Origin of the sequence: Lysobacter silvisoli (assembly GCF_003382365.1) — a bacterium.
Taxonomy (GTDB): Bacteria; Pseudomonadota; Gammaproteobacteria; order Xanthomonadales; family Xanthomonadaceae; genus Lysobacter; species Lysobacter silvisoli.
The window spans coordinates 1-56935 of the sequence record NZ_QTSU01000004.1 but is presented as its reverse complement, the minus strand read 5'-3'; the positions used below and the strand labels follow the sequence as shown (position 1 = coordinate 56935).

Genomic DNA, 56935 nt, shown 5'->3' with positions numbered 1-56935 from the left:
TGGTGGGCGAGGCGATGGCCTGCCAACCGCCGCCGGTGTAGAAGAACAGCTTGCCGCTGGGGTCCAGGCCGGCGATGTACTGCGCCGAGCCCACCGACACCTTGGCCATGGTGCCGGGCACCGGCTGCCAGGCGCTGCCGTCGTAGCTCCAGATGGCCTGGGCGCGATCCACCGCCCACAGCGTGCCGTCCACGCCGGCCGAGAGCGAGGCGAAGTTGCTGCCGGCGATCTTCTGCCAGGTGCTGCCGGCCCATTGCAGGTAGCGCCCGGTCTGTACGTCCAGCGCGTACATCTGGTGCTCGTTGATCGCGATCAGGTCCAGGGTGCGGTTCGGGAAAGTCAGCGGCTGCCAGGCGCCGAAGCCGGCCAGGCGGTTGACCGGCGTGCCGTCGACCAGCAGGGTGCCGTCGGCGGCCACGCCGACGCTGGCGCAGGAGCCGGGACTGTCGAGGTACTGCCAGACGCCGCCGCTGAGCACGTAGGCGCAGCCGAAATCCCAGCCATAGAGCAGGCCGCCGCTGCCGGCGGCGATGCCGAACAGGTCCGGCGTGTTGCTGGCCACCACCCGCCAGTTGCCGCCTTCCAGGGTCAGCGTGCGGTTGTCGTGAGACTGCAGCCAGACCGTGCCGTCCGGCGCGATCGAGATCCATTGCGCTTCCGGCGCGCCGGCCACCGGCGCGAATGCGCTGCCGTTCCATTTGTAGGGCGCCCCCGGGCCGCCCCACCAGCCGCTGTTGTTGTCGATGGTCCAGACGTTGCCGCCGTCGCCCACCGCCACGAACAGCGCGTAGGCGCCGCCGTTGGGGCGCACCTCCCACTGTCCGTTGCTCCATTGGAAGACGTTGCCGTTGCCGTCCACGCCCCAGACGCTGCCGTCGGCGCTGGTGCTGACATGCCACATCGGCGCCCAGGGGGTGGACTGGTAGGGCGTGTTGACCAGTTGGTAGACCTCGCCCGCGGCGCTGAGCCCGAAGACGGCGTTGGCGTTGGCCACCGCGATGCCGGTCAGCGCTTGCGAGGCCTCGGTCTGCACCGAGGAATTGCCCAGGTAACGCAGCGCCTGTTGGGCCGAATTCAAAGCCCAGAACGAGCCGTCGTTGCCGTTTGCCGCCATCAGATACGTCGCCATGCGCTACTCCGGATTGAGAAGGAAAGGTCGGGGCAGGCGTGCGCTCGGCGGCATGCAGGGCACGGCCGGGCGGGTATCTGCCTGGCGGCGTCATGGCACCGTGGACACTCGGGGGAAGCGGCATTCCATCACAAAATTTGTGGCTTAAGTTCAAGCCGACGCCGAGAGCGGGCGGTGGGGGGGTGGCCGCCGGGGCCGTCTAGGGTCGTCGGCAGCGGGCCGCCGGGCCGGCTGCCCCGCGCGGAGCGTTCTAGTGGTGGTAGCGCGGCCCGGCCTCGGGGCGGCGATGGCGGTCGTCGGCACGCAGCAGGGCCACCAGGGCCGCATGGACGGCCGGTTCGGCGACGCTGAGCACGGCCAAGGCGCGGACGCGTTCGCGCGGAGCCAACTCGACGTATTGGTCGAACAGCTCCAAGGCGCGGGCGCGTGGGTCGGGCATGGCGGAGGCCTGCGCCCGTCGGTCCGGCGCTCGTGCAAGAGATATCGCGCGATGGGGACAAAACCGGGCATGGCGGCGGCCATGGATGCGCCGGTTTTCGGCGGACGTCGCGCTTTAGCCGTGTTGCGGTGCGGCAGGCGGCTTGTCGCGGCCGTGCCTCAGCGTGGCCGGCAACTCGCCGCGCGCGCATTGGCTTCGTCCAGCGCGTAGGCGGGGATGGTGTAGGCGCCGCTGGTGTTGATCATGCGGTCGTGGCGGCGCAGGGCGTCCAGGTAGCCGCGGCTTTCGCGCGGAGCCACGTCCTGCTCGCGCAAGCTGAGCCGGTCGACGGCCAGGACCTGATCCAGGAAGGCCAGGGCGCGGTCGCGGTCGCAGGTTTCGTAAGCGTGCAAGGCGCGGTACAGCAGCGAATCGCGCAGGGCTTGGCGGGCGACGAAGGAATCGTTGTCGCGATAGCGCTCGATCGCAGCGGCGAAGGCGATATCGGCTTCAGCGCGCCCACCTTGCAGGTAGCGCAGCACGTCGCCGAGATAGGCGCCGGTCTCGGGCAGCCTTCCGTCGCCCGGCGCGAAATAGCGTGCGAACCCCTGGTCGGCCGATCGCAACAGCGCTTGCGCGCGCGGTAAGTCCTCGCGGCGTCCGTGCAGGATCAACGCGCGAGCCAGATAGACCTCGTCCCAGGTCAGAGGAATGCCGATCTTGCGGTTGAATTCGTAGTTCTGGTGCAGGAGGGCGATGGATTCGCGGATATCGCTGGGCCGCGCGAGCGCCGGCGCTTGTTCTTGCAGACGTGCGGCCAGGATGCCGCGCGCACGTATGGTGAGTGCGTGGCTCGGGCCCAAGGTGCGGTCGAAAATACGCAGGACTTCGCGAAGTTGGTCGGCGTTGTCCATCGATCCGCGCGCGATCGCCCTGGAGGCGTTGAGCAAGGCCAGTGCATACTGAGGATGGTTGCGGCCATAGGCGCTTTCGACCAGGGTCAGTCCGTGGGCGGCGTTGCGCCGCGCGAGTGCGGGATCGGTTTTGGGCGGGAACTGCGCGTACGCCAGCAAGACCCAGGCCATGCCGGTCTTGGGATGCCGATCGCCGAGCGTTCGGCGGCGGCCGCTCAGTATGCGTTGCGCCAGCGCCAGGTCAGGATGCATCTGATTGCGGATGGACACCTCCAGCAGCAGTTCGCGGGCGTCGTCGGCCAACACTGGATTGCGCGCATCGATCAAGGAGATGGCCTGCTGCGCATCCCGGCGCGCGCCGGTCATGTCCAGGAACTGGAAGCGGAAGCGGCTGCGCTGGATCAATAGCTGGGCCAGCAGTTCTTCGTTGCCCGAGCCGAGCGTGCGTGCGGAATGCAACGCGGCTTCGAGCGAGCGCAAGGCATCGGGGGGATGACCCAACCCCCACTGCGCCAGGGCCAATTCCATGCCCAGGCCGGCGCTGCGTCGGCGCGAACTGCGGTCGCCCTCCCCACGCAGCTCGTCCAATTGCGCCTGCGCCTGGGCGGCGGCTTCGGCGTAGCGTCCGCGGGTGTTGAGCATGGCGATGCGGGTGGCGGCGACGTAGCCCTCGTCGTCGGGCTCGCCTTGCAGCGCGCGTTGCGCCTCGTCGGCCAGGGCCTCGGCGCGGGCGTAGTCGCCGATGGTCGCGCGGCCGCGCGCCAGGGTCGCCAAGCTGTGCGCCAGCAGCAGCGGCTGCCCACGCAGATCGAGCTTGCGCAATTCGGTTTCGGTCTTCTGCAGCAGGCTTTGCGAAGAAAACGGCGCGGCGCCCAGACCGGACAAAGTCGCCGTGCCCAGCGTGGCGGCGAACAGGGCGCTGACCGCCTGCGAGGCGCGCGCTTCGCGCAAGGTGTTCTGGCTTTGCCAGTAGATCAGGATGGAACTGCCGACGATGGCCAGCAGCAACATGGCGACCAGACCGAAGGCGGCGGGATGGCGGCGTAGCAGCAGGCGCGCGCGCGTCCAGGCGCCGACCGGGCGCGCGTCCACGGGCCGGTGTTCGCGCCAGCGCCGCAGGTCTTCGGCGAATTCGCTGGCGCTGGCGTAGCGGTCCTGCGCTTGCGGCGCCACCGCCTTGAGCGCGATGGCCGACAGGTCGCCGCCGAGGCGGCGCATCAGCGCAGGCAGATGGGCCGTGCCGCGCGCATCGGCGATGCGTTGCTGCTCTTGGGGATCGGCGATCTGCGCGAGCAGACGGTCCATGGACTGGCGCTCGCCGGGAATGGCGCCCGGGATCAGCGCGCCCAAGGCGTGCAAGGGCGTGGGCCATTGCGCGCTCAGCAGGCGGTACATCAGCACGCCCAACGCGTAGACGTCGGTGGCCGGCCCCGCCGCGCTGCGGTCGCGGGCCTCGTCCGCGCCGACCAGGCCGACGAAGGCGGCCGAGAGGCCGAAGTCCACCAGCTGCACGCGGCCGTCGGCGCCGACCAGCAGGTTGGAGGGTTTGATGTGGCCATGCGCCAGGCCCTGTGCGTGGGCGTGCGCCAGCGCCTGCGCCGCTTGGATCAGCAAGTCCACGCGCTGGGCCACGCTGGCGCGGTGGCGGTCGCACCAGCGGTCGATGCGCTCGCCGTCGACGTAGCGCATCGCGAACCAGGGCTGGCCCTGCGGTTCGACGCCGCCGTCGACCACGGCGGCGATACCAGGATGGTCCAGCCGCGCCAGGTGCTGGCGTTCGGTCAGGAAGGCGGCGATACGCTCGCGGCCGCTGAGTTCGGCACGCAGGCATTTGAGGGCGACGCGCTGCTGGTACTGGCCGTCGTCGCGGTGGGCTTCGTACACGCTGCCGATGCCGCCGCGCGCGATCAGCCGATCGATGCGCCACGGGCCCAGGCGCGTGCCCACGCGCGGGTCCGGTGCGGGATCGGCTTCGTCGCGTTGGAGGGCGGTCTGTCTGGCCGCGATCAGCTCGGCCGGCGAATGCTCCAGCCAGCCGGCGGCATCGCCGTCCGCGCGCAGCAGGTCCATGACCGCGGCATGCAGCGCCGCATCCTGCATGGCCACTTCATGCAGTCGCTGCGCGCGCTCGGTCTCCGCCAGATCGATCAGCTCGTCGAACAATTCCAGTGCGCGCGCGCCAATGCGGGTCATGGGCCTGTGGCCGCACGCGGTCCGCAACGCGCTGCGCGCGCGTTGGCTTCAGCCAGTTCGTAGGCCGGGACCAGTTGCGCGCCGGTGGTGTTGATCATGCGGCCGTGCCGGCGCAGGTTGTCCAGGTAGCCCTTGGCGTCGCGGGTCGGGAAGCCCTCTTCGCCGAAGATGCGGAGGTCGGCGGCGACCGTGCGCTCGAGCAGGGCGATGGCTTCGCCGCGGCGGCAGGTTTCGTAAGCGTACAGCGCGCGGTACGAATACGAATCGTGCACCGTCAGGTTGGATACGAAGCCGGGCTTGCCTCCGCGCTGCCGGATGGTGCGGGCGAATTCGCGATCGGCCTCGGCGCGATGGCCGCCCAGGTAGCGCACCTGGATCCAGAACTGGTCGATCATCAACCGGTAGCGGTTGTCCGGATCGAAGTGGCGTGGCGCGTCCGGCCGCAGCTGGGCCAGCAGGGCCTCGGCGCGCGGCAACTCGCTGCGTGGACCGTGCAGCAGCAGCGAATGGGCCAGGAAGATGGTTTCCAGCGTGGTCGGCAGGCCGGCGGCGCGCTTGATCCGGATGTTGTCTTCCAGCATACGCTCGGCCTGCAGATGATCGCTGGGCCGGACCGTCTCCGGCGGCAGGTCGTGCAGGCGCGCGGCCAGCTGCAGGCGCGCGGCCAGGGTGCTTTCGTGCTTCGGGCCCAAGGTGCGCTCATAGATGCCCACGGCCTCGCGCAGGGCGTCGACGTTGTTGCGGCGCTGGCCGGCCAGCGCCGGAGACGCCAGCAGCAGCGATGCGGCGTACTCGGGGTGCTCGTGGCCGTACGCGGCTTCGATCAGCTTCTGCCCGGCCAGTATCTGCGGCCTGGCCAGGTCGCGCTGGCCATGCGTGTACTGGGCGTAGCCCAGCAGCACCCAGGCGCGTCCGGTCTTGGGGTGCCGTTCGCCCAGGGTGCGGCGGCGGTGCTGCAGCAGGCGTTCGGCCATGGCCAGGCCGGCGGGGATATGGCCGCGGTTGAGCATCAGGGCGAGCTGTTCCAGCCCGTCGTCGGCCAGCACCGGGTTGATCGGTTCGGCCAGCGCTATGGCGCGCTTCAGATCGGCCTCGGCTTCGCGCTGACGCAGCAGTCGGGCGCGGAAATCGCCGCGCAGGATCAGCAGCTGCGCGGTCAGTTCGTCGCGACCCTGACTCAGCGTTCGCGCCTGCGACAGGGTCCGGTCCAGGGTGAGCAGCGCGCCCGGCGGATCGCCCTGGCCCCATTGGGCCAGCGCCAGTTCGACGCCGTAGGTGACCTTGTTCTGATGCGCGGCGGGGTCGTGACGGCCTTCCAGTTCGCCCAGCTGGGTCTGCGCCAGCCGTGCGGCATCGGCGTAGCGTCCGCGGGTGTTGAGCAGGGAAAGGCGGGTGGCCGCCACATACCCCTCCTCGTCGGTTTCGCCGTTCAGCGCACGCTGCGCCTCGGCCGCCAGCGCGTCGGCATGGCGGTAGTCGCCGATCACCGCGTAGCTGCGCGCCAGGGTCGCGAAGCTGCGCGCTTGCAGTTGCGGTTGCCCGCGCAAGTCCAGCTTGCGCAGCTCGGATTCGGATTTGTCGAGCAGATCCTGAGAGGAGAACGCCGCCGTGCCCAATCCGGACAGTGTGGCGTTGCCCAAAGTCGATGCGAACAGCTCGCTGACCGCGTGACTGGCCTCGGCCTCGCGCAGCGCGCGCTGGTGCTGCCACAGGGCTATGCCCAGACCGCTGCACAGCACCAGCAGCAAGGCCGCGCTGAGGCCGGCGGCGATGCGGTGGCGGCGCACCAGTTTGCGCGCGTGCGCCCACGGCCCCAGCGGGCGCGCGTGCACGGGGCGGTGTTCGCACCAGCGCCGCAGGTCGTCGGCGAACGCGCGCACGCTGGCGTAGCGGTCCTGCGGCTGCGCGGCGACGGCCTTGAGCGCGATCGCCGACAGATCGCCGGCCAGCTCGCGCGCGAGCGCAGCGGCGCTGGCCACGCCGCGTTGGCGGGCGATGGCGTTGGCTTCGGCGGGGTCGCGCAACCGCGCCAGACGCTGCGGCATCGGTTGAGGCCGCTGCCGCGGCGCATTGGGCATCAGCGCGCTAAGGCTGTGTTGCGGCGTGGGCCACTGCGCGCTGAGCAGGCGGTACATCAGCACACCCAGGGCGTAGACGTCGGCGGCGGTGCCGGCCACGGCGTGGTCGAGCACTTCCGGCGCGGCGTAATCCGGGGTCAGGCCGATGCGCGCTTCCTGCACGCCGGCCATGGCTTCGAAGGTGGCCGACAGGCCGAAGTCGACCAGCTGCACGCGGCCGTCGGCATCGACCAATAGGTTGGACGGCTTGATGTCCCGGTGCAGCACGCCTTGCGCATGCGCGTAGGCCAGCGCGTCGACGGCCTGGATCAGCGCTTCGACGCGCTGGCGCAGGCCCGCCCGGCGGCGGTCGCACCAGCGGTCGATCGGTTCGCCTTCGACATAGCGCAGCGCGAACCAGGGTTGGCCGCCCGGCTCGACGCCGCCGTCGATCAGGGCGGCGATGCCGGGATGGTCGAGACGGGCCAAGTGGTTGCGCTCGTCGCGGAACGCGGCCACCAGTTCGGGCGAGGCCAGTTCGGCGCGCACGCATTTGATCGCGACGCGCTGCTGGTACTGGTCGTCGTCGCGATGCGCTTCGTACACGTCGCCCATGCCGCCGCGCGCGATCAAGCGGTCCAGGCGCCAGGCGCCCAAGCGCCGGCCCAGGCGCGGGTCTTCGCCGGCCGGAGCTTCGTCGGGCTCTTCTTCCGACTGGTGCGCGGCGACGATTTCGACCGCAGAGCGGTCCAGCAGCCCGGTGTGCTCGTCGTCGGCCAGCAGCAGCGCGCGCACCGCGGCATGCAAGGGCGCGTCTTCGGCGGCCAGCGCGGCCAAGCGGCGCGTCCGCTCGGCGGTGGGCAAGTCGATCAGTTCGTCGAACAGCGCGAGCGCGCGCGGGTCGAGGCTGCTCATGGCCAAGTCTCAGGCGGCCGCGTGCGCTGCGGCGCCAGGCTCAGTCGGGATCGGGCGGATCGGCGATCTGCGCCGAATCGCCCAGGGACGCGGCCAGGAATGCGCGCGCCTTGCGCCAGTCGCGGCGCACGGTGCGCTCGGTCACGCCCAGCACCTCGGCGATCTCGGCCTCGTTCATGCCGGCGAAGTAGCGCATCTCCACCACCTGGCCCAGGCGCGCGTCGATCGCCGACAGATCGGTGAGCGCGCGGTCGATGGCGACCAATTGGTGCAGTTCGGGGTCGTGCGAGGGTTCTGGCGCGTTATCCAGCTCGTCGGGGTAAAAGTGCTCGGCGCGCTTGCTGGTCTGCAGCCGCCGCACTTCGTCGAGGATGGCGTAGCGCATCGCCCGCGACAGCACCGACAGCAGGTGCTGGCGATTGTTGAGGGTGACCTGATCCTGGTTCAGTCGCAGCCAGGTGCGGTTGATCAGCGAGGTCGGCGAGCGCTCGCCACCGCGCCAGCGCCTGCGCAGGTGCAGGCCGGCGACCTTGTGCAGTTCCTCGTAGAGCAGGGCGTAGACCCGGTCCCAGGCGCCGCGCTCGCCGTTCTGCGCGGCATGGATTAGTTCTGTGACCGAGTTCATGGTGGCGCGGCCGAAATCGAAGCCCGCCGCGCCGCCGGACCCGGTCTTGCGTGCTGCGTCGGGCTCCTGCTCAGTCATGTCCCGTTTTGATCCGGATCGGAGAAGTGGTTCTTGATTCTCTTCATACGCCAACGCAATGGGCTTGTCGAATCCGGCCAACGACGCCAGCGGTTCAGGTGCGCCGCTGCGTCGCGCACGAGCCCCGCGCCTGTCGTGTGCGGCGTTCGCGGTGGAACGCAAATAGGCAGGGGGATGCGTTACGGAAGTTTCCACCGGGGAAAAATAAGCCAAGCCGAAGCGTTGCGCGAGCGCCGCGCGTGCGAGCGGCGCATCCTGCTGCGATGCACTGCGCGTTTAGGCACTTCAATGGCGTTATGGATGCGCTGTGTGTACGCATTTTTCACGCGTTTCCTGCGGCAGGCGGCGGAGCGGAACGACAACGCCGGGCGTGGGTGACTCGCCCTTCGGCTGCGCTCCGTCCGCAGTCGAGCGCAGGACTGCCGCGACTCGTTTGCGTGTGCGCGATCGCCAGCGCTGCTTGCGATCGCGCACGCCGCTAGTCTGCGAGCAGGCGATCGCGCAGCGCGCCGTAATCCGCCGCCAGCGGCTCGGCCGAGGCCGGTTGCGCCAGCGAGGCGGCCAGCGGCGGCGGTGGCGGCACCGGATGACCGACCAGCGGTTCGACGATGCTGTCGAACTTGGCCGGGTGCGCGGTGGCGACCACCGCCCAGGGGCGCGTGTCGCCGTCGGCGCGCAGGCCTTCGAGCACATGCAGGCCGGTCGCGGTGTGCGGGCAGGGCACCACGCCGTGGCGCTGCGGCGCGCGGCGCAGGGTGTCGACGATGCTGGCGTCGTCGACGCTGGCCGCATGCACGGCGGCGCGCAGTTCGGCGTCGTCGCGGTACCAGTGGCGCAGGCGTTCGACATTGCTGGGCGCGCCCACGTCCATGGCGTTGGCCAGGGTCGCGCGGGTGGGCTGGGGAGCGTAGTCGGCACCGCCCAGGTAGCGCGGCAGAGTGTCGTTGGCGTTGGTGGCCAGGCGGATCTCGCCGATCGGCAGGCCCATGCGCTGCGCGACGATGGCGGCGCAGGCGTTGCCCAGGTTGCCGGTGGGCACGATGAAGTTCAGCGTGGTGCCGTGTTCGGCGTGGTGGCGCAGCGCGGCCTGCGCGTAGTACGCGGCCTGCGGCAGCAGCCGGCCCAGGCTGATGCTGTTGGCCGAACTCAGCGGGCGCGCGGCGCGCAGTTCGCTGTCGGCCAGCGCCTGCTTGGCCAGGCGCTGGCAGGCGTCGAAGTCGCCGTCCACGCGTAGGGCCCGGACGTTGTCGCCCCAGCAGCCCAGGCCGTGCGCCTGGCGCGGCGACACGCGGCCGTCGGGGTAGAGGATCAGCACGCGGAAGCCGGGGCGGCGGTGGAAGGCGGCAGCGACCGCGGCGCCGGTGTCGCCGGAGGTGGCGACGACGATGGTGGTGTCCGCCGAGCGCTCGTCGCGCAGGCCGGCCAGCGCTTCGGCCAGGAAGCGCGCGGCGTAGTCCTTGAACGCGGCGGTGGGGCCGTGGAACAGCTCCAGCAAGCGGTCCTGCGGCTGCGACAGCGTGCGCAGCGTCGCGGGGAAGTCGTAGGCGCGGCGGCACAGCTCGGGCAGCGCGTCGCGCAGCGAGGATTGGGCGAAGTAGGGTGCGAGCAGAGAGTGGGCGACGGTGGCCAGGTCGGCGTCGGCCGGCGGCAGCGCGTGCAGCGTCGGCAAGCGTTCGGGCACGTAGAGGCCGCCGTCGGGAGCGAGGCCGGCGGAGAGCGCGGCATCGATGGCGGTGGCGGGCGTCTGGCCGCGGGTGCTGTAGAAATTCATGGCTGGACTCGGGCGATGGGGGCCGGAAAGCGAATCCCCCTCGGTCCCCCTTTTTCAAAGGGGGAAGACAGGCGGGCGGCAACGGGCGTGCTTGTGGGGTCAGTCATCCAGCAGCTCCGCGCGCGGTCCCGCCACCGGCGTCACGTAGGCGCGCGCGTCGTAGCCGGCGTCGACGAACGCCTGGCGCATGGCCGGTGCGGCGGCCTGCGCCTGCGCCTGCGAGGCGAACCAGGCGAAGGTGCTGGGGCCGGCGCCGGAGATACTGGCGCCGAGCGCGCCGTGCGCGAGCGCGGCGGCCTTGACCTCGGCGAAGCCGGGGATCAGCGGCGCGCGGCGCGGCTCCACCAGCAGGTCGACCAGGCCCTCGCGCAGCAGCTCGGCATCGCCGCGCTGCAGGCCGGTCAGGAACAGCGCCAGATGCGCGCTCTGCTCGACCACGGTATGCAGCGGATAAGGATCGGCCAGCACCGCGCGCGCGCGGCGCGTTTCCAGCACCTGGTCCGGGTGCACCACCACCGCATGCAGCCATTCGGGCACGGCCAGCGGAATCATGCGCGTGGCCGTGGCCATGACCACGCCGCCCAGCAGCATGGGGGCGACGTTGTCGCCGTGGCGGCTGCCGCTGGACACCGACTCGCCGTCCAGGGCGAATTCGTACAGCGCCTGGCGCGGCAGCGGCGCGTCGAGCACGGCATTGGCGGCGACCACCGCGGCCACGCAGGACGCGGCCGAGCCGCCCAGGCCCGAGCCCAGCGCAATGCCCTTCTCCAGTTCCAGTTCGAAGCCGTGGCCCAGGCCGAGCTTTTCGCGCATCGAGATCAGCGCCTGCCCTGCAGTGTTGCGCGCCGCTTCCAGCGGCAGGCTGCCGGCGCCGGCGCTATCGCCGCCGATCGCGGCGATGCGTACCGTCGGCTCGTCGATGCGCCGTACCCGGGCGATGTCGCGTGGGCCGGCGATGGCGTGGCCGAGCAGGTCGAAGCCCACGCCGATGTTGCCGACGCTGGCCGGGGCGAACGCGCGTGCGCTGCGGATGTCGGATGGTGCAGCGCTCATGCGCGGGCTCCCAGGGTTTGCGCGATGGACAGGATGTCGCCGAACACGCCGGCCGCGGTGACGTCCGGCCCCGCGCCGGGCCCTTGCACCACCAGCGGATTATCCGCGTAACGGCGGGTGCGGAACTGGATCAGGTTGTCGGTCAGCGCGCCGTGCAGGGCCGCGTGCCCCGGCGGCGGCGAGACCACGCCCACGCTGGCGCGGCCGTCGCGGTCCAGGCGCGCCAGGTAGCGCAGGCCCAGGCCGGCCGCGCGGGCCTGGTCGAAGCGCTGTTGCAGCGGCGCGTCCAGTTCGTGCAGGCGGGCCATGAACTCGTCCTTGGGCACCTCGCGCAGCGCCGCCGGCACCAGGCTTTCCACTTGCACCTGTTCCAGCGACAGCGGCCGCCCGGCTTCGCGCGCCAGGATCACCAGCTTGCGCGCCACGTCGGTGCCGGACAGGTCGTCGCGCGGGTCGGGCTCGGTGTAGCCCAGGCGGTGCGCCTCGCGCACCAGCTCGGAAAACGCGGTGCTGCCGTCGTAGCGGTTGAACAGCCAGGCGAGGGTGCCGGAGAGGATGCCTTCGACTTCGGTGAGCTCGTCGCCGGTGTCGAGCAGGCTGCGCAAGGTCTGGATCACCGGCAGGCCCGCGCCCACCGTGGCCTCGTAGCGGAACTGGCCGCCGCCGTGGCGCACGGCGGCGTGGATGGCTTCGTAGCGCGGCAGCGGGCCGGCGCCGGCCTGCTTGTTCGGCGTGACCACGTGGATGCCGGCGGCCAGCCACTGCGGGTAGTGGGCGGCGACCGCGTCGCTGCCGCTGCAGTCGACGATCAGCGCGTGCGGCAGGTGTTCGGCGCGCACGTGCGCGGAGAAGCGCTCCAGGTCCAATGCTTCGCCCTCTTCCAGCGCGTCGATGGCGCTGTCGGCGGGCATGGCCTTGGGCGTCAGGCGCATGCGCCGGCTGTCGGCGATCGCGCGCAGGCGCAGTTCCAATCTGGAATCGCGCTGGAAGCGCGGCTGCGCCTGCGCCAGTTGCGCCAGCAGCGCACGGCCGACCTTGCCCGGCCCGATCAGGCCCACCGACACGCACTGCGGCGACAGCCAGAACGCCGAATGCGCGGCGCGCAGCGCGCGTGTGGCGTCGCGCGCGCCGATCGCCACCGAGATGTTGCGCTCGCCCGCGCCCTGCGCGATCGCGCGCACGTTCACCCGCGCCTGGGCGAGCCCGCCGAGCAGGCGCGCGGCCACGCCCGGGGTGCCGACCATGCCGTCGCCGACCGCGGCCAGCACGCAGACCTCAGGCGTAAGCGTCACCGCCTGCGCCTGGCCGTCGGCCAGGTCGCCGGCGAAGGCGGCCTGCACCGCGTCGCGGCCGCGCTGCGCCTGCTCGGCGCGCACCACGCAGCAGATCGAATGCTCGGACGAACCCTGCGAAATCATGATCACCGACACGCCGGCGCCGCGCAGCGCGCCGAACAGGCGCTCGGCGGTGCCGGGCACGCCGACCATGCCGTTGCCGACCAGTTCGAGCACGGCCAGGTCGTGGACCAGGCTCAAGCCCTTGACCGGCACGCCGTCGGCCGAGGGCTGCGGCGTGATCAGGGTGCCGGCGGCGGCCGGATTGCGGGCGTTGCGGATGCGCAGCGGCACGCCGCGCTGCTGCACCGGCGCCAGGGTCTGCGGGTGCAGCACCTTGGCGCCGAAGTACGCCAGTTCGCAGGCTTCGGCGTAGGACATGGCCGGCAGGCAGACCGCGTCGGGCACCAGGCGCGGGTCGGCCGAGAGCACGCCGTCCACGTCGGTCCAGATGGTCAGGGCGTCGGCTTCGAACAGGTGGGCGAAGATCGAGGCGGAATAGTCGCTGCCGTTGCGGCCCAGGGTGGTGTCCCGGCCTTGCGCGTCGCGGGCGACGAAGCCGGTGATGACGATGCGCTCGCCCGGATGGCGCGCGCGCCAATCGGCCAGGCGCGCGCGGCTGGCCTGCCAGTCCACGCCCACGCCCATCTCACCGGGATGCACTACCAGCACTTCGCGCGCGTCCAGCCGGCGCCAGCCGGCGTCGTCGCCGCCGAGCGCGGCGTGCAGCAGGTGCGAGGACAGCACTTCGCCCAGGCCGGGCAGGGCGGCGGCGCGGCGCTCGGCCTCGTCGCCGTGCGGCAGCGCCTGCAACTGCGCCCGCAGCTGCGCGAACTCGCGCTCGAAGGCTTCGTGCACGCCATGGCGGCCGTCGCCGTCGAGCTCGGCGGCGGTGTCGAAGTGGCGCTGGCGCAAGGCCGACCAGGCCGGCGCCCAGTCCTGCGCGTCGCGCGCGGCGGCGGCCAGCGCCACCAGTGCGTCGGTCACGCCCTGCATGGCCGAGACCACGACCATGCGCGCGGGCGCGCCGTCGTCGATCAGCGGCGGTACCGCGCGGTAGCGGGCGGCGTCGGCGACGCTGCTGCCGCCGAACTTGTGCACGTGGCGTTGCGGTGGGGCGGCGGGTGCGGGTGGGGCGGACGACATGGCAGGAGCTCCGTTAGGGACTCCGCGTCGCGATCCGGGTGGCAGCGCCTGCAGCCGCACCCGGTTCGGGTGCGGAGCGGCGTGATTCGATCAGCTGGACACGCCCGTCCGCACCACTGGGGTAGTGGTGGTACCGGTAGTGGTAATCGACAGCGTACGCACGGCGGGGCCCGCGCCTTGCGGCAGGGCAGCGATGCGGACGGTGGCGAAGGCGGGGTGCATGGGCGACAGCAATAACCGAGGTTTGTGCGGTGCGTCAAGCGGGTCCGCGGCGAACGGCGGCGGCGTTGGCAAGCGGTCGGCCGCTCAGCGCGGCTTTTTTGCCTTGGGCGCGCGCCCCGGCTTGGGCTTGGCCGGTGCCGGCGGCGGGTCGCTGGCGCCCCAGGGCGGCGGCGGGGTCGCCAGCGGCCGGCTCAGGTCGAACTCCACCCGGAACAGCCGCCCGGGCCGGGCCAGCTTGTAGACGAAACGCTCGCCCTCCAGCGCCACGGTCCAGACGTTCTGCGCCGATTCCGGCCGGCCCAGGCGCCGGAACAGCGAGCGCGAGGCGGCATCGGCGGGGAACTCGGCCTCGATGCGTCCGCCCGCGACTTCGATGCGCTCGGCGCTGCCGCCGTAATGCGACAGGGGGTCTTCGCTGCCGTCGGCATGGCGATGGTCGTGGCGCAGCTGCAGGCCGTGGCCGTGCTGGGCCAGTACCCAGGTGCGCGAACGGTCGCTGCCCACCTGGAAGGGAATGCGGATCTCGTGCTTGCCGCACTCGCGCACGTGCATGACCAAGGCGCGGCCGGAGTAGGGGTCGGCCGCGTTCTCGGGAATATCGGCCACCACCCGGCCCAGGTAGGCCTGGCCGCATAGCGCCGACAGCCGGCGGAACAGCGCCTGGGCGTCGTCGGCCACCGGCACGGGCGGATCCTCGCGCAGCGGCCACATCGAACACGCGCCCGTGGCCAGTACCAGTAGCGGTAAGAGCAGACGCGGCGCGAACGGGCGGATCGGAGTTCGGTTCATGCGGCCGCAGCCTGCGGGATATCGATGTCGGCATCGTGGCACGCGGTGCCGCCGTGCCGATAGGTGGAACGAGTGCGGTTCTAACGCACATAGAAGCCACTCAGTGTGAAAACAGGCCTCACCCGATGCGTCTGCACCGTGCGCAGGCGCATGTACCGCGCGACGCGCTCATGGCGAATTGGAATGACGGAACTGAAGAACGCGTCTCATTCGAACCTAAATGGACGCGGCCTGCGTCTCACGACAGCAACGCGCGCGAAGGCCAGAGTTTTCGCGCTGTGCGTCCCTCGCGGGCGACGGACGCCGGCGGAGTGACGCACACGTTCGGCCGGACGTAGCGACTCGGCGCGGTGCCCCACGGCCGGGGCCGGCGCATGCGGATCGCCCATCCATCCCTACAAGGAGCAAGGCAATGAAGGAGAAGTCCCTGGCAAGAATGGCGCTGCTGGCCTGCTGCGTGGCCGCCGCGATCGGCACCGCATCGGCGGCGCAGCCCGGCGCGGAAGGGTTGTCCGGACGCGACCTGATCTACAGCTACGACGAGATGTTCGATTTCGACATCGACGCCTACCTGGCCCAGCGCGCGCCGCACCTGTCGCGTTACGGCGAGACGATCTCGCACTGGGCAGGCTACAGCGGCATCAGCCCCAAGGTGCTGATCGCGCTGATGGAGCAGCAAAGCGGCGTGGTCACGCGCAAGCGCGCGGCGGCCGACGGCCTGAGCCGTCCGTTCGGCAAGCTGGCGCAGGCGCGCGGCTTCGGCGAGCAGACGCGCGAGGTGGCGCTGGCGCTGCGCCAGGCGCTGTACGAGCGCGACGCCGAGGACGCGCGCGGTCCGGTCACGGTGGCGCGCGCGAATCCGCTGCAGTCGCTGTTCGCGCGTGCCGGCGCCAGCGAGTCCAGCGCCGCGCTCAGCGGCGACACCGAGTTCCAGCAGATCTACGCCGGCTTGTTCAACCAGCCGCGCAAAGCCGTTGCGCCTTCGCCGCGCTTCGCCGCGCAGGCCGGTCCGGACGTGGGCGCGCTGGCCGGCCCGGCCAACGGCTTCCTGCAGTTCCCGTACCCGCGCGGCCAGCGCTGGCACGTGGGCGGCGCGCATACCAACACCGGCTCGGGCAACTACCCGATGTCGTCGCTGGACATGTCGCTGGGCGGCGGCTGGGGCAGCAACCAGAGCGGCACCTGGGTGTCGTCGTCGGCGGCGGGCTCGTTCAAGCGCCACTCGTCCTGCTTCGCCGAGGTGGTGCACAGCGGCGGCTGGTCGACCACCTACTACCACCTGATGAACATCCAGTACGCCACCGGCGCCAGCGTCGCGGCCAACACCCGCATCGCCAACCCGGCCAACACCCAGGCCCAGGCGCTGTGCAACGGCGGCAGCTCCACCGGCCCGCACGAGCACTGGTCGCTGAAGTCCAACGGCAGCCACTACCACCTCAACGGCGTGTACCTGTCGGGCTTCCAGATCACCGCCACCGGCAGCAGCTACGACACCAACTGCAGCCGTTTCTACCTGACCAAGAACGGCACGCGCTACTGCTCGGGTTGGTTCACCAATCCGTGATCCGGTGTTCGCGGCGTTAGCCCCAATGTCGCGTACGGCACGCCCGGCCGGATCGTCCGGACGGGCGTTGCCATTGTTGCCAGCGGAGGTCTACGGCCGCTTGCCGGAAGAAATGAAGCCGCCTGCGCCGCGCGTGGTAAAGACCAGGCGCGCCTCCGACGAGCCGTCGGGCGCGAGTATGGTGCGATGGGAGAGCGTAGGCATGGGCAGGGTCGCCTGGTCTTGCAGCGCGCCGATCCAGGTGTCGAACGCTTTCCTATCCCGGCCGATGCGGATCGTGCCAGCGCAGAAAGTATGGCCGCAGGCGAAGCGGCCCAGGTGCCCCAGCTCTGGGGCGCGCTGCAAGGCATCTTCCAGTTCGGTGCGGTACGCCGCGCCACGTTCTCCGGCGTCGGGAGCGTTTGCGGCCTGCAACGACACGATGAAGTCGTCGAAGTCCGCCGCTTTGAGCGCTGTATGGACACGATCGTTGACCATGCCTTGGGTCAGCAGTGCGGCCTCAGCCGCCGGTATGGCGGCGTCGGTTGCCGGCCACGCCACCGCAGGTTGACCGCCAGCCGGCAGCGCTGGCGCTTTCGTACGGGAAGGGACCGCTTGCGAACGGATTGCGGTGGCTGGGTCTGATGCGGCGACCGCGGCGCGCCTTGTGACAGTCGCTGGTTCCGACCGCGCAGGCGCTTGCTCCTCGAGCAAGCCGAGGGACAGGGCGGCTACAGAAACAAGCGTGATCGTGACTGGTGCGCGCTTCCACATGCAGAGCCTTCTCCTTCTAGCTACAGTTGCAGTCTAGTTTTGGAGCGGAGAAAAGCTAGGCTCAAGAAGTGTGGCGTTGAGTGGCGAGCGACGCAGAAGTTGCGAGGGCAACATGCGCTCTTGCGCTCAACCGCCCCACGGTGGCGGAGGCGGCGCCACTGGCTTGCTCAGGTCGAACTCCACGCGGAACAGGCGGCCCGGGCGCGCGAGTTCGTAGACGTAGCGTTGCGCGTCGACTTCTACCGCCCAGACGTTGGGCACCGAAACCGCGCGGCCTTGCGCGCGGAACATGGCTTGGCTGTAGGCGTCGGCGGGGAATTCGTAACGGCCGGCCACCGCCTTGCCGCGCTGGTCGCCGCCGTACTGGGTCAGCGCGTCTTCGCTGCCGTCGGCGTGGCGGTGGTCGTGCTTGAGCCGCAGGGCGTCGCCATGGGCAGTGAAGACCCAGGTGCGCGAGCGGTCGTCGCCGACGTGGAAGGGCACGCGGATTTCCTTGGCGCCGCAATCGCGAACGTGCATGACCAGCGGTTGGCCGGCGAACGCGGCGTCGGCGCCTTCGGGCGTGCTGGCGACGATGCGGCCGGCGTAGGCCTGCCCGCACAGCGGGCGCAGCGGCGCCAACGGGTCGGCGGCGCTCGCGCTGGCGCGGTCGCCGCTGCTGGCGCAGGCGGCGGTCAGGGCCAGCAGGCTGGCCAGGGCAGCGGCGCGCGCGGCCCGGGGGTGAGTGTGGGAGCGGGTCGGGTTCATCGCCACACGCTAGCTGTCGCGCCGGCCCGCGGCAATCGGGCCTGTTCCTAAGCGGGCCTGTTCCGAAGCGGGCCCCGCCGAATTGGCGCCCGGCCGCGTTTCCGGGTCTAATGCGCACTGAAGCGGGGGTACCGCGGCCTGGGGCCGGCGGTTGAGACAGACCCTTCGAACCTGATGCGGTTGAGACCGCCGTAGGGAAGCTTCGCAGGCCGCGCCCGACGCGGCCGCGCGCCCGCTTCGTCCCGGCTCCGCGAGGAGCGAATTACAGGACGACCTCCATGAATGCGGTGCCCACCGAACTGATCCAGCAGGCCGAGAAGCTGTCGGCCGACGTTACCCGCCCGATTCCCGGTTCGCGCAAGATCCACGTCGAGGGTTCGCGCGCGGACCTGCAGGTGCCGATGCGCGAGATCGCGCTGGCGCGCACGCCGACCGTGTTCGGCGGCGAGGACAACGCCCCGCTGGCGGTGTACGACACCTCCGGTCCCTACACCGACGCGGGCGTGGAGATCGACCTGGCCGCAGGCCTGAAGCCGCTGCGCGCGGCCTGGATCGCCGAGCGCGGCGACACCGAAATGCTTCCGGGGCTGTCGTCGGAGTTCGGCCGCAAGCGCGAGCACGACCCCAAGCTGGCGCACGTGCGTTTCGGCAACCGCCCGCTGCCGCGCCGCGCGATCGGCGGCGCCAACGTGACCCAGATGCACTACGCGCGCCGCGGCATCGTCACCCCGGAAATGGAATACATCGCCATCCGCGAGAACCAGCGGCTGGAGGCGATCCGCGAGGCCCACCTGCTCAATCAGCACCCGGGCCAGAGCTTCGGCGCCAACATCCAGAAGATCATCACCCCAGAGTTCGTGCGCGATGAAGTGGCGCGCGGCCGCGCGATCATCCCCAACAACATCAACCACCCGGAAAGCGAGCCGATGATCATCGGCCGCAACTTCCTGACCAAGGTCAACGCCAACATCGGCAATTCGGCCGTGTCCTCGGGCATCGCCGAGGAAGTGGAAAAGCTGGTGTGGTCGATCCGCTGGGGCGCGGACACGGTCATGGACCTGTCCACCGGCAAGCACATCCACGAAACCCGCGAGTGGATCATCCGCAATTCGCCGGTGCCGATCGGCACGGTGCCGATCTACCAGGCGCTGGAGAAGGTCGACGGCCGCGCCGAGGAGCTCAACTGGGAGATCTTCCGCGACACCCTGATCGAACAGGCCGAGCAGGGCGTGGACTACTTCACCATCCACGCCGGCGTCCTGCTGCGCTACGTGCCGCTGACCGCCAAGCGCGTGACCGGCATCGTCTCGCGCGGCGGCTCGATCCTGGCCAAGTGGTGCCTGGCGCATCACAAGGAAAATTTCCTCTACACCCACTTCGAGGAAATCTGCGAAATCATGAAGGCCTACGACGTGGCCTTCTCGTTGGGCGACGGCCTGCGCCCCGGCTCGATCGCCGACGCCAACGACGCCGCCCAGTTCGGCGAGCTGGAAACGCTGGGCGAGCTGACCCAGATCGCCTGGAAGCACGACGTGCAGACCATGATCGAAGGCCCCGGCCACGTGCCGATGCAGCTGATCAAGGAAAACATGGACAAGCAGCTCGAGGTCTGCGGCGAGGCGCCGTTCTACACCCTGGGCCCGCTGACCACCGACATCGCGCCGGGTTACGACCACATCACCAGCGCGATCGGTGCGGCCATGATCGGCTGGTACGGCACGGCCATGCTTTGCTATGTGACGCCGAAGGAGCACCTGGGCCTGCCCAACAAGCACGACGTGCGCGAAGGCCTGATGGCCTACAAGATCGCCGCGCACGCGGCCGACCTGGCCAAGGGCCACCCGGGCGCGCAGGCGCGCGACAACGCGATGAGCAAGGCGAGGTTCGAGTTCCGCTGGGAAGACCAGTTCAACCTGGGCCTGGACCCGGAGCGCGCGCGCGAGTACCACGACGAGACCCTGCCCAAGGACGCGCACAAGGTCGCGCACTTCTGCTCGATGTGCGGCCCGCACTTCTGCTCGATGAAGATCACCCAGGACGTGCGCGACTACGCCAAGGAGCACGGCGTGGACGAGACCGCGGCGCTGGGCGAGGGCATGGCCGAGAAGGCGGCGGAATTCCGCGCGCAGGGCGCGCAGGTCTATCACAAGGCCTGAGCCGGGACCGCCGCCGGGCGACCGCAAGCGGAACCCCGCTTGCGGTCGACGGCCGGATCACTCGGCCAGGCAGCGCATCAGCTTTTCGTCTTTCAGCAGCGAGTTGATCGCCTGCGAGACCACGTCGTTGACGAACAGGTTGTTGGACGCGGCGCCCTGCACGACCTGCACGTTCTTGCGGTATTCGCCGCGGTACATCTGCTCGTAGGGGCGTGCGTTGCCCTTGATGCAGATGCCCTTGAGCAGGAACTCGATGTTCAGCTTGCCGGCCCAGAAGCCGGAGTTGACCACGTAGTCCAGATTGCGGATTTCCACGCGCAACTGGTTTTCCATCGGGCCGTCGGTGGCGAAGCCCTGCTGCTGCAGGCCTTGGGTGACCGAGTTCTCGATGATCTTGCGCAGGTCGCCTTCGACGGTGAGCTGCTCGCCGATGCCGGCCACGCCGCGGGTGCCCAGGGTCGAGCGCGGGCGTTCGTCGGCGACGTTGACCATGGTCAGCTTGCCGCTGCCGATGGTGCTCTGCGGCGCTTCGAGCTTGGGTTCCAGACGGATGGCCTGCTTCTGGAAGGCGCAGCCGGACAGCGCGATCGCCGCGATGGCGACGACCGTGGTTTTGAATTGCGGCATTTCTCGATTTCCCCTGTGTGGTACGTCCGCCCACGCTGGGCGGGCGAGGGATTGTCCAGGGCGCTCGCGGCAGCGCGCAAGGCCGATGCGGTAAACGGAATCGCCAGGGCGGGGGCCCCGGCTGCCGCCGCGGCGCCGTCCGGGCGCGGCGCCTCTGTGCGGCCCGCGCCGGCTCCTGCACACTGCGCGCCATGACCAGCCCCAGTTACGCTTCCCTGAAATGGCGCGCGATCGCGCGGCGGCATCCGTCGGCGTTCCTGCTGGCGGCGCAGTTGCTGAGCCTGATCGCCTACCCGCTGTTCGAGCCCGCCGGCGGCGGGCGGGTGGTGTTCGGCGCGTTCGGGGTGCTGGTGCTGGCCCTGGCGGTATGGGTGGTCAACCGCAGCCCCGCGATCAAATGGATCGCCTGGCTGCTGGCGGCGCCGGCGTTCGCGCTGTCGATCCTGTCGGTACTGCTGGCCAGCGATGTGCTGCTGGTGGCGTCCTCGGCGCTGGAGGCGCTGCTGTACTTCTACGCCGCCGGCAGCCTGATCGCCTACATGATGAGCGACCACCGGGTCACCGCCGACGAGTTGTTCGCCGCCGGCGCCACCTTCACCCTGCTGGCCTGGGGCTTCGCCTACGCCTTCCTGGTCTGCCAGGCCTGGTACCCGGGCAGCTTCGTCGGCGTGGAGCGGCCGGGCGAGCCGCGCACCTGGATCGAACTGCTGTTCCTGAGCTTCACCAACCTCTCGGCGGTGGGCCTGGGCGACGTGATTCCGCTGGGCTCGGGCGCGCGCGTGCTGGTGATGCTGGAACAGTTCGCCGGGGTGGGCTACATCGCCGCGGTGGTCTCGCGTCTGATCGGCCTGACCATCCTGAGGCGCGAGCGAGGCTGAACGCCGGTTAAAAAAAACGCGCGCGGCCGGAGCCGCAGCGCGTAAGGTGGAACGGTACGTTCTGTAGGACGTCGGCGAGAGAGGGCCTTCGGACCACCCCGAATGGGAGTTCGAGGGTCCGTAATGACGGTAAAATGTTGATTCCAGGCGCGTTAGCCCGATCGCGCCGCCGCGGTGTGCCGGGTCTGGCCGTTGACCGTTCAGGTCTTCAGGCACATGACGCATGAAACGTGCCGCCGCGACCATTGCAGGATTCATGTCCCGACCCCCCGAGCCATCGCCGCCGCTGCCGTCCGAGCGCCTGCGCGTGGGCGAGTGTCTGGTGGACGTGCCGCTGCGCGAGATCCTCGCGCCCGGCGCGCGCCGCGCACGTCGCATCACGCCCAAGGCCATGGGCGTGCTGTTGTCGCTGATCGAGCACCAGGGCCGGGTGGTGAGCCGCGACACGCTGTTGGCCGAGGTCTGGCCGGACACGCTGCCCACCAACGACGTGGTCACCCAGGCCATCACCCAGTTGCGCAAGGCCTTCGACGACGAGCGCGGCAATCCGCGCTACATCGAGACCATCGCCAAGAACGGTTACCGCCTGCTGACCCAGGTGGAATGGCTGCAAGCCGAGCCGGGCGCGACCGCGGCGAACGCGGGCCCCGCCGAGGCGCAGCGCACGCACGACGCTTCGGTGCTGGTCGACCCCAGCCGCACCACCGCCGAGCATCCGGCCTTCCCCGAGGCGCCGCGCGACGGCGTCACCCAGCCCATTCCGCCGCCGGCCGTGCCCAACGCGCGCGGCGCCTGGACCTCGATCGTCGGCGTGGTCGCCGGCGTGGCCCTGCTGGTCGGCGCGATCGTGCTGTGGTCGCTGCTGCGCGCGCCGCCGCGCGATGCGCTGCGCGCCGAAGACAACGCGATGCCGCTGCCGTCGGAGCGGCCGTACCGCCTGATCACGTCGTTCCCGGGCTTCGAGCTCTCGCCGACGCTGTCGCCGGATGCGGCGATGGTGGCCTACATGGCCATCCCCAACGGCGCGCGCGGCACCGCGATCATGGTCCAGACCACTGACCAGACCCAGCCGCGCCAGCTCACCCGGCCGCAGGGCCTGGCCGAGGACAGCGCGCCGGCGTGGTCGCCGGACGGGCGTTCGATCGCGTTCCTGCGCATCGAGCCGGGCGTGGCCTGCCGGATCATGCTGATCGCGGCCAACGGCGGCGTGGAGCGCGAGGTCGGCAGCTGCGATCACCGCACGCCGCCCACCTTCAGCTGGATGCCCGACGGCCGCGGCCTGCTGTTCGGCAGCATGCCCACCGCCTCGGGCGTGGTCGGGCTGCGTCAGCTCGATCTGGCCAGCGGCGAATGGCGCGCGCTGGAGTACGCGCGCGGCCGCGGCGACCTGGACTCGGTGCCGCGCTACTCGCCCGACGGGCGCTGGATCGTGTTCGTGCGCAACGCGCCGCTGGGCGATTTCTGGCGCATCCGCGCCGAGGGCGGCGAAGCCGAACGCCTGACCCAGCTGCGCGCCGAACTGCGCGGCTGGGACTGGCTGCCCGACGGCAGCGGCCTGATGTTCGGCCGCGGCATCGACGGCGACATCCGCATGTACCGCTTCGATTTCGAAAGCGGCCGCATCGCCGACACCGGCGTCCCCGACGCGCAGAGCCCGGTGCTGTCGCGCACGCGCTCGGCGGCGGTGTTCGTGCAGCGGCGCCAGTACTTCGGCCTGTACCGGGTGGCGCTGCCGCAGGGCGGCGAGGGCTCGGTGCACGTGGTCGAACCGGTGTACGCGTCCTCGGCGCGCGACATGGTGCCCTCGATCGCGCCCGACGCGCGTCAGCTGGCGTTCGTGTCCGACCGCTCGGGCAGCAACGGCCTGTGGTGGGGCGACCTGCAGCGGCCCGATTCGCTGCGCATGATCGCCGGCGTGCTGCCGTCCACGCGTTACCCGGCCAACTGGTCGGAGGACTCGCGCAGCCTGCTGATCGCCGGCCGCGACCGCGCCGGCGTGGGGGCCTTGTTCGAGGTGGTGCCGTCCAGCGGACGGGTCTCGCAGCTGCCGTTGCCGTTGCCGGAGCCGCTGCAGGCGCTGTACCTGCCCAACCGCGATCGGCTGTTGGTGTTGGCCGGCGCCGGCGACGGCCATCAGCGCCTGCACCTGTTCGACCGACGCGGCCAGCCCATGCGCGCCCTGGCCAGCCTGGACGACGTGTCGCAGGTGCGTTACGACCGCCACGGCGGCCGCCTGCTGTTCACCCGGCCGACCCGCAGCGGCCTGTGGCAGGCCGACCTGAGCCTGTCTCCCGGCAGCGTGCGACAGCTCAACACCGAGGAGCCCGTCTCCGACCGCTACCGCATGTGGGCGGTGGCCGACGACGGCCAGGTCCGCTACATCGAGCAGCTGCAGACCTGCGCCGCGCACCTGCGCCGGATTTCCGCGGACCGCGCCGCGGCCGAGCCCGGCACCGCCCTGCCGGCCGCCGCGCCCCTGTGCCTGGACCAAAGCCGGCGGGTGGCGGTCAACGGCTACTCGCTGACCCCGCGCGGCGACGTGGTCTACGTGGCCCTGGTCCAGTGGGACGGCGCCGATATCGGTTACATGGACCTGCTGCCGGCCCCGAAGGGCGAGGTCCCCGGCTGGTTCAACTGATTGAACCGGAAGGGAATTGTTCTTTCGTAAGTTCTTCGGTTGTGCCCTCGTTGCGAATTCGCATAACTCTCCGGCAATTTTCCTGAAGCTCCGGCCCGCCTGCGGCAAAACCTGTGGCCATTCTCGGCACATGAGGTGGACCAATGGAGCAATCGCAATGGGCGGATCGTGGCCAGCTGCTGCAGCTGGACAGCCCGGAGAGCGCGGTTCAGGGCAACTGCGTGGGTGTCTCCCGCCTGGGCAGCGTGCAGCTGTCGGGTGCCAACTTCTCGATCTGGGTGCAGCTGCGCGGCGCGTCCTGGGTCGAAGCCAAGGAAGGTAAGTTCCGCCTGCGCCGCGGCGACTGGATCGCCTTCGAGCGCGACTCCAAGCCGGTGCTGCAGGCCGACCGCCACGGCCTGTGCGTGGGCCTGAACCTGAACGCCGAGGCGCTCAAGGCCATGGCCCGCTACGCCGACGGCGGCCTCTACGCCGGCCGCGGCCGCATGGGCCGCCGCGACGCCCGCGTCGCCCTGCGCCTGTGGCGCCAGGCCGCGGTGCGCGGTGCCGACAGCGACGCCGCCTCCGAGCTCAACGCCCTGCGCCCGATCCTGTTGCACCTGGCCGGCGTGCAGCGCGAGCTGGCCGCGCGCATTCCGCGTTGCCCGGGCCGCTCGCGCAGCCGCAAGCGCCAGGTGTTCGGCCGCCTGCAGCGCGCGCGCCTGTACCTGGAAGGCAACTGCGACCGCGTGGTGCGCATCAGCGAACTGGCCGAGCTGACCAGCTTCTCCAGCTGGTACTTCTCCAAGACCTTCCACAGCCTGTACGAGGAAAGCCCGCAGGCGGCCTCGGCGCGCATGCGCCTGGAGCACGCGGCGGATCTGTTGAAGAGCACCACGATGATGATCGGCGAAGTGGCCGCGGCCAGCGGCTTCGACAACTGCTGCAGTTTCGCCCGCGCGTTCCGCGCGCGCTTCGGCGTGTCGGCCACGCGCTACCGCAGCGCCGCGGCCAATGCCGCGGTCGGCCGCGCCGATTCGGCAAAGTCCGCGAGCGTCGCGCGCAAAGCCGCGCTCGCCACCGGCACCTGATCGGCCATCGGCGCGCATGCCGCAGGGCATGCCGCCGATGCGCGGCGATGCGCATCGCCGCCAGCGCGATGCGCCGCGAACGATCCGCGATCGTCGCAACGCTCACTCTCTCTATAGAAAGAACGCGCGCGCATACCGCGCGCGTTCGCATATCTGCGCCGCGCGTTTCGCTGCGATGACATTCGTCGCACGCACGGACGCGCGGACCGATTCGGCAAAGTCTCTGGATGGCGCGCGCAAAGCAGTGGTGGCTACGTGCCCGTACTTTTGCGAGGCGTTTAACACGTCAGTAACAACGCGCAAAAACATTACCTGGAGAGAGATAGATGAACCATCGCAGTTTGCGCCCCGTGGTGCGGATGGGCTTGCTGCCCGCCGGCATCGCGATCGCGCTGGTGCCGGCGTTCGCCAGCGCCCAAGAAGCCGATGCAGCTCCCGCCCAAGACGCAACCACTCTCGATCGCATCGAAGTGACCGGTTCGCGCATCAAGCGCGCCGACGTCGAGACCTCGCAGCCGATCTTCTCGCTCAGCCGCGCTGAGATCGAAAAGCAGGGCGTGACCTCGGTGGCCGACGTGCTGCAGCGCATCTCCACCAACGGCGCCGCGCTCAACAGCACCTTCAACAACGGCGGCGACGGTTCCTCGGGCGTCAGCCTGCGCAACCTCGGCAGCAGCCGCACCCTGGTGCTGGTCAACGGCCGTCGTTGGACCACCCAGCTCGACGGCTCGGTCGACCTCAACACCATCCCGGCCTCGATCATCGAGCGCGTGGAAGTGCTGAAGGACGGCGCGTCCACCATCTACGGTTCCGATGCCATCGCCGGCGTGGTCAACATCATCACCCGCCGCAACTTCGAAGGCGCCGAAGCCGGCGCTTACCTCGGCCAGTACAGCGCGCAGGACGGCGACCGTCAGGCATACGACTTCTCGCTGGGCGTCAGCAACGACCGTTCCTCGGTTCTGCTGGGCGCGTCCTACGTGAAGGAAGAGGCCGTGATGGCCGGCGATCGCAAGATCTCCGCCGGCGGCCCGCCGTTCTTCGGCGGCCAGAGCGGCACCGGCTTCCCGGGCTCGTTCGTCGACAACATGGGCACCGCGTCCAACGCCGACGACGTGCGCTATGTGCTCGACGCGCAGGGCAACAAGGTCGTCTACGACTCGGCCGTGCACGGCTACAACACCGCGCCGGACAACTACCTGCTGACCCCGCAGGAGCGCACCTCGCTGTTCGCGCAGGCCACGTTCGACATCGCCGACAACCTGACCTTCCGCGCCGAGACGCTGTACAACCAGCGCATCTCCGAGCAGCTGCTCGCGGCCATGCCGGTCACCGGCCTGACCCTGAGCTCGCAGAGCTACTACGCGCCGCAGGAGTACAAGAACCTCGGCCGCGACCTGATCGGCGTCAACCGCCGCTTCCAGGAAACCGGTGGCCGTTCGTTCAACCAGGACGTCAAGAACTTCCACTTCTACGGCGGTCTGGAAGGCTTCTTCAACGTCGGCGAGCGCACCTTCGATTGGGACGTGGGCTACCGCTACGACCGCACCGACCAGAACGACCTGACCCACGGTCTGTTCAACGTGCAGGCCCTGAACAACGCCTACGGTCCGTCCTTCATGGACACCGACGGCGTGGTCAAGTGCGGCGCTCCGGGCGCGGTCATCGCCGGCTGCGTGCCGATCAACCCGCTCGGCGGCCTGGGCTCGATCTCGCCCGAAGCCCTGAACTACGCCGGCTTCACCGCGCACGACTCCAGCCGCGTGGTGTCCAAGAGCTACACCGCCAACATCAGCGGCGACATCGTCGACCTGCCGGCCGGCCCGCTGGGCTTCGCCGCGGGCTATGAGCACCGCGCCGAGAGCGGCCAGTTCGATCCGGATGCGTTCATCGCCGCCGGCCTGAGCACCGGCAACGCCCGTTCGCCCACCGCCGGTTCGTACTCGCTGGACGAGTTCTACCTGGAACTGGCCGTGCCGGTGCTGGCCGACCTGCCGTTCGCCAAGCTGCTCGACTTCTCGGTGGCCACCCGCTACTCGGACTTCAGCAACTTCGGCAACACGCTCAACAGCAAGTTCGGTTTCCGCTGGAAGCCGATGGACGACCTGCTGATCCGCGGCAACTGGTCGGAGGGCTTCCGCGCCCCGAGCATCAGCAACCTGTACGGCGGCAACACCGACTCGTTCGAAAGCTACATCGATCCCTGCTCGAGCCACTCGCCGCTGCGCGGCAACCCGCAGGTGGCCGCTCGCTGCGCCGCCGAAGGCGTGCCGGCGAACTACGTGCAGCCGGGCAACGGCGCTTCGCGTCAGACCCTGGAGCCGTTCACCTGGACCTCGAACGATCAGCTGCAGCCGGAAACCTCGACCAGCAAGACCCTGGGCTTCGTCTATAGCCCGAGCTGGCTGACCGGCTTCGACATCGCCGTCGACTGGTACAAGGTCAAGATCGAGAACGCGATCACCCGTCCGGAAGCGCAGTTCATCCTGGACAAGTGCTACGCCGGTACCGCCGGCGAGCAGGCCGCCTACTGCGGCCTGTACCAGCGCGGTGGCACCTCGGCCGGCAACCCGAACATCATCGACAAGCTCGAGATGCCGCTGCTGAACCTCGCCCAGTACGAGGTGGAAGGCTACGACGTGACCCTGAACTACCGTCTGCCGGAAACGGCCTACGGCAAGTTCTCGATCACCTGGGACACCAGCTACACCTCCAAGTGGATCGCCACGGCCACCAAGGACTCCGTCGCCGAAGAGCGTCAGGGCCTGTACCTGCCGCAGGATCCGTACTGGCGCATCAAGTCCAACCTGTACCTGGATTGGACCAAGGGCGACTTCGGTGCGACCTGGGGCATGCGCTACAAGTCGGGTATCGACGAAGAGTGCCCGTTCACCGGTGCGGACGCGCAGGAATACTGCTCGGATCCGAACCGCGTGACCGCCGACGGTCCGGCGCCGCGCAACCACCTGGGTGCGGTCACGTACCACGACATCCAGTTCCGCTACAACACGCCGTGGAACGCGACCGTGTCGGTGGGTTCGAACAACGTGTTCGACAAGGATCCGCCGCTGTCGCTGACCGCGCCGTACAACATGTTCGATCCGCAATACGACGTGCCGGGCCGTTACTACTACCTGCAGTACCGCCAGCGCTTCTGATCGACCGCTGTACGCAACACGCTGCACCAGGGGAGGCGGGCTACGGCCCGCCTCCCTTTTTTTCGTCTCCGGCCGGCGGCGGCGGTAGGATAGGGCGGTCGCCCTTCCGGACCCCACGATGAAGCTGCAGGTGCCGTTCATCCAGTTGCCGCTGGCCATCGACGCCGCGCGCCTGGCGCAGGAGATCGCCGCGCTGGGCGAGGGCCCGTGGCGCCCGCACCCGCAGGGCTTCGCCGGCAACTCCATGCTGCCGCTGGTGGCGGTGAACGGCGATCCCGGCAACGAGGCCTTCTCCGGCCGCATGCAGCCCACCCCGGAACTGCTGGCCTGCCCCTATCTGACCCAGGTCTTCGCCAGCCTGGGCGCCACCGTCGGCCGCAGCCGGCTGATGCGCCTGTCCGGCCACGCCGAGGTCACCCGCCACGCCGACCAGGGCTATTACTGGGCCGAGCGCGTGCGCGTGCACATTCCGGTGGTGACCCAGCCCACGGTGCGCTTCGAATGCGGCGATGCGGCGATCAACATGGCCGCCGGCGAATGCTGGATCTTCGACACCTGGCGCCAGCACCGGGTCATCAACGACGCGGTTGAATCGCGTGTGCACCTGGTGGTGGACACCGTGGGCGGCGGCGATTTCTGGGAATTGGTCGGCCGTGGCCGACCGCACAACGCGCCGCGCGACGGCTGGCCGCAGCGCGCGCTGGCGCCGCGCCCGGGCGAGGTCGCGAGCTTCCCCTGCGAGACGGTCAACGTGCCCACGGTGATGAGCCCCTGGGAGCTGACCGCGCACTTCGGCCTGCTGTTCGCCGACGTGGAGCCGCACCCGCAGCTGCAGCCGGTGCGGCAGGCGTCGATGCGCTTCGCGCGCGCGTGGCAGGGGCTGTGGTTCGAGTACGGCGATCGAGCTGAGGGCCATGCGCGTTATCGCGAGACGCTGCAGCGTTTCATCGATGAGGTCAAAGGCCCGAGCCAGACCTTGCGGCTGAAGAACGAGTTGCGCTGGTTCAACGCGATGATGACGATCGTGGCCAAGTTCGCGGTCGGCGCCGACGCGCAGAGCCTGGGCAGTTCGGCCGAGCAGCAGCGCGCCGTGGGCGACAACGCGTAAGCCTGGGCTTTCCGGGTAGGAGCGGCGTGAGCCGCGACCGCGAATCATCGCCTACGACGAATGCCACGCTCGCCCCTGTAGGAGCTGCGCAAGCTGCGACCGCGAATCCGCACTTACGACCAAGCTCTCGGCCGGCCTGGGGCCTGCTCTGGCGCCTTGGGGTAGGAGCGGCGTGAGCCGCGATCAGCTCCGAACTCGCGACATTCTTTGGGTGTGTCTTCAGAAGCAACAGCAACAGCTTCCGTCCGCAAGCGGCCGGGTAACTTTCTTTTGATAAGCGTCAAAAGAAAGTAACCAAAGAAAAACGCTGCCCCAGAGCTCCCGTGCGAGAGCGGAGTTTGCGCGGGGATTTTTCGATGGCACATCCATGTGCCAGCGAAAAACGGCGCACGTCCTGTGCGCCGCCCTACGGGTCTTCTATTGGTGCTGCGAGTTCGGCGCCCGAGCGAGGAGCAAGAGCATTCGCTGCGCTCATCCCCTCACCCTAACCCTCTCCCGCAAGCGGGAGAGGGGACAGATCCGACGCCGCTTGCTGCTTTAGCCCCTCTCCCGTTCACGGGAGAGGGGTTGGGGTGAGGGCACGCGTAGCGACAAGCTACGGCGCAAGCCCGTTCCAAAAAAGAAAGGCCGCCCCAAGGCGGCCTTCTTCGTTCCCAGCGCAGCGCAGCGCTCAGAACTTCGGCTTGTCGCTTTCCTCGGTCGCGTTGTAGCGATCGATCGCCTCGAGCAGGATCTGCTTGGCTTCGGCGGCCTTGCCCCAGCCGTCGAGCTTGACCCACTTGCCCTTTTCCAGGTCCTTGTAGTGCTCGAAGAAGTGGCCGATGCGGTCCAGCCAGTGCTGGCTGACCTGGTCCACGTCGGAGATGTGGCTGTAGCCGGCGAAGACCTTGTCCACCGGCACGGCGAGCAGCTTTTCGTCGCCGCCGGCTTCGTCGGTCATGCGCAGCACGCCGACCGGGCGGCAACGGATCACCGAGCCGGGGATCAACGGCAGCGGCAGCACCACCAGCACGTCGGCCGGGTCGCCGTCGCCGCACAGGGTGTGCGGGACGTAGCCGTAGTTGCACGGGTAACGCATCGGCGTGGACAGGATGCGGTCGACGAAGATCGCGCCGGAGGCCTTGTCGACCTCGTACTTGACCGGCTCGGCGTCCTTGGGGATTTCGATGATGACGTTGATCTCTTCCGGCGGGTTCTTGCCGGTGGGGACGAGGTCCAGGCCCATGGGGGATAGCTCCGACTGCTGGTGGCCCGCCGGGGGGCGGGCCGGATAAAGAGGCGGGCATTCTACGCCGCCGGCTGCTGCGGCGCAGCATCGGCTTCCGGGGGCGGGCCAGCGCCTGTCGGACTGGTGAGGGACACCCGCACAACCCCGGGGTCTGCGGCGGGTGTGCGCGGGCGGAATCGGACAGGTGCCGCTTTGGATGAGCCGGGCGCGGCCCGCAGCCAGGGGCGCATCCCCGACCGCGCCCCGGGCGGCGTGCGATGCTGCGGGCGCGGACCAGGGGAGCGGATATGGGCAAGGGGTGGCGCGGTTGGATGCTGCTGGCGGCCTTGCTGCCGGCCGCGGCGGTGCAGGGGCGGGAAGCGAACGACGAAACGCGCGTAGCCGCCTACTTCGAACGCATCGCCCAAAGTCCGCCACGGTTGCGCATGTTCCTGCAGGCCATGCCCAAGGGTGGCGACCTGCACAACCACGCCAGCGGTTCGGTCTACGCCGAGGACTACCTGCGCTGGGCCGGCGAGCAGGGCTATTGCGTGGACAGCGCCAGCCACCGCATCGAGCGCCCGCCGTGCGAGGCGCCCGGCCGCCTGCCCGCGCGCGACCTGGCCAGCCGCGACTACGCCAGCTACAGCCGCGCGATCGACACGCTGTCGATGCGCAACGCGCCACTGCCCGATGCCGACCATTTCTTCGCCAGCTTCGACGGATTCCGCGCGGTGTCCTCCGGCGACGACGGACGGGTGATCGCGGCCACGCGCGAACTGGCCGCCGCCGACCAGGTCGCGTACCTGGAACTGATGAGCATGCCCGCCGGCGCCAAGCCGTTGCTGGAGGCCGTTCAGCACCTGGACGGCGAGGACTTCGCCGGCTTGAACGACGTGCTGGACCCGTTGCTGCCCGCGGCGGTGGCCCGGGCGCGCGCGGAGGTGGACGGCGAGGAAGCGCGTTTCGCGCAGGCGCAGGCCTGCGGCACCGCCGCCGCCGCGCCGGCCTGCGCCGTGGAAGTGCGCTACCAGATTCCGGTGCTGCGCCAGCGCTCGCCCGCACAGGCCTATGCGGCGATGCGCTTCGGCTTCGCCCTGGCCCTGGCCGATCCGCGCTGGGTCGGGGTCAACATCGTCGGCCCCGAGCACCATCCGGTAGCGCAGCGCGACTACGGCCTGCACATGCGCATGTTCGCCCAGCTCAAGCACCGCTACCCGTCGGTGCGGCTGGCCCTGCACGCCGGCGAGCAGACCCTGGGCCTGGTGCCGCCGCAGGCGCTGCGCGACCACATCGCCCTGGCCGTGCGGCTGGCCGGTGCCGACCGCATCGGCCACGGCGTGGACATCGCCTACGAAACCGACGCGCCGGCGCTGCTGCGCGAGATGGCGCGCCGACGCGTGGCGGTGGAGATCAACCTCAGCAGCAACGCCGCGATCCTGGGCGTGAGCGGCCCCGCGCACCCGCTGGCGACCTACCGCGAGGCCGGCGTGCCGGTGGTGCTGTCCACCGACGACCAGGGCGTGCTGCGCAGCGACCTCAGCCACGAATACCAACGCGCGGTGCAGGAACAGGGCCTGCGCTATCCGGATCTGAAGCAGATCGCGCGCGACAGCCTGGAGTACGCGTTCCTGCCCGGCGCCAGCCTGTGGACCTCGCGCGCGGGCGGCGCGCGCGTGGATGCCTGCGCACGTTCGCGCGAGGCGGCCGATGCGGATTGCGAGCGCTACCTGCAGGGCAGCGCAAAGGCGCGGCAGCAGTGGCGGCTGGAGCTGGCGTTGGCGAAGTTCGAGCGCGAGGTGGGGCGGTAGGGCTCGCCCTCACCCCAACCCACGCCCCGGCCCGACCGCATAGCGGTCGGGCGTTCGGTGCAGCGCGAGCCAATGGCTCGCAAGCGCTGCCCCTCACCCCGCAAGCGGGAGAGGGGCTAAAGCAGCAAGCGGCGTCGAATGCATGCCCTCTCCCGCCTGCGGGAGAGGGCTAGGGTGAGGGGATGAGCGCGCAGCGCGAATGCCCTTGATCCCCGCTCGGGCATCGAACTCGCTGTCCCAATAGAAGACCCGAGGGGCGGCGCACAGGATGTGCGCCGTTTTTCGCTAGGCCAGGGATGGCCTATCGAAAAATCCCCGCGCAAACTCCGATCTCGCACGGGAGTTTTGGCGAAGCGTTTTTCTTTGGTTACTTTCTTTTGACGCTTATCAAAAGAAAGTTACCCGGCCGCTTGCGGACGGAAGCTGTTGCTGTTGCTCTTAAGAGCAAATCCCCCTCAATCCCCCTTTTACAAAGGGGGAAGACAAGCGGAGGCGGCCGGAGCGGTCCGATCCCCATAAACGACAACGGCGGCCGTAGCCGCCGTTGTCGTCAGCTGCGCCAGCGGCGCGGCCCGGCTTACTCCACCAGCACTTCCACCCGGCGCGCATCGTTCGCATTGCCGTCGCCGGTGGTCTCGGCCGGCTTGTCCATGCTCACGCGCTCGGCCGCGATGCCCTGCGCGATCAGCCAATCGTGCACGACCGACGCGCGCTGCTTGGCCAACTCGGCGTTGGCCGCCGGGTCGCCGCTGCGGTCGTGGAAGCCGGACACGCGCGCCTTCAGCGCCGGATCGCGCTGCATGCGGTGGTACACGCCCGACAGCGCGGTCTCGAAATCGGCCGGCAGCGCGGCCGAGCCGACTTCGAAGTACAGCGTGGCCTTGCTGTCCGCCCCGGCCTGCACCGTGCTGCCGTCAGCCGCGGCGGGCGCCTGCAGGGACGCGGCCGCCACCGGCGCGCCGTGACCGGCCGCGGATGCCGCACCGGCCGCGCCGGTATCGGCCGGCAGCAGCGGCACCAGCAGCAGGGCGACGATGTTGATGATCTTGATCAGCGGGTTGATCGCCGGGCCGGCGGTGTCCTTGTACGGGTCGCCGACGGTGTCGCCGGTGACCGCGGCCTTGTGCGCTTCCGAGCCCTTACCGCCGTGGTGACCGTCCTCGATGTACTTCTTGGCGTTGTCCCAGGCGCCGCCGCCGGTGGTCATCGAAATGGCCACGAACAGGCCGGTGACGATGGTGCCGATCAACAGGCCGCCCAGCGCCTTCGGACCCAGCAGCAGGCCCACCACCACGGGCACGGCCACCGGCAGCAGCGACGGCACGATCATTTCCTTGATCGCGGACTTGGTCAGCATGTCCACGGCCTTGTCGTACTGCGGCTTGCCCGTGCCCTGCATGATCCCGGGGATATCGCGGAACTGGCGCCGCACTTCCTCCACCACCGCGCCGGCGGCGCGGCCCACGGCCTCCATCGCCATCGCGCCGAACAGGTAGGGGATCAGGCCGCCGATCAGCAGGCCGATGATCACGTAGTGGTCGGACAGGTCGAAGGAGAACACCGCGCCCGGATGCGCGGCCTGCAGGTTGTGGGTGTAGTCGGCGAACAGCACCAGCGCGGCCAGCGCGGCCGAGCCGATCGCATAGCCCTTGGTCACCGCCTTGGTGGTGTTGCCCACCGCGTCCAGCGGATCGGTGATGTTGCGCACCTCCGGCGGCAGCTCCGACATCTCGGCGATGCCGCCGGCGTTGTCGGTGATCGGACCGTAGGCGTCCAGCGCCACGATCATTCCGGCCATCGACAGCATCGAGGTCGCGGCGATGGCGATGCCGTACAGCCCGCCCAGCGCGTGCGCGCCCCAGATCGCCAGGCACACCGCGATCACCGGCAGCGCGGTCGACTTCATCGACACGCCCAGGCCGGCGATGATGTTGGTGCCGTGACCGGTGGTGGACGCGGCGGCCACGTGCTGCACCGGCTTGAACTGGGTGCCGGTGTAGTACTCGGTGATCCACACGATCGCGCCGGTCAGCACCAGGCCGATCAGCGCGCACCAGTACAGGTTCATCGCCCCGTAGCTGGAATCGGCCATCAGCTCCTTGGTGATCGGATAGAACGCGATCGCCGCCAGCACCGCCGACACGATCACGCCCTTGTACAGCGCGCCCATGATCGAGCCGCCCGCCTTCACCTTGACGAAGAAGGCGCCGATGATCGAGGCGATGATCGACACGCCGCCCAGCACCAGCGGGTACAGCACCGCGTGGGTGCCGGCCTGGGCCATCATCAGCCCGCCCAGCAGCATGGTCGCGATCACGGTGACCGCGTAGGTTTCGAACAGGTCGGCGGCCATGCCGGCGCAGTCGCCGACGTTGTCGCCCACGTTGTCGGCGATCACCGCCGGGTTGCGCGGGTCGTCCTCGGGAATGCCGGCTTCGACCTTGCCCACCAGGTCCGCGCCCACGTCGGCGCCCTTGGTGAAGATGCCGCCGCCCAGTCGCGCGAAGATCGAGATCAGCGAGGAACCGAAGGCCAGGCCGACCAGCGCGTGCAGCGCGGCTTCGCCGGTCACGCCCATCTTGCCCAGCACCAGCCAGTAGCCGGCCACGCCGAGCAGGCCCAGGCCCACCACCAGCATGCCGGTGATCGCGCCGCCGCGGAACGCCACGTCCATGGCCGGGCCGATGCCCTTGCGCGCGGCTTCGGCGGTGCGCACGTTGGCGCGTACCGATACGTTCATGCCGATGTAGCCGGCCGCGCCCGACAGCACCGCGCCGATCAGGAAACCGATCGCCGTGTGCCAGTTCAGGAAGAAGCCGATGACCACGAACAGCACCGCGCCGGCGATGGCGATGGTGGTGTACTGGCGGTTGAGGTAGGCGCGCGCGCCTTCCTGGATCGCGCCGGCGATCTCCTGCATGCGTTCGTTGCCGGCGGGTTGTGCGCTGATCCAGCGCGCGGAAATGATCCCGTAGAGGATCGCGATGACGGCGCAAGCCAGCGCCAAGGTCAAACCGTACTGCTCCAGCATGAACCCCTCCCCAGAGTGGACATCGGAATTTCGGATTTTCTGTACGTTGTGGGTCGCATGCCCGCGGGCATGGCAACGCAGGGACTATCGCACAGCCCCGAACCCTGTGAAACCTCGTGAAACCGGGGTTCAGCCCCGGCGTGCCAGCCTGCGACCCCAGTCACGTATCGATGGAGCCCCGTTCATGCGCACTGCGCTCGTCCTGTCGGCCCTGTTGCTGCCGGTGCCGGCCCTGGCCGCGGACCCGGCCCCGGAAATCCAGCGCACCGCGGTGAGTCCGCAGGCGGTGGGTACGGTCCACACCCTGCGTCAGATCCCCGAAGCCTGCGCCCGTCTGGAAGGCCGTTTCACCGGTCAGGCGGCGCAGCCGTACCAATTCGCGGTGGTGCGCACCAGCCCCCACTGCCAGCCGCGCGCGCGTTTCGTCGACGCCGCCAAGGCGCAGCCCTCGACCGCGTCCGGCTGGATCTTCAATGATGTGCTGCGTGTGCCCAATGCAGCCTGCCCGTCGCAGCAAGCGGTGGTGAAGGTGTGGCGCAAGCCCGGCAACGCCACCCCGCCCAAGCTGGACGCGCAGGGCCAGTCGCGGCTGTATCTGCAGGACGAGAAGGCCAAGGCCGCGGCCAACCGCCTGGCGGCGGTGCCGATGTTCGCGGCGGCGATGACGGTGGAAGGCGCCGGCTGCGGCGGCTGAGGCCGGTCAGGCCGGCGCCGGATGCTTCCGGCGCGGCCGATGGGGCGCGGGCAACGAGCGCGTCGCCCGCGCCGGAGCGCGGCTTGGCGCGCTGCGATTACTGGATCGCGCGGCAGTTCTTCAGCCACACCAGGCGGTGGGCCTGGTCGTAGGTGTCGTAGGTGGCGTTGAGGTACATCTTGTCGCCGTTGCGCATGGCCAGCGAGTAGGCGTTCTGGTCCGGCATCATCCGGCAGGCGATGCGGATCTCGAACATGCGCGACTTGCTCTGGATCAGGCCCGGCACCAGCGAAGGGTTCATGTCGAAGTAGAGCTCGAACGCGCCCTTCTTGCCGGCCACGCCCTTGTTGACGCCCTTGATGTTGTAGACCTTGTTCTCGAAGCGCACGTTGATCGCGGCCTCGTTCTCCAGGCCCTGACGCTCGATGTCGGTGGCCAGCGCGGTGGCCTGGATCTCGATCGGCTTGGCCGCCGAGCGCGCCACCGCGCCCTTGCCCGGCTTGAGCTGGGTCAGCATCTTGCACATCGCGTCGCGGATGCCGTCGGCGCTGCCGAAGGTGCCGCGGCGGGTCTTCATCAGCATCGACACGGTACCGTCGGCCTTGGCGGTCACGTAGACCTGCAGGCCCTTGTGCGCGGCGTTGGCCGGTTCTTCCAGCAGCAGCGAACCGGTGTCCGGGCTCTCGTCCAGCACGTCCATGCCGTCGGCGATGGCCAGGTTGCGCATTTGCCCGATCGCGTTGGGCATGGCCAGGCCCGGCACCTTGTAGGACGTGGAGTATTCGGCGCCGGACAGCGCGTTGCCCTTCTTGGAGAAATTGTCCTCGCACTGGCCGGCCAGCGCGGGCAGGGAGGGGAGCAACAGCAGCAGCGGCAGCAGATGGGCTTTCATGAGCGTTTCCTTGGAATGAACGGTCTTCCGTGCGCCCCGCATCGCTCCGTGACGCCCGCGCGCGCAGATTGCCGGATTAAACGCATCGATTCAACGACAAACGCACGCGAAATCCGCTATGGGGTTCGCATTCCTGCGCTCGGACGTGCGCTTTACGCGCTCAGTCGCAGGCGTCGGCGGGGTAGCGGCGCTGCATTTCCTCGGGGTCGAGCTGCTCGATGCTGTGGCCGATGTTCCAGCGGTGGCCGAAGGGGTCGATCACCGTGCCCGAGCGCTCGCCGTAGAAGTGATCGCGCGGCGCCATCGCCAGTTCGGCGCCGGCGGCCACCGCGCGCGCGACCACGTCGTCGGCGTCGTCCACGTGCAGGTGCAGGGTGTGGCTGTGACCCCGCGCCGGGTCCGGGCGGCGGATGTCGACCTCGGGGAACTCCTCGCACAGCATCAGCGTGGTGCCGCCCAGGTCCAGCTCGACATGGCCGATGCGCCCGCCGGGTTCGACCAGGCGGAACTTCTCGCTGGCGTCGAACACCTTGCAGTAGAACTCGATGGCGGCCTGGGCGTCGGCGACGCAGAGGTAGGAAAACAACTCGTGCACGGCCATGACGGGCTCCTTGGGAATGGGTGAGCGCAGCTTGCTCGCGCCCGGTGACCGCGTATTGGACGAAATTTACCCGTTCGCTCCCAATCCGCGCCTATCCCTCGCTTCCAACGGTAGGAGCGGCGCAAGCCGCGACCGCGACACTCGCTTGCGACGCGACCGGCGGCTCCGCGGTCGCGGCTCACGCCGCTCCTACAACGGCTACACCCGCTCCACCGGCAAGTGATGCGCCGACACCGCCCGGGCCGCCAGATACTCGCGCGGGCTCACCCCGGCGAAGGCGCGGAACTCGCGGATCAGATGCGACTGGTCGCAGTAGCCCGAATCCAGCGCCAGCTGCGCCCAGGCCGGGCGCGGCGTCGCGCCCAGCGCCTGCAGCAGGCGCTTGAAGCGTTGCACGCGCGCATAGCGCTTCGGAGTCAGGCCGGCCAGCTCGTGGAAGCCGGCGATGAAGCGGCGGTGGCTGCGGCCGCTGTCGCGCGCGAGCGCGGCGATGCGGCGCTCGTCGTCGTCGCGCAGCGACACCGGCGCGCGCTGCAACGAGCGCACCGCCCGCACGATCTGCGGATCCAGGCCGCGCGGCGGCCGCAACCGCGCGTGCAGCCAGTGCTCGAACGCGCACTGCCGGCGCAGCGGATCGCGCTCGGCGGCCAAGCGTTCGTAGAGCTCGTCGGTCGCGCCGACGCCGCAGACCAGATCCAGATCGACATGGCGGCCTTCCAGTTCCGAAGCGGCCACGCCGAACAGCGCCAGGCTCGCCCCCGGCCGCAGCACCGCGCCCACCGAAGCGGCCGGGTGCGCGGTGTCCTTGATGCTGTAGCCGCCGCGCGCGCCGGCGAGCACGGCCGGCGCATGCGCGCGGCCCGTGCGATCGCCGGCATCGGCGTAGGTGCGCAGCGGCGGCCCGTCCAGGCGCACCGCCAGATGCAGCGCGCCGCTGGGCAGGGAGCGCTCGCGCGCATGCGCGGGCGCCGCATCGGGCTTGGCGCAGACCCAGACCGTGTTGATCCAGGGGCGCAGGTCCGGCAGCAGCGGCGCGCCGGCGCTCATGCTCAGGCCGCGAACGGCGGCAGCTTGGGCTTCACCGCCACGTTCTTCAGGGTCACGTACTTGGGCAGGCCGTCGCGGCCGTAGGGCGGCGGCGCCTCGCCGCGGATCAGCGGCTCCAGGTAGCGGCGCGCGGCCGCGGTGATGCCGTAGCCGTCCCTGCGGATGAAGCCGGCCGGCATCTTCTTTTCGTGGTTGGCGACCTTGTCCAGCGGCGCGGCCTCGATCTTCCAGCGGTAGGGCGCGTCCGAAGCGCGCACGATCACCGGCATCACCGCGTTGCGGCCTTGCAGGGCCAGTTCCACCGCGGCCTTGCCGACCGCGCGCGCCTGCTCCAGGTCGGTCTTGGAGGCCAGGTGCCGGGCCGAGCGCTGCAGGTAGTCGGGCAGGGTCCAGTGCACCTTGTAGCCCAGCGCGTCCTTGACCCGGCCGGCCAGGTGCGAGGCCACGCCGCCCAACTGGGTATGGCCGAAGGAGTCCTGGCCGCCGCCGGCATCGGCGACGAAGCGGCCGTCGGCGGTCTGGATGCCCTCGCTGGCCACCACCACGCAATAGCCCACGCGTTCGACCGTGGCCCGCACCTTGGCGAAGAAATCGGCCTCGTCGAACGGCCGCTCCGGGAACAGGATCAGGTGCGGCGCCGCATCGGCGCCGTCGCCGGCCAGGCCGGCGGCCGCGGCCAGCCAGCCGGCGTGGCGGCCCATGGCCTCGTAGACGAAGACCTTGGTCGAGGTTTCGGCCATCGCCGCCACGTCCAGCGCGGCCTCGCGCACCGACACCGCGGTGTACTTGGCCGCCGAACCGAAGCCCGGGCAGCAGTCGGTCACGGCCAGGTCGTTGTCCACCGTCTTGGGCACGCCGATGCAGGTCAGCGGGTAGCCGAATTCGGCCGCCAGGCGCGAGACCTTGAGCGCGGTGTCGGCCGAGTCATTGCCGCCGTTGTAAAGGAACCAGCGCACGTCGTGGGCCTTGAGCACGGCCAGCAGGCGCTCGTAGCGGGCGCGGTCGGCCTCCAGCGATTTCAGCTTGACCCGGCAGGAACCGAAGGCCCCGCCCGGGGTATGGGCCAGGGCCCGGATCGCCGACAGCGGCTCCTTGCTGGTGTCGATCAGCTCCTCGCGCAGGGCGCCCAGGATGCCGTTGCGGGCCGCCAGCACCTTGACCTTGCGGGCGCGGGCGGTTTCGATGACCGCCGAGGCGGTGGCATTGATGACGGCGGTCACACCGCCCGATTGAGCGTACAGCAGGGTTCCAGAGGCCATGGCGCTTCCGAGTTTGACGCCGGGATGCGGTAAGCTGGCCGCATTATTGCCGCCCGGCGGTGGGAGATGGCCGCAGTGTAGCGCCGCTCCGCCGGCCCGAGGTCCGGGGCGCCCCAGGCGCCGGGCGCGGCGAAATTCTTGTTCTAGGAGCGATGTAGATGCGATTGGTACTTCTGGGCGCGCCCGGTTCCGGCAAGGGCACGCAGGCAGCGCGACTCAAGGACCACCTGCAGGTGCCGCACATTTCCACCGGCGATCTGCTGCGCGGCGAAGTGGCCGCCGGCACCAAGCTGGGCCTGGAAGCCAAGGCGGTGATGGACGCCGGCAACCTGGTCAGCGACGAGATCCTGCTGGGCATGCTGGAAGACCGTTTCTCGCGCCCGGACACCGCCGGCGGTTTCATCCTCGACGGCTACCCGCGCAACCTGGCCCAGGCCGATGCGCTGGACGCGCTGCTGAAGCGGATCGGCCAGCCCATGGACTACGCCGTGCAGCTGGAAGTGCCGACCGACCTGCTGGTCACCCGCATCGCCGGCCGCGCCGCCGAGCAGGGCCGCAAGGACGACAGCCCCGAAGCCGTGCGCACCCGTCTGAAGGTCTACGACGACGTGACCGCGCCGGTGATCGAGTACTACCGCCAGCACGGCCGCCTGACCGTGGTCGACGGCGTGGGCTCGCTGGACGACGTGTTCACGCGTTTGATCGAGGCGCTGTCGCCGGCGCCGGTGGTGGGCTGATTCCGTATCCGCTTGCGCTTTGCTCCCTCTCCCGCTTGCGGGAGAGGCTTGGGGTGAGGCACACGAGTTTTCGCTCCCTCTCCCGCTTGCGGGAGAGGGTTGGGGTGAGGGCACGCGAGTTTTCGCTCCCTCTCCCGCTTGCGGGAGAGGGTTGGGGTGAGGGCACGCGAATCCCGGGTTACGGCGCGAGTTTCGGAGGCGCGGCGCTGAAGGTTGAGCTTGCGTCGTATGCCGATTGTCGCGTGCCCTCACCCCTTGCCCTCTCCCGCAAGCGGGAGGGGGGGAGTCGGTGCCGTGCGGGAGTCGCTCCGTCGAACTTGCGCTGTCTTATCGGGAATTTCGGATCTTGAAGCTTCATATTTTGGGCATCGCCGGCACCTTCATGGGCGGCGTCGCCGCGCTCGCGCGCGAACTGGGCCATGAGGTCGAAGGCAGCGACCAGGCGGTGTACCCGCCCATGTCGACCCAGCTCGAACGCCTGGGCATCGTCCTGCAGCAGGGCTACCGGCCCGAGCACATTTCCGCCGACTGCGACGAGATCGTGATCGGCAATGCGCTCTCGCGCGGCAACGACGCGGTCGAGCAGGTGCTGGACGAGGGCCGCAAGTACAACTCCGGCGCGCAGTGGCTGTCCGAAAGGGTGCTGCCCGGCCGCGACACCCTGGCCGTGGCCGGCACCCACGGCAAGACCACGACCACCAGCATCCTGACCTGGCTGCTGGAAGCGGCCGGCCGCCAGCCAGGCTTCCTGATCGGCGGCGTGGCCGAGGACTTCGGCGCCTCCGCGCGTATCGGCCAGGGTCGCGAGTTCGTGGTCGAGGCCGACGAATACGACACCGCGTTCTTCGACAAGCGCAGCAAGTTCGTCCACTACCGCCCGCTGGTCGCCATCCTCAACAACCTCGAATACGACCACGCCGACATCTTCCCCGACGTGGCCGCGATCGAGCGCCAGTTCCACCATCTGGTGCGCACCGTGCCGCGCCGCGGCCGCCTGATCGTCAACGGCGAGGACGCGCACCTGGCCAAGGTGCTGGCGATGGGCTGCTGGACGCCGGTGGAGACCTTCGGCCTGGACTCCGCGGCCGCGCAGGCGCCCGCGCGCGAGGGCGCGGCCTACACCTGGAGCGCGCGCCTGCTCGCCGCCGACGGCAGCGCCTTCGTGGTGCTGCACGAAGGCCGCCAGATCGGCGAAGCGCGCTGGCCGCTGCTGGGCCGGCACAACGTGATGAACGCGCTGGCCGCGCTCGCCGCCGCCCACGCGGTGGGCGTGGACGTGGCCGCGGTGCTGCCGGCGCTGGCGAACTTCCGCAGCGTCAAGCGCCGCCTGGAAGTGATCGGCCAGGCCGACGGCATCACCGTCTACGACGACTTCGCCCACCATCCCACCGCCATCGCCACCACCCTGGCCGGCCTGCGCGCCAAGGTCGGCGATGCGCGCATCGTGGTGGCCATGGAGCCGCGCAGCAATTCCATGCGCCTGGGCGCGCACGCCGACGCCTTGGCGCCGTCGCTGGACGGCGCCGACACCGTGGTGTTCCTGCACCGCCCCGAGCTGTCCTGGGACGCGGGCAAGGTCGTCGCCGGCCTGCGCGGCGAAGGCGTCACCGCCGCCGACGTCGAACAGCTGATCGGCGCGCTGCGCAGCCGCGTGCGCTCCGGCGACCACGTGGTCTTCATGTCCAACGGCGGCTTCGACGCCGCTCCGCGGCGCTTCCTGGCGGCGCTGCGCGGCGAAGCCTGATCGCCGCTCCGCGGCTGAGCCTTCGTTTTCCCTCTCCCGCTTGCGGGGTGAGGGGCGGCGCTTGCGAGCCATTGGCTCGCGCTGCACCGAACGCCCGACCGCTATGAGGTCGGGCCGGGGCGTGGTTAGGGTGAGGGGATGAGCGCGCAGCGCGAATGCTCTTGATCTCCGCGCCCATGCTGCATACGCGGTCCCTAAAGCGTCCTCCGAAGCCGCCTACGAAAGCGAAGTCCTTACTTCGTCTCACACAGCCACCGAGCAATCGCCGTAGCCGAAGGGGCGCGGTCGCGGCTCGCGCCGCTCCTGCAGGGCGACGCCATGGCGTTCGACGTGATTGCGGGTGCGCGGTCGCGGCTCATGCCGCTCCTACCCCAAAGCAGGCGCATCGCGAGGCGAGGGACGGCTTGCGCCTGAACGGAAATGCCCCTGTCGGCATCGCAGCCGCGCTCGCCCACTGGCGAAAGCCAACTTCAGATTGCCAAAGGCGCCGGCTTTCCACCGCTGTGCCGACCCGTCCGGCCGCCACCCCTTCCCCGTCCCGCAAACGCCCTTCGGGTTCATGAAGTGCCTAAAATATGTATGTTGTGTGCCACAAACCACGGCCCCGAAACGAAAGCTCCAGCAGAAATACCTTTCCAATTAGGCAAGCCCAAATAGCCATCCAAGACACATTGAAAGAGCCATATCTCAAGGACCGCTGCGCAACAATCGGTTGCGTAACAACGGCCCGCGGCTTCCCACCGAGGGCCCCCATCAGCCCCTGACAGGACGCCCGGGCGCCCCGAATGCGCAGTACTCCGCACGAAGATTTCGCGCAACGCCTCCAGCAAGTCCTGGACTACTCCGGTTTCCCCAAAGGCCGTGCCCGTACCGGCGCCCTGGCGCTGCGCTACAACGTCAGCCGCGAAACCGCGCGCAAATGGCTCACCGGCCTGACCCTGCCCGAACTGACCCGCATCATCAGCATCGCCGAGCAGCAGAACGTGAGCCTGGAATGGCTGGCCACCGGCCGCGGCACCTTGCAGGGCGAGTCGCTGTCGGTGCGCGAAGAGCCCGGCAAGTACGGCGACCCGGACGAACTGCATCTGGTCGGCCTGGTCCGCCGGCTCACCCGCAAGAAGCGCCGCGCCCTGCTCGAACTGCTGGACGCGCACTGAGCCGCGGCGGCGCCGGCCGCCTTACACTGCCGGCATGTCCATCGCCGCCGACGCCGAATCGCTCGGGCTGTTTCCCCTGCACACCGTGCTGGTGCCGGGCGCGTCGCTGAGCCTGCGCGTGTTCGAGCCGCGTTACCTGGACCTGGTGCGCGAATGCGGCCGCCGCGGCCGCGGCTTCGGCGTGTGCCTGATCCTGGACGGCGAGGAAGTCGGCGCGCCCGCCTCGGCGGCCGCGTTCGGCACCGAGGCCGTGATCGAGGATTTCGGCGCCAGCAGCGACGGCCTGCTGACCCTGCGCGTGCGCGGCGCCCGCCGCTTCCACGTGCGCCGCGTGCGCGTGCGCGACAACGGCCTGCAGATGGCCGATGTGGAGTGGTGCGCGCCCGATCCCGAGCAGCCGGTGCGCCCCGAGCACGGCCTGCTGTCGGTGCTGTTGCAGCAACTGCTGGACCGCTTCGGCGGCGAACACGCCAAGGCGCCGCAGGCGCAGTTGGACGACGCGGCCTGGGTCGGCTGGCGCCTGGCCGAACTGCTGCCGCTGCAGCACGCCGAACGCCAGGCGTTGCTGCAGCTGGACGAGCCGGAGCGGCGCATGGACCGGCTGCTGACTCTGCTGCGTTAGCGGGGCGTAAAGCAAATCCCCCTCGATCCCCCTTTTCCAAAGGGGGAAGACAGGCGGCGGCGACCGGGCTGTGCTCCGCTAGCCCCCTTTGACAAAGGGGGCGGGCGTCCGCGCAGCGGACGACGGGGGATTTGCTTTTGCAGTTGCCGTTGCTCCGTGGCGCCAACAGCAAATCCCCCTCAATCCCCCTTTTCCAAAGGGGGAAGACAAGCGGCGGCGACGACGGGCGGTGCTCTGCTAGCCCCCTTCGACAAAGGGGGCGGGCGTCCGCGTAGCGGACGACGGGGGATTTGCTTTTGCTGTTGCCGTTGCTTCGCGGCGCCAACAGCAAATCCCCCTCAATCCCCCTTTTCCAAAGGGGCAAGACAAGCGGCAGCGACGTCTGGCCTCTTTTTGCCAAGAGCTACCTAGGCAACTCCCCGCCCGCCGGCTGCGTCCGCAACCGCAGCACCGGCGTCCCGCCGAAGCCCTGCGCCTCCACGCCGCCGAAGCCCGCCAACGCGCGCGCCGCGGCCGCATGCGCGCGCGCGTCGTCGGCGGCGCTGGGCAGCCACAGCGCCGCCGCGTCCAGGGGCTTGTTGAGCTTCAGCACCTGGGCCGTGCCCAGCCACAGCGGCGTGCCGTCGTCCAGGGTCGCCGGCGCCGGCCACAGCCGCAGCGCGTACTGCTCGTCGGGCGTTTCGCCGGGGCGCAGCAGCAGCAGCGCTTCGGCCTGCGCGTCCAGCGTAGCCGGCAGCACCGCCTGCTCCTGCGCCGGCATGTCGTCGTCGAGCAGGGCGATCGTGGCCAGCCAATCGGCCTGCGGCTGCGCGCGCCAGCCCTGCGCCTGCAGCGCGGCGCGCAGCGGCTCCAGCGGGCCGGCCACCTGCAGGTCCAGCGGCCAGCGCCGGCGCAGGTCGCGTTCGTTGCGATGCTGGGGCAGGGTGGCCCAGTCGCGGCTCCACCAGTCGTCGGCCGCCAGCACCCGCGTGGGCGCGACCGCGGCGAACTTGGCCAGCAACTCGTCGGCCGAGCGCGGCGCGTGCCAGATCGCGGCGGCGGCGAAGCTGCCGTAGAACAGCACGGCCAAGGGCCGCATCCAGAACGAACGCGACACGTGGCGGCGGTAGGCGATGCCCAGCACCAGCAGCCAGACGATGCCGAACAAGGTGCCGCCGACCAGATCGCTGGGCCAGTGCGCGCCCAGGTACAAGCGGGCGAAGCCGACCACGGTGGTGACCACGCCGGCCAACAGGTAGGGCCACACGCGTTGGCGGCCGGGCAGCTCGCGCGCGATCAGCACCGCGAAGAAGCCGAACACGATCGTGGTCATGGTGACCGCGACCGAGGGGAAGCCGAAGCCGGCCGGCGCGGTCGGCGGGCGCGGCATGTCGATGGCCGCTTCCAGCAGCGAGGTCAGCGCCAGGCCGAACACGATCGCCGCGACCCAGTGCGCGGCCGCCATCCAGCGCCGCCGCCACAGCAGATAGCCCAGCGCGACCAGCGCCGCCGGCGCCAGCACCGCGGCCTCGCCCAGCGTGGCCAGCCCGGCCATCAGCCGGTCGGCGAGCGGATTGCGCAGGCTCCACATCAGCTCGTGGATGCTGTGGTCCAGTTGCAGCGGGCCGCCGCTGGCCAGCAGCGAGGCCAGCAGGGTGAACCAGACCCAGCTGATGCCGAGCAGGCACACCGCCAGCAGCGCCAGCGAAGCCGATTCGGGCCGGTTCGGGTCGATCAGCGCCTCGGCGTAGCGGCCCATGCGCGGGTGCCGCCGGGTCCAGCGCAGCGCGCGCGCGAGCAGGTTGTTGGCGTGCGCGGCGAACCAGCGCCAGGTGTAGAGCACGCAGGCGTAGACCAGGGCCACCGCGGCGAGCAGGCCGCCCAGCACCAGGGCCAGGCGGTCGGCCACCGCAGCCACCGCCTCGTAAGACGCGCCCAGCACCCAGCCCGGCGCCAGGAAGGCCGCGGCCCAGGCTACGCAGGCCAGCAGGCTGGGCAGTGCGTAACGGCGCATGGGCATGCGCAGCATGCCGGCGATGGCCGGCACGAACGGGCGCACCGCGCCGACGAAGCGCGCGATCACGATGCTCTTGCTGCCGTGGCGGCGGAACAACTGCTCGCCCCGGTCCAGCCATTGCGGGTAGCGCGAGAACGGCCAGCGCTGGCGCAACTGCGGGCCCCAGCGGTAGCCCACCCAGTAACTGAGTCCGTCGCCGGCGAAGGCGCCCAGCGCCGCGCAGGCCAGCGCATACGGCCCGCTGATGTGGCCCAGGCCCACCAGCGCGCCCACCGCGAACAGCAGCGGCAGCGCCGGCACCACGATGCCCACCAGGATCAGGGCGTCGCAGAACGCGATCAGGAAGATCACCGCGCCAGCGGCGGTGGGGTTCGCCGCGATCCATGCGGTCGCGCTTTCGAGCCAGGCAGAATCCATGGGCCGATTATAGGGAACCGGGATTGGGGTTCGGCACTAAAGATTCGTGAGGCGCAAGGGGTTGCGCCGTTACACTGCAGCGATGACAGTTGACACCGCGGTTCTTGTCGCGGTGCCCCACTGACCTCCTGCGTGCAGCCCGGCCTTGCCCATCTCCGATTACGACACCCCCGCCGCCGTCGAAGTGGCCGCGCTCAAGGCCGACAGCTTCGGCCGCATCGCCCTGATGCGCGAAGGCGAGCGCCTGTTCGTGCGCCGCGACCTGGCCCACGTGCCCTGGTGGCTGCGCCTGCCGGCCTGGTGGCTGGCGCGGCGCGAGGCGCGCGCGCTGGCCTGCGTGAGCGGCCTGGCCGCGCCGCAGCTGCTGCGCTGGGACGGCCGCCGACTGGACCGCAGTTACCTGGACGGCGCGGCCATGTACCAGCGCCCGCCGCACGGCGATGTGGCCTATTTCCGCGATGCGCGCCGGCTGCTGCAGCAACTGCACCGCGGCGGCGTGGCCCATAACGACCTGGCCAAGGAAGCCAACTGGCTGGTGCTGACCGACGGTTCGCCGGCGCTGATCGATTTCCAGCTCGCCGTGCGCGGCCACCCGCGCTCGCGCTGGATGCGCCTGCTCGCGCGCGAGGATCTGCGCCACTTGCTCAAGCACAAGCGCACCTACTGCCCGCAGGCGCTGACCCCGGTGGAACGGCGCGTGCTCAAGCGCCGCTCCTGGCTGCGCGAGGCCTGGTTCGCCACCGGCAAGCCGGTGTACCGCTTCGTCACCCGGCGCATCCTGCATTGGGAAGACAACGAGGGGCAGGGGCCCAAGCCCTGAAGTTCGACTCGGGCCGTCGCGCTCTTGCCGTCATTCCCGCGAAGGCGGGAATCCAGGGACTTCAGCGCGCGGCCCGGCCGCTTGGCCGATGTTCGGCTGCGCCGCAGCGAAACGCAGTCCGCCTTCGCGGCCCTGACGGCAGCGTTGCGCCATCGCCAATCCGATTAGGATGAGCGCCGTTACCCTCCTCCAACGGACTTACCCATGTCCCTGTCCGGCAAGACCCTCTTCATCACCGGCGCCTCGCGCGGCATCGGCCGCGCCATCGCCCTGCGCGCCGCGCGCGACGGCGCCAACGTGGCCGTGGCCGCCAAGTCCGCGGTCGCCAATCCCAAGCTGCCCGGCACCATCCACAGCGTGGCCGCCGAAATCGAAGCCGCCGGCGGCCGGGCCCTGGCGCTGAAGTGCGACATCCGCGAGGAAGACGACGTACGGGCTTCGGTCGCGGCCACCGTCGACGCCTTCGGCGGCATCGACATCCTGGTCAACAACGCCAGCGCGATCTGGCTGCGCGGCGCGCTGGACACGCCGATGAAGCGCTTCGACCTGATGCAGCAGGTCAACGCGCGCGGCAGCTTCCTATGCGCGCAGGCCTGCCTGCCGCACCTGCTGCAGGCGCCCAACCCGCACATCCTGACCCTGGCGCCGCCGCCCAGCCTGGAGCCCAAGTGGTGGGGCCCGCACACCGGCTACACCCTGGCCAAGATGGGCATGAGCTTCGTCACCCTGGGCCTGGCCGCCGAGTTCGGTCCGCAGGGCGTGGCGGTCAACGCGCTGTGGCCGCGCACGGTGATCGCCACCGATGCGATCAACATGATCCCCGGCGTGCAGGGCGAGCGCTGCCGCACCCCGGACATCGTCGCCGACGCCGCCCACGCGGTGCTGACCCAGCCCGCGCAGGGCTACTACGGCCGCTTCCTGATCGACGAGGACGTGCTCTCGGCGCAGGGCGTGAGCGATTTCAGCCGCTACGCCGTCGACCCGAGCCAGCCGCTGCTGCCCGACCTGTTTCTGTGATCGCAACGCGGCACAGGGTGCGTCGCACCGCACCCTGTGTCGCTCGCTGTTACTTGCCCTTCGCCGGCGCCTGCTTCAACGCATCCGACAAGGCATACAGCAGGTCGACGTAGAAGCGCTCGGCCTGGGCCAGGCTGGCGATCTTCGAATCGGCCTGCGGCTGCACCACCATGTATTCGTTGGGCGCGTGCGCGCCGCTGCCGTGGCCCAGGCCGCCGGAAATCATCGGCAGGCCCAGGGTCTGGGTGAACACGTAGTAGGGCGCGCTGCCGGCGATGCGCGGCGCGATGGTCGGGGTCAGCCCGTACTTGCGGTAGGTGCCCAGCGCCGCGCGCGACAGCGGCGCGTCCACCGAGGTCTGCGCCGGCGGGTAGCCCGACAGCTGGCGCACTTCGATGTCGTCGAAACCCTGGGCGTCGAGCTGCTTGCGGATCAGCGCCAGCGCCTGCTCCGGCGTCTGGTTCGGCACCAGGCGCGAATCGACCTTGGCCACCGCGCGGTGCGGCAGGATGGTCTTGACGCCCTCGCCGGTGTAGCCGGCGACCAGGCCGTCGATGTTGAGCGTGGTGTCGAACAGCTCCGAGGCCACCGCCTCGCGCACGCTGCGCCCGTTCTTCCAGCGCGAGGCGCCCAGCACCTGCAAGGTCTTGGCCGCGTCCTGCTCGCGCTTGCCGATCAGGCCGTTGTACAAGCGCTGCTCCTCGGCGTTGGGCGGGCGGATCGCGTCGCGGTAGCCGGGCACCGCGATCTCGCCGTCGGCGGTGGTCAGGGTGGACAGCGCCTGCACCAAACGCCAGGTTGGCGAATCCAGCGTGGCCGCCATCGAGCCGTGCACTTCGCTCTTCTGCGAGCCGCCGGTCTTGTCGTTGCCGCGCGCTTCCAGCTCGAAATACAGGATGCCCTTCACCCCCAGGAACATGCTGGCCTGGCCGTCGCGGCCCTGGGTATTCATCGGGAAGAACACGCCGTCGGCCTTGCGCAGCTGCGCCTCGTACTTGGCCACCACCTCCGGGTAGTGCGGCGAGCCCAGTTCTTCTTCGCCCTCGGCCAGCACGATCAGGTTCACCGGGGGCTTGCCGCGCACCTTGATCATCGCCTCCAGCGCGTTGAGGAAGGCGCGTTGCGGGCCCTTCTGGTTGGTGGCGCCGCGCGCCATCAGCACCTTGCCCAGGCCGGGCTCGTCCACCAGCTCGCCCTTGAACGCGTCCACCTTCCAGCCGGTGGGCTCGATCGGCTGCACGTCGTACATCATGTACACCACCAGGGTGTGCTCGGCGCCGGCGTCGTAATAGCCGTACACGCCGGGATGGCCGGAGGTGGGCACCAGCGCGGTGTCGCGGAAGCCCAGCCCCTGCAGGTCGGCGCGCAGCAGCTCGGCCATCTCCTTCACGCCCTTGTTCTGCGCACTGATCGAAGGCTGCCGCACCCAGCGCTGCAGCTGCGCCAGGTTCTGCGCGCTGTGCGCGTCCAGATAGGCGTAGACGTCGGCGTAATCGCCGGTATAGGCCGGCACCGAGGTCGCATCGAAGGCGGCGGTTTCGGTGATGACGATCTTCGGCGGCGGCGCCGCCGCGGCCGGTGCGGCCAACAGCAGGGCGGACAGCAGGCAGGACAACGGCGAGCGGCGCGGCAGTCTCATGAGCGTGGAGTTCCCTGGCGATAAGTCCTGCGATTCTGCGCGAGCGCACCGGCTCGCCGCATGACGCAGCGCACAGTGCGCGCCGTGCTTGTCCCGCCCTTGGCGCACGGCTAAGGTGGGCGCGCTCGCCGGGACGTACCCGGAGCCGTTATGGGAATGGGGATGACGTACTTGCAAGGGCTGCCGGCGTTTGCCGGCTATTTCGCCATCGGCCTGGGCTATGTGGCGCTGTTCCTGGCGCTGTATCTGCAGCTCACTCCGCACCGCGAACTGCAGCTGATCCGCGACGGCAACCTCGCCGCGGCCACCGCCCTGGCCGGCGCCTTGCTCGGCTTCTGCCTGCCGCTGGCCAGCGCCATGGCGCACAGCGTGAGCACCCTGGATCTGGCGCTGTGGGGCGCGGTCGCGCTGCTGGCGCAGGCCATCGCCCACGGCCTGGTGCGCTGGTTGCTGCCCGGCTTCCCGGCGCGGATCGAACGCGGCGAACAGAGCGCCGCTGTGCTCTCGGCCACGCTGCACCTGAGCGTGGGCCTGATCAACGCCGCCGCGATGACCTACTGAGCGATGACCAAGCAGAAAAAGTCCGGCCTCGGCGCGTCGCCCACCATCACCCGCCCCGGCAAACCCAAGCGCAAGCGCTCGCTGGAGGTGCCGCTGCTGTGGTTGGGTGCGGCGGCATTGATCGGCTACCCCTTCGTGCGCGACGCCACCGCCGAAAAGATGGTGCGCGGCGGCTACGCCGACCGCTATAGCTGCGAATGCGACTACCGCGACCGCTGCACCTACGAGGACGGCCGTTGGGTCGGCCCCTGGTATCCGCAGAACGCCCAGGACCCGCGCGACGCCGACAGCGGTAACCGCTGCCGCAGCAGCTACCGCAGCACCTACTACGGTGGCGGCCGCTACTACAGCGGCGATCCCGAGTACCGCGCGCCGACCCAGCAGCGCGGCTACCGCGGTGGCTTCGGCGGCACCGGCGCCACCCGCTCGGCGCGCTCTTAAGACGGCACCATGCGCCGCATCGCCTGCCCGCCGCGCGCCGACTGGCGCGCCCGCGTCGAAGCGCTGGGCTTCGACTTCCACTCGCTGGACGGCGCCTACTGGGTCGACGACGCCTGCTATCGCTTCGACAGCCGTCAGATCGACCGCATCGAGGCCGCGACGGGCGAGTTGCATCAGCTGTGCCTGGAGGCCGCCGCGCACGTGGTCGAGCGCGGCGACTACGCGCAGCTGGGCCTGGATGCCGCCGCCGCCACCTTGATCGAACGCTCCTGGCGTGCGCGCGAACCGGCGGTCTACGGTCGCTTCGACCTGGCCTACGACGGCTACGGCGAGCCCAAACTGCTGGAGTACAACGCCGACACCCCCACCTCGCTGTTCGAGGCTGCGGTGGTGCAGTGGTACTGGTTGGAAGACACGCGTGTCGGCAGCGATCAGTTCAACCTGATCCACGAACGCCTGGTCGAGCGCTGGCCGCAGGTGCTGCCCGCGCACGCCACCGTGCATTTCGCCGGCTGCCTGGAAGCGCCGGAGGACCGCGTCACCGTCGACTACCTGCGCGACACCTGCGCCCAGGCCGGTTTCGCCACGCGCCTGCTCGACATCGCCGACATTGGCTGGCATGCGCAGCGCTACGTCGACCTGGACGAACGCCCGATCGAGCAGTTGTTCAAGCTCTATCCCTGGGAGTGGATGCTGCAGGAAGCCTTCGCCGAACACCTGCCCAGCGCGCCCACGCGCTGGATCGAGCCGGCCTGGAAGCAACTGCTGTCGAACAAGTCGTTGCTGCCGCTGCTGTGGCGGCTGTTCCCCGGCCACCCGAACCTGCTGCCGGCCTCCCACGACCCCGGCGACATCGACGGCGCCGTGGTCGCCAAGCCGCGTTTCGGCCGCGAAGGCGAGGACGTGCGCATCTTCGAGCGCGGCCAGGCCCTGGGCACCGGCGAAACCGTGTATCAGGCCTATGCGCCGCTGTACTCGGGCATCGGCGGCCACGCCGTGCTCGGCGCCTGGGTCGTGGGCGACCGTGCCGCCGGCCTGGGCGTGCGCGAGGACGACGGCCCGGTGACCCGCAACACCAGCCGCTTCGTGCCGCACTGCTTCGACTGAGCCGCGGCGCCGCCGCGCGGGCGGCCGGAATGCGCGACAATCGCGGTTTCCTCCCGTCACCGCAGCGCCGACACCGCCCATGAATACCGCCGAGCTGTTCGCCTTGTCCGAACGCTACTACCTGCCCGTCTACCGCCCGCGCCGGATCGTGCTCGAGCGCGGCCAGGGCGCCCGCGTCTGGGACCGCGACGGCCGCGAGTACGTGGACTTCGGCGCCGGCATCGCGGTCAACGCGCTGGGCCACGCCCACCCGGCGCTGATCGCCGCGCTGACCGAGCAGGCCGGCAAGCTCTGGCACACCAGCAACGTGTTCGTCAGCGAGCCGCCGCTGCGCCTGGCCGCAGCCCTGGTCGAGGCCTCCGGCTTCGCCGAGCGCGTGTTCTTCTGCAACTCCGGCGCCGAGGCCAACGAAGCGGCGATCAAGCTGGTGCGCAAGTGGGCCGCCGCGCAGGGCCGCGCGCCCGAGCGCCGGGTGATCCTCAGTTTCCGCGGCAGCTTCCACGGCCGCACCCTGGCCGCGGTCACCGCCACCGCCCAGCCCAAGTACCACGAAGGTTTCGAGCCGCTGCCGCCGGGCTTCCGCTACAGCGACTTCAACGACCTGGCCGCGGCCGAAGCGGCCATGGCCGACGGCACGGTCTGTGCGGTGCTGGTCGAACCGGTGCAGGGCGAGGGCGGTGTGACCCCGGCCAGCGACGAATTCCTGCAGGGCCTGCGCGCGCTGTGCGACCGCCACGACGCGCTGCTGGTGCTGGACGAGATCCAGTGCGGCATGGGCCGCAGCGGGCACCTGTTCGCCTGCCACGGCTACGGCGTCGTGCCCGACGTGGTCACCCTGGCCAAGGCCCTGGGCAGCGGCTTCCCGATCGGCGCGACCCTGGTCGGCGCGCGCGCCGCACAGACCATGCAGTTCGGCGCCCACGGCACCACCTTCGGCGGCAATCCGCTCGCCGCCGCCGTGGCCAACGCCGCATTGCGCGAGTTGTCCTCGCCCGAACTGCTGGCCAACGTGCGCCGCCAGTCCGACGCGCTGCGCGCCGGCATCGCCGCGCTCGACGCCGAGTTCGCGCTGTTTTCCGAAGTGCGCGGCCGCGGCCTGATGCTGGGCGCGCAGCTGCGCCCCGAGCACGCCGGCAAGGCCGGCGAGATCCTCGACCGCTGCATCGACCACGGCCTGCTGTTGCTGCAGGCCGGCCCCGACGTGCTGCGCTTCGTGCCCGCGCTGAACCTCAGCGACGCCGACCGAGACGAAGGCATGGCGCGCCTGCGCGCGGCGCTGGCCGCGTTCCTGAGCCGATGAGCGGCTGCGTCTTCTGCGCCATCGTGGCCGGCGCAGCGCCGGCCGCGATCGTGCATCAGGACGATATCGCCATCGCGTTCCTGGATCTGCGACAAGCCATTCCCGGCCATGTGCTGGTGGTGCCGCGCACCCACGTGCCCGACCTCTACGCGCTGGACGAAGCCACCGCCGCGCACCTGATGGCGCTGGCGGTGCGCATCGCCAAGGCCCTGGCCGCCGATGGCGTGCCCGACGGCCTCAACCTGTGGCAGTCCAACGGCGAAGCCGGCGGCCAGGAGGTGCCGCACGTGCATCTGCACGTGCATCCGCGCCGTCATGGCGACGGCCTGCTCGATGTGTACCCCAGTGGCGTTCCGGCCCCCACCGATCGCGCGACGCTGGACGCGCTCGCCCACACCATCGCCGCACGCCTGTCCGCGGCCTGACGCCGCGGCAGCGTAGTTCCCCGGCGCGGCTTACAGCAGCGCGAAACTCGCGCGCGCCGCTTCCAGGGTCTGCGCGATCTCCGCCTCGCCATGCGCGCTGGACACGAAGCCGGCCTCGAACGCCGACGGTGCCAGGTACACGCCACGCTCGAGCATGGCGTGGAAGAAGCGGTTGAAGCGCGCCGCATCCGAGGCCTTGGCGTCTTCGAAGGTCTGCACCGGCCCCTCGCGGAAATACAGGCCGAACATGGCCGGCGCGCGGGTGGTGGTGAAGGCGATGCCGGCCGCGCGCGCGGCCGCTTCCAGCCCGTCGCACAGCGCGTGGGTGCGGTGTTCCAGGTCGGCGTGGAAGCCCGGCGCCTGGATCAGCTCCAGCGTGGCCAGGCCCGCGGCCATCGCCACCGGATTGCCGCTGAGCGTGCCGGCCTGATAGATCGGGCCCGCCGGCGCCACCTGGCTCATCAGTTCGCGGCGGCCGCCGTAGGCGCCCACCGGCATGCCGCCGCCGATGATCTTGCCGAACGTGCTCAGGTCCGGCTCGATCCCGTACAGCTGCTGCGCGCCGCCCAGGGCCACGCGGAAACCGGTCATCACCTCGTCGAAGATCAGCAGCGCGCCGTGCTTGGTGCACAGCTCGCGCAGGTGCTGCAGGTAGCCCGGGCGCGGCAGGATGCAGTTGGCGTTGCCGACGATGGGTTCGATGATCAGGCCGGCGATCTGTCCGCCCACTTCGTCGAACAGCCGCGTGGCCGCGTCGAAGTCGTTGTAGGGCAGGGTCAGGGTCAGGTCGGCCAGCGCCGAGGGCACGCCCGGCGAATTCGGCAAGCCCAGGGTCATCACGCCGCTGCCGGCCTTGACCAGGAAGCTGTCGCCGTGGCCGTGGTAGCAGCCCTCGAACTTGACGATGCGCGTGCGCCCGGTCGCGCCGCGCGCCACCCGGATCGCCGACAGCGTGGCCTCGGTGCCGGAGTTGACCATGCGCACCATCTGGCAGCTGGGCACGATACGGGTGATCGCCTCGGCCATCTCCACTTCCAGCGCGTTGGGCACGCCGAAGCTCAGGCCGTCGCGCATGGTCCGCGCCACCGCGTCGAGCACCTGCGGGTGGGCGTGGCCGGCGATCATCGGACCCCAGGAACCCACATAGTCGACGTAGCGGTTGCCGTCCACGTCGTACAGATAAGCGCCTTCGGCGCGTTGGGCGAAGAAGGGCTCGCCGCCCACCGATTTGAACGCGCGCACCGGCGAGTTCACGCCGCCGGGCAGCAGCTCGGAAGCGCGGGTGAACAGGGCGTGCGAACGGGCGTTATTCATGGGCGTGCGGGGCGTCTTGGGGTGAGTAAGGGGTTTGGTACAGCGCGGCATAGGCGCGCGTGGCGGCGGCCGGATCGGGCGCGTCGAACACGCCGCTGATCACCGCCAGCAAGTCGGCGCCGGCGGCCACCAGCGGCCGCGCATTGTCCGGCGTGATTCCGCCGATCGCCACCCGCGGCACGTCCAGCGCGGCTGCGGCCTGCAGCAGGGCCGGCGCGGCGCGGCGCGCCTGCGGTTTGGTCGGCGAGGGAAAGAACGCGCCGAAGGCGACGTAGTCGGCGCCGGCGGCCACCGCCGCCTGCGCCAGTTCGATGCGGTCGTAGCAGGACGCGCCCAGGATCGCCTGCGCGCCCAGCGCCGCCCGCGCCGCGGCCAGCTCGCCGTCGTCCTCGCCCAGGTGCGCGCCATCGGCGCCGATCGCCGCGGCCAGGCGCCAGTCGTCGTTGACGATCAGCGGGACGCCGAAGCGCCGGCACAGCGGCAGCAGCGCCCGCGCCTGACGCTCGCGCGCGGCCGGGTCGGCGGCCTTGTTGCGGTACTGCAGCCAGGCCGCGCCCGCACCCAGCACCGTATCCACCCGCGCCAGCAGGCGGGCGTCGTCGGATTCGTCGGGGGTGATGGCGTAGACGCCGCGGCGCGGCCAGGACGGGTTCATCGGGCGCTTCCATGGGGGCGGCGGGGGTGGGACAATGCGCGTCCCGCAGGAAGCGCATTATCCGCCGATATGCCCGAGACCGCCGTCGCCACCGAATTCCGCACCTGGATGTGCGTCGTGTGTGGCTTCATCTACGACGAGGCCACCGGCCTGCCGGAAGAGGGCATCGCCCCCGGCACCCGCTGGCAGGACGTGCCCGACACCTGGACCTGCCCCGACTGCGGCGTGACCAAGGACGACTTCGAGATGATGGCGGTCTGAGGCCTGCGCCTCAGGGCTTGGGCGCGCCTTCGGACCCGGCGCCGATGCCCGGGCCGAAGTTCAGCACCATGCCGTCGGTCAGCTTCAGCTTGGCCGCCTGGCCTGCATTGAGTTCCAGCACATAGCGCGCCGGTTCGTGGCTGGGGTAGGGCGGGCAGCGGTCGCCGGCCGAGCACGGCGGCACGTCGCGCTGCTGCGACACCAGCTTGCGTTGGCTGTCGAAGTACAGGATGTCCAGCGGGATCTTGGTGTTCTTCATCCAGTACGCCTGCGGCTCCTCGGCGTCGTGGATGAACAGCATGCCGCGGTCCAGGCCCATTTCCTCGCGGAACATCAGGCCCATCTGCCGCTCGTCCTCGTCGTCGGCGACCTCCACCGCATAGCGCTGGCCGGCCAGTTCCACCCAGGGATCGGCGCCGGCGGCGCAGCCGGACAGGGCCAGGCCGCAGCAGGCGACCAGCAGGCGTAGCGTGGACATCGGGCGTTTTCCTTGTTCCGTCAGGGTGCGGCGACCTTCGGCCAGGCCGGCGCGGCGGTCAAGTCGAAAAATTTTCGCCCACCCCCTTCCCAATTCAGCCAGGGCTGTGCACAATGCGCGCCCCGCTGATCGGGACGCCCTCGAGGGGCTGAACGGACCGGCGGGGAGGCAGCAAAAAAGGTTTCGCAAGGTGTTGACGGACGCGAAATCTGCTGTATAGTGTGCGGCTCCCTCGGGCACTTTGGTGACGAGGCGGAAACGAGGCGCTGAGGCCGGTTTCCTTGATCTTTGACAGTGTGCGCAGGTGACTTGTGCGGGCGTCTGGCCGGTGGCGTTGTCCATCAGCAGACGTTCGTAAC

The 56935-nt window shown here is 70.2% G+C and carries 44 protein-coding genes, 1 pseudogene and 1 riboswitch (1 of these 46 cut by a window edge); of the genes and pseudogenes, 21 read left to right on the top strand and 24 right to left on the bottom strand.

All coding sequences use genetic code 11. The features are described 5' to 3' along the window. The 9 genes from DX914_RS17960 to DX914_RS17920 form a co-directional block, all read right to left on the bottom strand. On the bottom strand, positions 1–1129 hold the 5' portion of the coding sequence (locus DX914_RS17960; RefSeq protein WP_115861372.1) for a tectonin domain-containing protein. It extends 323 nt beyond the left edge of the window; the window shows 1129 of its 1452 coding nt (coding positions 1–1129); its start codon is at positions 1127–1129; its stop codon lies off the left edge, out of view. A gap of 250 nt (positions 1130–1379) precedes the next feature. After that, entirely contained in the window at positions 1380–1568 is a 189-nt protein-coding gene (locus tag DX914_RS17955) for a hypothetical protein (protein WP_115861370.1), read from the bottom strand. Between the two features lie 158 nt (positions 1569–1726). Further along, positions 1727–4654, bottom strand: a complete 2928-nt coding sequence (locus DX914_RS17950; protein WP_115861368.1) for a serine/threonine-protein kinase — start codon at positions 4652–4654, stop codon at positions 1727–1729. Next, on the bottom strand, positions 4651–7626 hold the full coding sequence (locus tag DX914_RS17945; protein WP_115861366.1) for a serine/threonine-protein kinase: 2976 nt from the start codon (positions 7624–7626) through the stop codon (positions 4651–4653). The genes DX914_RS17950 and DX914_RS17945 overlap by 4 nt, the downstream gene beginning before the upstream one ends. A 40-nt stretch (positions 7627–7666) precedes the next feature. Then, positions 7667–8329 (bottom strand): ECF-type sigma factor, encoded by a 663-nt coding sequence (locus DX914_RS17940; RefSeq protein WP_115861364.1) that lies wholly within the window; start codon positions 8327–8329, stop codon positions 7667–7669. Positions 8330–8807: 478 nt separating this feature from the next. Beyond that, positions 8808–10100 carry a threonine synthase gene (gene thrC / locus DX914_RS17935; RefSeq protein WP_115861362.1) on the bottom strand — a complete coding sequence of 431 codons (1293 nt, stop codon included), beginning with the start codon at positions 10098–10100 and terminating at the stop codon, positions 8808–8810. 99 nt (positions 10101–10199) lie between these two features. Further along, positions 10200–11153, bottom strand: coding sequence for a homoserine kinase (locus DX914_RS17930; RefSeq protein WP_115861360.1), 954 nt, complete (start codon positions 11151–11153; stop codon positions 10200–10202). Beyond that, positions 11150–13633 carry a bifunctional aspartate kinase/homoserine dehydrogenase I gene (gene thrA, locus DX914_RS17925; RefSeq protein ID WP_115861358.1) on the bottom strand — a complete coding sequence of 828 codons (2484 nt, stop codon included), beginning with the start codon at positions 13631–13633 and terminating at the stop codon, positions 11150–11152. The genes DX914_RS17930 and thrA overlap by 4 nt, the downstream gene beginning before the upstream one ends. A gap of 306 nt (positions 13634–13939) precedes the next feature. Then, positions 13940–14644, bottom strand: coding sequence for a hypothetical protein (locus DX914_RS17920; RefSeq protein WP_147300720.1), 705 nt, complete (start codon positions 14642–14644; stop codon positions 13940–13942). A 412-nt stretch (positions 14645–15056) separates the two neighbouring features. Between DX914_RS17920 and DX914_RS17915 the strand changes: the two genes are divergently transcribed. Continuing rightward, a complete protein-coding gene (locus DX914_RS17915; RefSeq protein ID WP_147300719.1) occupies positions 15057–16208 on the top strand; it encodes a M23 family metallopeptidase in 1152 nt (383 codons plus the stop codon). A 90-nt stretch (positions 16209–16298) separates the two neighbouring features. On the opposite strand, the gene DX914_RS17910 is transcribed toward DX914_RS17915, so the two are convergent. Both DX914_RS17910 and DX914_RS17905 read right to left on the bottom strand, forming a co-directional pair. Next, positions 16299–16685 carry a hypothetical protein gene (locus tag DX914_RS17910; RefSeq protein WP_115861352.1) on the bottom strand — a complete coding sequence of 129 codons (387 nt, stop codon included), beginning with the start codon at positions 16683–16685 and terminating at the stop codon, positions 16299–16301. A 402-nt stretch (positions 16686–17087) separates the two neighbouring features. Next, positions 17088–17708: a hypothetical protein gene (locus DX914_RS17905; protein ID WP_115861350.1), complete on the bottom strand. Its 621-nt coding sequence runs from the start codon at positions 17706–17708 to the stop codon at positions 17088–17090. A 114-nt stretch (positions 17709–17822) separates the two neighbouring features. Further along, positions 17823–17924, top strand: a riboswitch (TPP riboswitch). Between the two features lie 62 nt (positions 17925–17986). On the opposite strand from DX914_RS17905, the gene thiC reads away from it, so the two are divergent. Then, positions 17987–19864: a phosphomethylpyrimidine synthase ThiC gene (gene thiC, locus DX914_RS17900; protein ID WP_115861348.1), complete on the top strand. Its 1878-nt coding sequence runs from the start codon at positions 17987–17989 to the stop codon at positions 19862–19864. 57 nt (positions 19865–19921) lie between these two features. Here thiC and DX914_RS17895 read toward each other — a convergent pair whose 3' ends face one another. Continuing rightward, the gene (locus DX914_RS17895; RefSeq protein ID WP_115861346.1) at positions 19922–20491 is read right to left on the bottom strand and encodes a YajG family lipoprotein; all 570 of its coding nucleotides are present in this window, start codon (positions 20489–20491) and stop codon (positions 19922–19924) included. Positions 20492–20682: 191 nt separating this feature from the next. Here DX914_RS17895 and DX914_RS17890 point away from each other — a divergent pair, with 191 nt between their 5' ends. From DX914_RS17890 to DX914_RS17870, 5 genes are all read left to right on the top strand, one after another. Then, positions 20683–21369, top strand: a complete 687-nt coding sequence (locus tag DX914_RS17890; RefSeq protein WP_115861344.1) for an ion channel — start codon at positions 20683–20685, stop codon at positions 21367–21369. A 256-nt stretch (positions 21370–21625) separates the two neighbouring features. Then, complete coding sequence (locus DX914_RS17885) at positions 21626–24007, top strand: winged helix-turn-helix domain-containing protein (protein WP_158549389.1); 2382 nt, start codon at positions 21626–21628, stop codon at positions 24005–24007. Between the two features lie 143 nt (positions 24008–24150). Continuing rightward, positions 24151–25077, top strand: a complete 927-nt coding sequence (locus tag DX914_RS17880; protein ID WP_115861340.1) for a helix-turn-helix domain-containing protein — start codon at positions 24151–24153, stop codon at positions 25075–25077. 326 nt (positions 25078–25403) lie between these two features. Then, the gene (locus DX914_RS17875) at positions 25404–28235 is read left to right on the top strand and encodes a TonB-dependent receptor plug domain-containing protein (RefSeq protein WP_231118324.1); all 2832 of its coding nucleotides are present in this window, start codon (positions 25404–25406) and stop codon (positions 28233–28235) included. A 118-nt stretch (positions 28236–28353) separates the two neighbouring features. Then, positions 28354–29343: an aspartyl/asparaginyl beta-hydroxylase domain-containing protein gene (locus DX914_RS17870; RefSeq protein ID WP_115861336.1), complete on the top strand. Its 990-nt coding sequence runs from the start codon at positions 28354–28356 to the stop codon at positions 29341–29343. 670 nt (positions 29344–30013) lie between these two features. Here DX914_RS17870 and ppa read toward each other — a convergent pair. Beyond that, a complete protein-coding gene (ppa, locus tag DX914_RS17865; RefSeq protein WP_115861334.1) occupies positions 30014–30568 on the bottom strand; it encodes an inorganic diphosphatase in 555 nt (184 codons plus the stop codon). 290 nt (positions 30569–30858) lie between these two features. On the opposite strand from ppa, the gene DX914_RS17860 reads away from it, so the two are divergent. Further along, complete coding sequence (locus tag DX914_RS17860) at positions 30859–32361, top strand: adenosine deaminase family protein (protein ID WP_196778959.1); 1503 nt, start codon at positions 30859–30861, stop codon at positions 32359–32361. Positions 32362–32938: 577 nt separating this feature from the next. Here DX914_RS17860 and DX914_RS20635 read toward each other — a convergent pair. Next, the gene (locus DX914_RS20635) at positions 32939–33265 is read right to left on the bottom strand and encodes an OmpA family protein (protein WP_269204257.1); all 327 of its coding nucleotides are present in this window, start codon (positions 33263–33265) and stop codon (positions 32939–32941) included. A 102-nt stretch (positions 33266–33367) separates the two neighbouring features. Continuing rightward, positions 33368–35392: pseudogene (locus DX914_RS17855) on the bottom strand (sodium-translocating pyrophosphatase); the annotation flags it as partial. Positions 35393–35576: 184 nt separating this feature from the next. On the opposite strand from DX914_RS17855, the gene DX914_RS17850 reads away from it, so the two are divergent. Then, positions 35577–36086, top strand: coding sequence for a hypothetical protein (locus DX914_RS17850; protein ID WP_115861330.1), 510 nt, complete (start codon positions 35577–35579; stop codon positions 36084–36086). A gap of 97 nt (positions 36087–36183) precedes the next feature. Here the strand turns inward: DX914_RS17850 and DX914_RS17845 are convergent, their stop codons facing one another. The 4 genes from DX914_RS17845 to DX914_RS17830 all read right to left on the bottom strand — a co-directional run bounded on the left by DX914_RS17845 (position 36184) and on the right by DX914_RS17830 (position 39885). Further along, complete coding sequence (locus DX914_RS17845; RefSeq protein ID WP_115861328.1) at positions 36184–36978, bottom strand: hypothetical protein; 795 nt, start codon at positions 36976–36978, stop codon at positions 36184–36186. A gap of 160 nt (positions 36979–37138) precedes the next feature. Then, complete coding sequence (locus DX914_RS17840) at positions 37139–37579, bottom strand: VOC family protein (RefSeq protein WP_115861326.1); 441 nt, start codon at positions 37577–37579, stop codon at positions 37139–37141. Positions 37580–37777: 198 nt separating this feature from the next. Further along, a complete protein-coding gene (locus tag DX914_RS17835; RefSeq protein ID WP_115861324.1) occupies positions 37778–38626 on the bottom strand; it encodes a helix-turn-helix domain-containing protein in 849 nt (282 codons plus the stop codon). A 2-nt stretch (positions 38627–38628) separates the two neighbouring features. Beyond that, complete coding sequence (locus tag DX914_RS17830; protein WP_115861322.1) at positions 38629–39885, bottom strand: 6-phosphofructokinase; 1257 nt, start codon at positions 39883–39885, stop codon at positions 38629–38631. A 158-nt stretch (positions 39886–40043) separates the two neighbouring features. Between DX914_RS17830 and DX914_RS17825 the strand changes: the two genes are divergently transcribed. From DX914_RS17825 to DX914_RS17810, 4 genes are all read left to right on the top strand, one after another. Next, positions 40044–40622, top strand: coding sequence for an adenylate kinase (locus DX914_RS17825; RefSeq protein ID WP_115861320.1), 579 nt, complete (start codon positions 40044–40046; stop codon positions 40620–40622). 382 nt (positions 40623–41004) lie between these two features. After that, positions 41005–42366 (top strand): UDP-N-acetylmuramate:L-alanyl-gamma-D-glutamyl-meso-diaminopimelate ligase, encoded by a 1362-nt coding sequence (mpl, locus tag DX914_RS17820; protein WP_231118332.1) that lies wholly within the window; start codon positions 41005–41007, stop codon positions 42364–42366. Positions 42367–43151: 785 nt separating this feature from the next. Beyond that, complete coding sequence (locus tag DX914_RS17815; RefSeq protein ID WP_115861318.1) at positions 43152–43523, top strand: helix-turn-helix domain-containing protein; 372 nt, start codon at positions 43152–43154, stop codon at positions 43521–43523. 34 nt (positions 43524–43557) lie between these two features. Continuing rightward, positions 43558–44145 carry an LON peptidase substrate-binding domain-containing protein gene (locus DX914_RS17810; RefSeq protein WP_115861316.1) on the top strand — a complete coding sequence of 196 codons (588 nt, stop codon included), beginning with the start codon at positions 43558–43560 and terminating at the stop codon, positions 44143–44145. 403 nt (positions 44146–44548) lie between these two features. Here the strand turns inward: DX914_RS17810 and DX914_RS17805 are convergent, their stop codons facing one another. Beyond that, the gene (locus DX914_RS17805) at positions 44549–46558 is read right to left on the bottom strand and encodes a bifunctional DedA family/phosphatase PAP2 family protein (protein ID WP_115861315.1); all 2010 of its coding nucleotides are present in this window, start codon (positions 46556–46558) and stop codon (positions 44549–44551) included. Positions 46559–46703: 145 nt separating this feature from the next. Between DX914_RS17805 and DX914_RS17800 the strand changes: the two genes are divergently transcribed. Next, positions 46704–47378, top strand: a complete 675-nt coding sequence (locus DX914_RS17800; RefSeq protein ID WP_231118323.1) for a protein kinase family protein — start codon at positions 46704–46706, stop codon at positions 47376–47378. Positions 47379–47582: 204 nt separating this feature from the next. Further along, the gene (locus DX914_RS17795; RefSeq protein ID WP_115861314.1) at positions 47583–48395 is read left to right on the top strand and encodes an SDR family oxidoreductase; all 813 of its coding nucleotides are present in this window, start codon (positions 47583–47585) and stop codon (positions 48393–48395) included. Positions 48396–48444: 49 nt separating this feature from the next. Here the strand turns inward: DX914_RS17795 and DX914_RS17790 are convergent, their stop codons facing one another. Continuing rightward, positions 48445–50034: a M20/M25/M40 family metallo-hydrolase gene (locus DX914_RS17790; protein ID WP_196778958.1), complete on the bottom strand. Its 1590-nt coding sequence runs from the start codon at positions 50032–50034 to the stop codon at positions 48445–48447. A gap of 162 nt (positions 50035–50196) precedes the next feature. On the opposite strand from DX914_RS17790, the gene DX914_RS17785 reads away from it, so the two are divergent. From DX914_RS17785 to DX914_RS17765, 5 genes are all read left to right on the top strand, one after another. Then, a complete protein-coding gene (locus tag DX914_RS17785; protein WP_115861312.1) occupies positions 50197–50595 on the top strand; it encodes a DUF350 domain-containing protein in 399 nt (132 codons plus the stop codon). Between the two features lie 3 nt (positions 50596–50598). Next, complete coding sequence (locus tag DX914_RS17780; RefSeq protein WP_115861310.1) at positions 50599–51036, top strand: hypothetical protein; 438 nt, start codon at positions 50599–50601, stop codon at positions 51034–51036. A 9-nt stretch (positions 51037–51045) separates the two neighbouring features. Next, positions 51046–52143, top strand: a complete 1098-nt coding sequence (locus DX914_RS17775) for a glutathionylspermidine synthase family protein (RefSeq protein ID WP_115861308.1) — start codon at positions 51046–51048, stop codon at positions 52141–52143. A gap of 79 nt (positions 52144–52222) precedes the next feature. After that, entirely contained in the window at positions 52223–53443 is a 1221-nt protein-coding gene (locus tag DX914_RS17770) for an acetylornithine/succinyldiaminopimelate transaminase (RefSeq protein ID WP_115861306.1), read from the top strand. Continuing rightward, entirely contained in the window at positions 53440–53868 is a 429-nt protein-coding gene (locus DX914_RS17765) for an HIT family protein (RefSeq protein ID WP_115861304.1), read from the top strand. Before DX914_RS17770 ends, DX914_RS17765 begins: the two co-directional genes overlap by 4 nt. 30 nt (positions 53869–53898) lie before the next feature. Here the strand turns inward: DX914_RS17765 and hemL are convergent, their stop codons facing one another. Next, positions 53899–55182 (bottom strand): glutamate-1-semialdehyde 2,1-aminomutase, encoded by a 1284-nt coding sequence (gene hemL, locus DX914_RS17760; RefSeq protein ID WP_115861302.1) that lies wholly within the window; start codon positions 55180–55182, stop codon positions 53899–53901. Beyond that, positions 55175–55837, bottom strand: a complete 663-nt coding sequence (gene thiE / locus DX914_RS17755; RefSeq protein ID WP_115861300.1) for a thiamine phosphate synthase — start codon at positions 55835–55837, stop codon at positions 55175–55177. The genes hemL and thiE overlap by 8 nt, the downstream gene beginning before the upstream one ends. A gap of 69 nt (positions 55838–55906) precedes the next feature. On the opposite strand from thiE, the gene DX914_RS17750 reads away from it, so the two are divergent. Continuing rightward, on the top strand, positions 55907–56098 hold the full coding sequence (locus DX914_RS17750) for a rubredoxin (RefSeq protein WP_115861298.1): 192 nt from the start codon (positions 55907–55909) through the stop codon (positions 56096–56098). A gap of 10 nt (positions 56099–56108) precedes the next feature. Here DX914_RS17750 and DX914_RS17745 read toward each other — a convergent pair whose 3' ends face one another. Beyond that, the gene (locus DX914_RS17745) at positions 56109–56576 is read right to left on the bottom strand and encodes a DUF192 domain-containing protein (RefSeq protein ID WP_115861296.1); all 468 of its coding nucleotides are present in this window, start codon (positions 56574–56576) and stop codon (positions 56109–56111) included. Between the last annotated feature and the right edge of the window lie 359 nt (positions 56577–56935).

What these genes read in the sequence shown, in the direction of transcription:
- DX914_RS17945 (WP_115861366.1), bottom strand. Translation starts at nt 7,626, where the DNA reads ATGAGCAGCCTCGACCCGCGCGCGCTCGCGCTGTTCGACGAACTGATC.
- DX914_RS17810 (WP_115861316.1), top strand. Translation starts at nt 43,558, where the DNA reads ATGTCCATCGCCGCCGACGCCGAATCGCTCGGGCTGTTTCCCCTGCAC.
- DX914_RS17815 (WP_115861318.1), top strand. Translation starts at nt 43,152, where the DNA reads ATGCGCAGTACTCCGCACGAAGATTTCGCGCAACGCCTCCAGCAAGTC.
- DX914_RS17825 (WP_115861320.1), top strand. Translation starts at nt 40,044, where the DNA reads ATGCGATTGGTACTTCTGGGCGCGCCCGGTTCCGGCAAGGGCACGCAG.
- DX914_RS17805 (WP_115861315.1), bottom strand. Translation starts at nt 46,558, where the DNA reads ATGGATTCTGCCTGGCTCGAAAGCGCGACCGCATGGATCGCGGCGAAC.
- DX914_RS17905 (WP_115861350.1), bottom strand. Translation starts at nt 17,708, where the DNA reads ATGAACCCGACCCGCTCCCACACTCACCCCCGGGCCGCGCGCGCCGCT.
- DX914_RS17915 (WP_147300719.1), top strand. Translation starts at nt 15,057, where the DNA reads ATGAAGGAGAAGTCCCTGGCAAGAATGGCGCTGCTGGCCTGCTGCGTG.
- DX914_RS17955 (WP_115861370.1), bottom strand. Translation starts at nt 1,568, where the DNA reads ATGCCCGACCCACGCGCCCGCGCCTTGGAGCTGTTCGACCAATACGTC.
- DX914_RS17780 (WP_115861310.1), top strand. Translation starts at nt 50,599, where the DNA reads ATGACCAAGCAGAAAAAGTCCGGCCTCGGCGCGTCGCCCACCATCACC.
- DX914_RS17850 (WP_115861330.1), top strand. Translation starts at nt 35,577, where the DNA reads ATGCGCACTGCGCTCGTCCTGTCGGCCCTGTTGCTGCCGGTGCCGGCC.
- thrC (WP_115861362.1), bottom strand. Translation starts at nt 10,100, where the DNA reads ATGAATTTCTACAGCACCCGCGGCCAGACGCCCGCCACCGCCATCGAT.
- DX914_RS17895 (WP_115861346.1), bottom strand. Translation starts at nt 20,491, where the DNA reads ATGCCGCAATTCAAAACCACGGTCGTCGCCATCGCGGCGATCGCGCTG.
- DX914_RS17830 (WP_115861322.1), bottom strand. Translation starts at nt 39,885, where the DNA reads ATGGCCTCTGGAACCCTGCTGTACGCTCAATCGGGCGGTGTGACCGCC.
- thiE (WP_115861300.1), bottom strand. Translation starts at nt 55,837, where the DNA reads ATGAACCCGTCCTGGCCGCGCCGCGGCGTCTACGCCATCACCCCCGAC.
- DX914_RS17920 (WP_147300720.1), bottom strand. Translation starts at nt 14,644, where the DNA reads ATGAACCGAACTCCGATCCGCCCGTTCGCGCCGCGTCTGCTCTTACCG.
- DX914_RS17785 (WP_115861312.1), top strand. Translation starts at nt 50,197, where the DNA reads ATGACGTACTTGCAAGGGCTGCCGGCGTTTGCCGGCTATTTCGCCATC.
- DX914_RS17890 (WP_115861344.1), top strand. Translation starts at nt 20,683, where the DNA reads ATGACCAGCCCCAGTTACGCTTCCCTGAAATGGCGCGCGATCGCGCGG.
- DX914_RS17845 (WP_115861328.1), bottom strand. Translation starts at nt 36,978, where the DNA reads ATGAAAGCCCATCTGCTGCCGCTGCTGCTGTTGCTCCCCTCCCTGCCC.
- DX914_RS17795 (WP_115861314.1), top strand. Translation starts at nt 47,583, where the DNA reads ATGTCCCTGTCCGGCAAGACCCTCTTCATCACCGGCGCCTCGCGCGGC.
- thrA (WP_115861358.1), bottom strand. Translation starts at nt 13,633, where the DNA reads ATGTCGTCCGCCCCACCCGCACCCGCCGCCCCACCGCAACGCCACGTG.
- DX914_RS17860 (WP_196778959.1), top strand. Translation starts at nt 30,859, where the DNA reads ATGGGCAAGGGGTGGCGCGGTTGGATGCTGCTGGCGGCCTTGCTGCCG.
- DX914_RS17950 (WP_115861368.1), bottom strand. Translation starts at nt 4,654, where the DNA reads ATGACCCGCATTGGCGCGCGCGCACTGGAATTGTTCGACGAGCTGATC.
- DX914_RS17775 (WP_115861308.1), top strand. Translation starts at nt 51,046, where the DNA reads ATGCGCCGCATCGCCTGCCCGCCGCGCGCCGACTGGCGCGCCCGCGTC.
- DX914_RS17870 (WP_115861336.1), top strand. Translation starts at nt 28,354, where the DNA reads ATGAAGCTGCAGGTGCCGTTCATCCAGTTGCCGCTGGCCATCGACGCC.
- thiC (WP_115861348.1), top strand. Translation starts at nt 17,987, where the DNA reads ATGAATGCGGTGCCCACCGAACTGATCCAGCAGGCCGAGAAGCTGTCG.
- DX914_RS17940 (WP_115861364.1), bottom strand. Translation starts at nt 8,329, where the DNA reads ATGACTGAGCAGGAGCCCGACGCAGCACGCAAGACCGGGTCCGGCGGC.
- DX914_RS17750 (WP_115861298.1), top strand. Translation starts at nt 55,907, where the DNA reads ATGCCCGAGACCGCCGTCGCCACCGAATTCCGCACCTGGATGTGCGTC.
- DX914_RS17885 (WP_158549389.1), top strand. Translation starts at nt 21,626, where the DNA reads ATGTCCCGACCCCCCGAGCCATCGCCGCCGCTGCCGTCCGAGCGCCTG.
- DX914_RS17880 (WP_115861340.1), top strand. Translation starts at nt 24,151, where the DNA reads ATGGAGCAATCGCAATGGGCGGATCGTGGCCAGCTGCTGCAGCTGGAC.
- DX914_RS17840 (WP_115861326.1), bottom strand. Translation starts at nt 37,579, where the DNA reads ATGGCCGTGCACGAGTTGTTTTCCTACCTCTGCGTCGCCGACGCCCAG.
- DX914_RS17765 (WP_115861304.1), top strand. Translation starts at nt 53,440, where the DNA reads ATGAGCGGCTGCGTCTTCTGCGCCATCGTGGCCGGCGCAGCGCCGGCC.
- DX914_RS17910 (WP_115861352.1), bottom strand. Translation starts at nt 16,685, where the DNA reads ATGGTCAACGATCGTGTCCATACAGCGCTCAAAGCGGCGGACTTCGAC.
- DX914_RS17770 (WP_115861306.1), top strand. Translation starts at nt 52,223, where the DNA reads ATGAATACCGCCGAGCTGTTCGCCTTGTCCGAACGCTACTACCTGCCC.
- DX914_RS17790 (WP_196778958.1), bottom strand. Translation starts at nt 50,034, where the DNA reads ATGAGACTGCCGCGCCGCTCGCCGTTGTCCTGCCTGCTGTCCGCCCTG.
- DX914_RS17930 (WP_115861360.1), bottom strand. Translation starts at nt 11,153, where the DNA reads ATGAGCGCTGCACCATCCGACATCCGCAGCGCACGCGCGTTCGCCCCG.
- ppa (WP_115861334.1), bottom strand. Translation starts at nt 30,568, where the DNA reads ATGGGCCTGGACCTCGTCCCCACCGGCAAGAACCCGCCGGAAGAGATC.
- DX914_RS17875 (WP_231118324.1), top strand. Translation starts at nt 25,404, where the DNA reads ATGAACCATCGCAGTTTGCGCCCCGTGGTGCGGATGGGCTTGCTGCCC.
- mpl (WP_231118332.1), top strand. Translation starts at nt 41,005, where the DNA reads ATGGGCGGCGTCGCCGCGCTCGCGCGCGAACTGGGCCATGAGGTCGAA.
- DX914_RS17745 (WP_115861296.1), bottom strand. Translation starts at nt 56,576, where the DNA reads ATGTCCACGCTACGCCTGCTGGTCGCCTGCTGCGGCCTGGCCCTGTCC.
- DX914_RS17835 (WP_115861324.1), bottom strand. Translation starts at nt 38,626, where the DNA reads ATGAGCGCCGGCGCGCCGCTGCTGCCGGACCTGCGCCCCTGGATCAAC.
- hemL (WP_115861302.1), bottom strand. Translation starts at nt 55,182, where the DNA reads ATGAATAACGCCCGTTCGCACGCCCTGTTCACCCGCGCTTCCGAGCTG.